Origin of the sequence: Nonomuraea sp. NPDC049400 (assembly GCF_044466425.1) — a bacterium.
Classification (GTDB): domain Bacteria; phylum Actinomycetota; class Actinomycetes; order Streptosporangiales; family Streptosporangiaceae; genus Nonomuraea.
The window spans coordinates 1-56,062 of sequence record NZ_JBITMP010000068.1 but is presented as its reverse complement, the minus strand read 5'-3'; the positions used below and the strand labels follow the sequence as shown (position 1 = coordinate 56,062).

Annotated in this window: 46 protein-coding genes and 1 pseudogene; 15 read left to right on the top strand and 32 right to left on the bottom strand. The window is 71.5% G+C overall.

The genetic code is table 11. The features are described from left to right. Positions 1-173: 173 nt before the first annotated feature. On the bottom strand, positions 174-1,904 hold the full coding sequence (locus tag ACIBVN_RS53735; protein WP_397149485.1) for an L-aspartate oxidase: 1,731 nt from the start codon (positions 1,902-1,904) through the stop codon (positions 174-176). A gap of 132 nt (positions 1,905-2,036) precedes the next feature. Here ACIBVN_RS53735 and ACIBVN_RS53730 point away from each other — a divergent pair. Further along, positions 2,037-2,561: pseudogene (locus tag ACIBVN_RS53730) on the top strand (sigma-70 family RNA polymerase sigma factor); the annotation flags it as partial. 508 nt (positions 2,562-3,069) lie between these two features. On the opposite strand, the gene ACIBVN_RS53725 reads toward ACIBVN_RS53730, so the two are convergent. The 8 genes from ACIBVN_RS53725 to ACIBVN_RS53690 all read right to left on the bottom strand — a co-directional run bounded on the left by ACIBVN_RS53725 (position 3,070) and on the right by ACIBVN_RS53690 (position 11,894). Beyond that, positions 3,070-3,555 (bottom strand): MarR family winged helix-turn-helix transcriptional regulator, encoded by a 486-nt coding sequence (locus ACIBVN_RS53725; protein WP_397149483.1) that lies wholly within the window; start codon positions 3,553-3,555, stop codon positions 3,070-3,072. Positions 3,556-3,668: 113 nt separating this feature from the next. Further along, positions 3,669-5,135, bottom strand: coding sequence for an alpha/beta hydrolase (locus ACIBVN_RS53720; RefSeq protein ID WP_397149481.1), 1,467 nt, complete (start codon positions 5,133-5,135; stop codon positions 3,669-3,671). An 89-nt stretch (positions 5,136-5,224) separates the two neighbouring features. After that, positions 5,225-6,007, bottom strand: a complete 783-nt coding sequence (locus ACIBVN_RS53715) for an alpha/beta fold hydrolase (protein WP_397149479.1) — start codon at positions 6,005-6,007, stop codon at positions 5,225-5,227. A gap of 95 nt (positions 6,008-6,102) precedes the next feature. Beyond that, a complete protein-coding gene (locus tag ACIBVN_RS53710; RefSeq protein WP_397149477.1) occupies positions 6,103-6,744 on the bottom strand; it encodes a TetR/AcrR family transcriptional regulator in 642 nt (213 codons plus the stop codon). A 44-nt stretch (positions 6,745-6,788) separates the two neighbouring features. Next, the gene (locus tag ACIBVN_RS53705; RefSeq protein ID WP_397149487.1) at positions 6,789-8,300 is read right to left on the bottom strand and encodes a serine/threonine-protein kinase; all 1,512 of its coding nucleotides are present in this window, start codon (positions 8,298-8,300) and stop codon (positions 6,789-6,791) included. Next, positions 8,300-9,805, bottom strand: a complete 1,506-nt coding sequence (locus ACIBVN_RS53700) for a serine/threonine-protein kinase (RefSeq protein ID WP_397149475.1) — start codon at positions 9,803-9,805, stop codon at positions 8,300-8,302. Before ACIBVN_RS53700 ends, ACIBVN_RS53705 begins: the two co-directional genes overlap by 1 nt. 265 nt (positions 9,806-10,070) lie before the next feature. After that, positions 10,071-10,823 carry a dienelactone hydrolase family protein gene (locus tag ACIBVN_RS53695; RefSeq protein WP_397149473.1) on the bottom strand — a complete coding sequence of 251 codons (753 nt, stop codon included), beginning with the start codon at positions 10,821-10,823 and terminating at the stop codon, positions 10,071-10,073. Positions 10,824-11,150: 327 nt separating this feature from the next. Beyond that, positions 11,151-11,894, bottom strand: a complete 744-nt coding sequence (locus ACIBVN_RS53690) for an arginase family protein (RefSeq protein WP_397149471.1) — start codon at positions 11,892-11,894, stop codon at positions 11,151-11,153. 104 nt (positions 11,895-11,998) lie between these two features. On the opposite strand from ACIBVN_RS53690, the gene ACIBVN_RS53685 reads away from it, so the two are divergent. Next, the gene (locus ACIBVN_RS53685) at positions 11,999-12,877 is read left to right on the top strand and encodes a LysR family transcriptional regulator (protein WP_397149469.1); all 879 of its coding nucleotides are present in this window, start codon (positions 11,999-12,001) and stop codon (positions 12,875-12,877) included. Positions 12,878-12,977: 100 nt separating this feature from the next. Here ACIBVN_RS53685 and ACIBVN_RS53680 read toward each other — a convergent pair whose 3' ends face one another. The 4 genes from ACIBVN_RS53680 to ACIBVN_RS53665 form a co-directional block, all read right to left on the bottom strand. Then, complete coding sequence (locus tag ACIBVN_RS53680) at positions 12,978-14,174, bottom strand: hypothetical protein (RefSeq protein WP_397149467.1); 1,197 nt, start codon at positions 14,172-14,174, stop codon at positions 12,978-12,980. Between the two features lie 151 nt (positions 14,175-14,325). Then, on the bottom strand, positions 14,326-15,423 hold the full coding sequence (locus tag ACIBVN_RS53675; protein WP_397149465.1) for a HesA/MoeB/ThiF family protein: 1,098 nt from the start codon (positions 15,421-15,423) through the stop codon (positions 14,326-14,328). 145 nt (positions 15,424-15,568) lie between these two features. Continuing rightward, entirely contained in the window at positions 15,569-18,034 is a 2,466-nt protein-coding gene (locus ACIBVN_RS53670; protein ID WP_397149463.1) for an ABC transporter permease, read from the bottom strand. After that, entirely contained in the window at positions 18,028-18,756 is a 729-nt protein-coding gene (locus ACIBVN_RS53665; protein ID WP_397149461.1) for an ABC transporter ATP-binding protein, read from the bottom strand. The genes ACIBVN_RS53670 and ACIBVN_RS53665 overlap by 7 nt, the downstream gene beginning before the upstream one ends. A 63-nt stretch (positions 18,757-18,819) precedes the next feature. Between ACIBVN_RS53665 and ACIBVN_RS53660 the strand changes: the two genes are divergently transcribed. Both ACIBVN_RS53660 and ACIBVN_RS53655 read left to right on the top strand, forming a co-directional pair. Then, complete coding sequence (locus ACIBVN_RS53660) at positions 18,820-21,516, top strand: AAA family ATPase (RefSeq protein WP_397149459.1); 2,697 nt, start codon at positions 18,820-18,822, stop codon at positions 21,514-21,516. Between the two features lie 59 nt (positions 21,517-21,575). Beyond that, positions 21,576-24,365 (top strand): FAD-binding and (Fe-S)-binding domain-containing protein, encoded by a 2,790-nt coding sequence (locus ACIBVN_RS53655; protein ID WP_397149457.1) that lies wholly within the window; start codon positions 21,576-21,578, stop codon positions 24,363-24,365. A gap of 19 nt (positions 24,366-24,384) precedes the next feature. Here ACIBVN_RS53655 and ACIBVN_RS53650 read toward each other — a convergent pair whose 3' ends face one another. Then, on the bottom strand, positions 24,385-24,951 hold the full coding sequence (locus ACIBVN_RS53650) for a LacI family DNA-binding transcriptional regulator (protein ID WP_397149455.1): 567 nt from the start codon (positions 24,949-24,951) through the stop codon (positions 24,385-24,387). On the opposite strand from ACIBVN_RS53650, the gene ACIBVN_RS53645 reads away from it, so the two are divergent. Next, the gene (locus ACIBVN_RS53645) at positions 24,838-25,098 is read left to right on the top strand and encodes a hypothetical protein (protein ID WP_397149489.1); all 261 of its coding nucleotides are present in this window, start codon (positions 24,838-24,840) and stop codon (positions 25,096-25,098) included. The two genes, ACIBVN_RS53650 and ACIBVN_RS53645, sit on opposite strands and share 114 nt — an antisense overlap. A 282-nt stretch (positions 25,099-25,380) precedes the next feature. Here ACIBVN_RS53645 and ACIBVN_RS53640 read toward each other — a convergent pair whose 3' ends face one another. After that, positions 25,381-25,656 carry a hypothetical protein gene (locus tag ACIBVN_RS53640; RefSeq protein ID WP_397149453.1) on the bottom strand — a complete coding sequence of 92 codons (276 nt, stop codon included), beginning with the start codon at positions 25,654-25,656 and terminating at the stop codon, positions 25,381-25,383. 262 nt (positions 25,657-25,918) lie between these two features. Here ACIBVN_RS53640 and ACIBVN_RS53635 point away from each other — a divergent pair, with 262 nt between their 5' ends. From ACIBVN_RS53635 to ACIBVN_RS53620, 4 genes are read left to right on the top strand one after another with little or no spacing between them, the layout of a single operon-like run. Continuing rightward, positions 25,919-26,446 carry a PadR family transcriptional regulator gene (locus ACIBVN_RS53635; protein WP_397149452.1) on the top strand — a complete coding sequence of 176 codons (528 nt, stop codon included), beginning with the start codon at positions 25,919-25,921 and terminating at the stop codon, positions 26,444-26,446. Then, the gene (locus tag ACIBVN_RS53630; protein ID WP_397149451.1) at positions 26,443-27,135 is read left to right on the top strand and encodes an ABC transporter ATP-binding protein; all 693 of its coding nucleotides are present in this window, start codon (positions 26,443-26,445) and stop codon (positions 27,133-27,135) included. The genes ACIBVN_RS53635 and ACIBVN_RS53630 overlap by 4 nt, the downstream gene beginning before the upstream one ends. Next, complete coding sequence (locus tag ACIBVN_RS53625) at positions 27,132-29,345, top strand: FtsX-like permease family protein (RefSeq protein WP_397149450.1); 2,214 nt, start codon at positions 27,132-27,134, stop codon at positions 29,343-29,345. The genes ACIBVN_RS53630 and ACIBVN_RS53625 overlap by 4 nt, the downstream gene beginning before the upstream one ends. A gap of 8 nt (positions 29,346-29,353) precedes the next feature. Next, a complete protein-coding gene (locus ACIBVN_RS53620; protein ID WP_397149449.1) occupies positions 29,354-31,666 on the top strand; it encodes a penicillin acylase family protein in 2,313 nt (770 codons plus the stop codon). Positions 31,667-31,677: 11 nt separating this feature from the next. Here ACIBVN_RS53620 and ACIBVN_RS53615 read toward each other — a convergent pair whose 3' ends face one another. Together ACIBVN_RS53615 and dnaE are read right to left on the bottom strand one after the other, a co-directional pair. After that, positions 31,678-31,998 (bottom strand): DUF6300 family protein, encoded by a 321-nt coding sequence (locus ACIBVN_RS53615; protein ID WP_397149448.1) that lies wholly within the window; start codon positions 31,996-31,998, stop codon positions 31,678-31,680. Then, positions 31,995-35,537 (bottom strand): DNA polymerase III subunit alpha, encoded by a 3,543-nt coding sequence (dnaE, locus tag ACIBVN_RS53610; RefSeq protein ID WP_397149447.1) that lies wholly within the window; start codon positions 35,535-35,537, stop codon positions 31,995-31,997. Before dnaE ends, ACIBVN_RS53615 begins: the two co-directional genes overlap by 4 nt. A 125-nt stretch (positions 35,538-35,662) precedes the next feature. On the opposite strand from dnaE, the gene ACIBVN_RS53605 reads away from it, so the two are divergent. Together ACIBVN_RS53605 and ACIBVN_RS53600 are read left to right on the top strand one after the other, a co-directional pair. Beyond that, positions 35,663-36,661, top strand: a complete 999-nt coding sequence (locus ACIBVN_RS53605; protein ID WP_397149446.1) for a LysR family transcriptional regulator — start codon at positions 35,663-35,665, stop codon at positions 36,659-36,661. Further along, positions 36,658-37,410 carry an ankyrin repeat domain-containing protein gene (locus ACIBVN_RS53600; protein WP_397149445.1) on the top strand — a complete coding sequence of 251 codons (753 nt, stop codon included), beginning with the start codon at positions 36,658-36,660 and terminating at the stop codon, positions 37,408-37,410. The genes ACIBVN_RS53605 and ACIBVN_RS53600 overlap by 4 nt, the downstream gene beginning before the upstream one ends. A gap of 5 nt (positions 37,411-37,415) precedes the next feature. Here the strand turns inward: ACIBVN_RS53600 and ACIBVN_RS53595 are convergent, their stop codons facing one another. Continuing rightward, positions 37,416-37,979, bottom strand: coding sequence for a hemerythrin domain-containing protein (locus tag ACIBVN_RS53595; protein WP_397149444.1), 564 nt, complete (start codon positions 37,977-37,979; stop codon positions 37,416-37,418). A 108-nt stretch (positions 37,980-38,087) separates the two neighbouring features. Continuing rightward, on the bottom strand, positions 38,088-39,029 hold the full coding sequence (locus ACIBVN_RS53590) for a zinc-binding alcohol dehydrogenase family protein (RefSeq protein WP_397149443.1): 942 nt from the start codon (positions 39,027-39,029) through the stop codon (positions 38,088-38,090). A gap of 96 nt (positions 39,030-39,125) precedes the next feature. Between ACIBVN_RS53590 and ACIBVN_RS53585 the strand changes: the two genes are divergently transcribed. Next, entirely contained in the window at positions 39,126-40,001 is an 876-nt protein-coding gene (locus ACIBVN_RS53585; RefSeq protein ID WP_397149442.1) for a LysR family transcriptional regulator, read from the top strand. Positions 40,002-40,091: 90 nt separating this feature from the next. After that, positions 40,092-40,517, top strand: coding sequence for a nuclear transport factor 2 family protein (locus ACIBVN_RS53580; RefSeq protein ID WP_397149441.1), 426 nt, complete (start codon positions 40,092-40,094; stop codon positions 40,515-40,517). Between the two features lie 34 nt (positions 40,518-40,551). On the opposite strand, the gene ACIBVN_RS53575 is transcribed toward ACIBVN_RS53580, so the two are convergent. The 4 genes from ACIBVN_RS53575 to ACIBVN_RS53560 form a co-directional block, all read right to left on the bottom strand. After that, positions 40,552-41,532, bottom strand: coding sequence for a sugar-binding transcriptional regulator (locus ACIBVN_RS53575; protein WP_397149439.1), 981 nt, complete (start codon positions 41,530-41,532; stop codon positions 40,552-40,554). A gap of 81 nt (positions 41,533-41,613) precedes the next feature. Further along, positions 41,614-43,086 carry a glycerol kinase gene (locus ACIBVN_RS53570; RefSeq protein WP_397149438.1) on the bottom strand — a complete coding sequence of 491 codons (1,473 nt, stop codon included), beginning with the start codon at positions 43,084-43,086 and terminating at the stop codon, positions 41,614-41,616. Then, on the bottom strand, positions 43,079-44,032 hold the full coding sequence (locus ACIBVN_RS53565) for a transketolase family protein (RefSeq protein WP_397149436.1): 954 nt from the start codon (positions 44,030-44,032) through the stop codon (positions 43,079-43,081). Before ACIBVN_RS53565 ends, ACIBVN_RS53570 begins: the two co-directional genes overlap by 8 nt. Continuing rightward, positions 44,029-44,940, bottom strand: a complete 912-nt coding sequence (locus ACIBVN_RS53560; protein ID WP_397149434.1) for a transketolase — start codon at positions 44,938-44,940, stop codon at positions 44,029-44,031. The genes ACIBVN_RS53565 and ACIBVN_RS53560 overlap by 4 nt, the downstream gene beginning before the upstream one ends. 161 nt (positions 44,941-45,101) lie before the next feature. Between ACIBVN_RS53560 and ACIBVN_RS53555 the strand changes: the two genes are divergently transcribed. Together ACIBVN_RS53555 and ACIBVN_RS53550 are read left to right on the top strand one after the other, a co-directional pair. Beyond that, the gene (locus ACIBVN_RS53555) at positions 45,102-46,094 is read left to right on the top strand and encodes a sugar phosphate isomerase/epimerase family protein (RefSeq protein WP_397149432.1); all 993 of its coding nucleotides are present in this window, start codon (positions 45,102-45,104) and stop codon (positions 46,092-46,094) included. Then, positions 46,094-47,638 (top strand): DUF4038 domain-containing protein, encoded by a 1,545-nt coding sequence (locus ACIBVN_RS53550; RefSeq protein ID WP_397149431.1) that lies wholly within the window; start codon positions 46,094-46,096, stop codon positions 47,636-47,638. The genes ACIBVN_RS53555 and ACIBVN_RS53550 overlap by 1 nt, the downstream gene beginning before the upstream one ends. A 50-nt stretch (positions 47,639-47,688) precedes the next feature. On the opposite strand, the gene ACIBVN_RS53545 is transcribed toward ACIBVN_RS53550, so the two are convergent. The 9 genes from ACIBVN_RS53545 to ACIBVN_RS53505 form a co-directional block, all read right to left on the bottom strand. After that, a complete protein-coding gene (locus tag ACIBVN_RS53545) occupies positions 47,689-48,318 on the bottom strand; it encodes a Rid family hydrolase (RefSeq protein WP_397149429.1) in 630 nt (209 codons plus the stop codon). Positions 48,319-48,332: 14 nt separating this feature from the next. Then, positions 48,333-49,919, bottom strand: coding sequence for an FAD-dependent oxidoreductase (locus ACIBVN_RS53540; protein ID WP_397149427.1), 1,587 nt, complete (start codon positions 49,917-49,919; stop codon positions 48,333-48,335). Positions 49,920-50,045: 126 nt separating this feature from the next. After that, complete coding sequence (locus tag ACIBVN_RS53535) at positions 50,046-51,047, bottom strand: substrate-binding domain-containing protein (protein WP_397149425.1); 1,002 nt, start codon at positions 51,045-51,047, stop codon at positions 50,046-50,048. Between the two features lie 9 nt (positions 51,048-51,056). Continuing rightward, a complete protein-coding gene (locus ACIBVN_RS53530) occupies positions 51,057-52,052 on the bottom strand; it encodes an ABC transporter permease (protein ID WP_397149424.1) in 996 nt (331 codons plus the stop codon). After that, a complete protein-coding gene (locus ACIBVN_RS53525) occupies positions 52,049-53,542 on the bottom strand; it encodes a sugar ABC transporter ATP-binding protein (RefSeq protein WP_397149422.1) in 1,494 nt (497 codons plus the stop codon). The genes ACIBVN_RS53530 and ACIBVN_RS53525 overlap by 4 nt, the downstream gene beginning before the upstream one ends. 13 nt (positions 53,543-53,555) lie before the next feature. Continuing rightward, positions 53,556-53,960: a D-ribose pyranase gene (gene rbsD, locus ACIBVN_RS53520; protein ID WP_397149420.1), complete on the bottom strand. Its 405-nt coding sequence runs from the start codon at positions 53,958-53,960 to the stop codon at positions 53,556-53,558. Then, positions 53,957-54,898: a ribokinase gene (locus tag ACIBVN_RS53515; RefSeq protein WP_397149419.1), complete on the bottom strand. Its 942-nt coding sequence runs from the start codon at positions 54,896-54,898 to the stop codon at positions 53,957-53,959. The genes rbsD and ACIBVN_RS53515 overlap by 4 nt, the downstream gene beginning before the upstream one ends. A gap of 77 nt (positions 54,899-54,975) precedes the next feature. Further along, the gene (locus tag ACIBVN_RS53510; protein WP_397149417.1) at positions 54,976-55,797 is read right to left on the bottom strand and encodes an aldehyde dehydrogenase family protein; all 822 of its coding nucleotides are present in this window, start codon (positions 55,795-55,797) and stop codon (positions 54,976-54,978) included. Beyond that, the coding region (locus ACIBVN_RS53505) for an aldehyde dehydrogenase family protein (protein ID WP_397149415.1) at positions 55,790-56,062 on the bottom strand (273 nt) is incomplete at its 5' end. The genes ACIBVN_RS53510 and ACIBVN_RS53505, both read right to left, overlap by 8 nt.

Below are 56,062 nucleotides of genomic sequence, written 5' to 3'. Positions count from 1 at the left end.
TCAAAACCGGCACGCTCTACGACGAAGCGACCGCTTGGTCGCATCACGTCCAGAGTGCCACGGCTTGACATTAAAACTCCTGGGATGTCTTTCAGGGGAGAGTCAGGGGGAGGGCGCCACCGCGCCGTCAGCGGTGCGTCGCGATCTGGCCACCGGGATGTTCGCCGTGGTGACTACTCGACGAGTTTTCCGGCGGTCGAGACCTCGCGCATGAGCGCCGCGATCTCGGCGGGGATCGGTGGGATGGCCTCCTTCGCCACCGATCCGGGGCCGGACCACACGAAGTTGACCTGCAGCGCGGGGTCGAGCTCGGGGTAGTCGGAGCGGTTGTGGCAGCCGCGGGTCTCGCGACGCTCGAGTGCGGTCTCGATCGTCGCGCGCGCGGCGAGCGCCGCTGACTTCAGGTCGAAGGCGTGTGCCAGGTCCTGGAAGCCGGCGATGTCCGGATGCACGCCGACGTCGGCGATGCGCGCCTCCACCGCGGCGAGTTCGGCGAGGCCCTTCAGCAGGCCGCTCTCGTCGCGGACCACGCCGGCGTGCTCGGTCATGACGTTGCGCAGGGCCCGCTGCAGTGCCCGTACGTTCTCGGGGCCGTCGGCGGCGAGGAGTTCGTCCACCTCGGCCCGCGCCGCGTCGAGTGCCTCGGCCGAGCGGCGCTGAGCGTCGAGGCCCGCGGAATACTCGGCCGCCGCCTGCCCGACGATGCCGCCGAAGACGAGGAGCTCGATGAGCGAGTTGCCGCCGAGCCGGTTGGCGCCGTGCAGGCCGCTGGCCGCCTCCCCGATCGCGTACAGGCCGTCGACGCCCGTGCCGTGGTCCTCGGGCCGCACCCAGACCCCGCCCATCGAATAGTGCGCGGTCGGCGCGATCTCGATCGGGTCCTGGGTGATGTCGAGCATCTGCAGCTCCAGGAGCGTCTGGTAGACGCGCGGCAACCGCGTCATGATTGTCTGGCGTGGCAGGTGCGACACATCGAGCCAGACGCCGCCGTCCGGGGTCCCGCGGCCTTCCTTGATCTCTGTGTAGGCGGCCAGTGCGATGCGGTCGCGCGTGGACAGCTCCATGCGCTCCGGGTCGTACCGGGACATGAACCGCTCGCCGAGCTGGTTGCGCAGGATTCCGCCCTCGCCCCGGGCCGCTTCAGAGACGAGGGTGCCGGCCGCGTTCTCGGGTGCGATGAGACCGGACGGGTGGAACTGCACCAGTTCGGGGTCGCGGATGCGGCAGCCGGCGAGAACGGCCAGGCGGAAGGAGTCGCCGGTGTTCTCGTCCCTCCGGGAGGAGGTGCGCCGCCAGATCCTGGTGTGGCCGCCGGCGGCCAGGATCACCGCGTCGGCATGGATGACGTAGCGGGTGCCGTCGGTCAGGTCGAACCCGTACGCGCCGAAGACCGCGTTGTCGCGGACGAGGATGCGCGTGATGTACACGGTGTCGAGGATGGGGACGTCGAGTTGCGCCGCCCGGTTGATCAAGGTGCGCTGGATCTCGAGTCCGGTGTAGTCCCCGGCGTAGGCGGTGCGCCGGTAGGTGTGGGCGCCGAAGAAGCGTTGCGAGATGCGCCCATCCTGTTCACGCGCGAACGGCATGCCCCAGCGCTCGAGGTCTTCGATGCCCCGCGCGGCGCCCTCGGCGACGATCCGCACCGTCTGCGGGTTGGCGAGGAGGTAGCTCTCTTTGAGGGTGTCCGCCGCGTGCTGTTGCCAGGTGTCCTCGGCATCCATCGTGGCGAGCGCCGCGTTGATGCCGCCCGCCGCGAGCGAGGTGTGCGCGTCCGCCTTCGGCCGCTTGCCCACGGCCAGCACGCCTACCCCGCGCTCGGCGAGCTCGATGGCGGCCCGCAGCCCGGCCCCTCCTGTGCCGATGACCAGGACGGAGGTGGCTATCCGGTTCTCTGGCGAATGCATGGTGCTCCTTTGGCCGCATCTGAAAGCCATGACAGAAGCAAGACCGAGTAGCGGCGTGATTTGTGACATCCAGGCCGGTATGCGACCGCTAAAGGGGTAAAAAGCCAAGAAAACTCCCAAAGCTCGCATTCGATGACAAAGGGGACGCCTGAACAGGGGGCGATGGCAGTGGCGGATCCTGGATCAGGCGGTCCGGAAGATCTCGAACAGGCGGCGGCGGTGTTCACCGGTGTACGGCCGCGCCTGTTCGGGATCGCGTACCGGATGCTGGGCAGCGCGGCCGAAGCCGAAGACCTGGTGCAGGATGTCTGGCTGCGCTGGCAGACGTACGACCGCGCCACTGTGGACAGCCCGGCCGGGTTTCTGGCGACGACGACCACGCGGCTGGCCATCAACGCCACCCGGTCCGCCCGCGTCCGCCGCGAGACCTACCTCCGCCCGTGGCTGCCCGAACCCGTCGACACCGGCGCGGACCCCTGCCTCCGCGCCGAGCGCGGCGAGGCCCTGGAAATGGCGGTGCTACTGCTCCTGGAGCGGCTCTCGCCGAGCGAGCGGGCGGCGTACGTGCTGCGCGAGGCGTTCGACTACCCCTACCGGCAGATCGCCGGCATCGTCCGGCTCAACGAGGCGGCCGTACGCCAGCTGGTCAGCAGGGCCCGCAAACACGTGCTCGTCGAACGCCGCGCACCCGTGACCAGGGCCGAACAACGCAGACTGCTGACCGCCTTCGTCGCCGCCGCCCGCTTCGGCGACCTGACGGCGCTCGAAGAGCTCTTCGCCGCCGACGCGACCAGCCGCTCCGACGGCGCCTCTCGCATCCCCGTGGCGGGCGCGTCGCAGGCGACCAAGTACCTCAAGCCCTCGGCCTGCCACTTCTGGGCCGGGGTCGAGGTGGCCCGGGCGAGCCCGAACGGGCAGACCTCCGCCTTGCTCGGCCGCGACGGACAGGTGTTCGCGGTCATCGCCTCGGAGCGGGGCATCGACCAGGTGCTGTGGATGATGAACCCGGCCAAGCTCACCACAGCGTCCACCGGGCCCGATCCGCCACAAGCCACGCAGGACCCTGACCCTTTACCGGTTGCCGCCGGCCTGGTGGCTGCGGTCTTCGCGCCGCATGCGAATGCCGTGCCGGCCCTCGACGAAGTCCGCACATCGGCCGGCGCGCCTACGCCTCGCCGCCCGCAGGATAGGCGAACCGGGTCAGCAGATCCCTCAACTTCTCGGGCTCGCCGGGCCCCAATTCGGCAACCAGGCGCTCAGCCAGCGGCTCCGCCGCCACATGAGCCGCGTCGAAAAGCTCGATGCCCGCAGGCGTGATCTCCACTGCCCGCACCCGCCGGTCCCCCGGAACGGCCTTGCGTACGGCCAGCCCCTTACGCTCCAGGTCGTCCACGACCCGCATGATGCCCGCCTTGTCCGACCCCGTCGCCGCCGCCAAATCCCGCTGCACCGTGGGCCCGCGGTCGACCAGCACGATCAGCACGGCGAAATGCCGCAACTCGATGCCGAGCGGCCGGAGCGCCTCCGCCATCACCGTGGCCGCGCGCCAGTGCGCCTGGCGCAGCAGCAAGCCGAGAGCGAACGGCGAGAAATCCCCGGGGCGGTCGGTCGCCCGCGAGGGAGCGGTTCTGTCAGGAACGTCGGCGCTCATGAACCCATATTATCAGTCACTCTTTCATTCGATACGGTCTCATTTGAAATTAAACGCCTTCGGGGCGGGCCATTCGCCGGGCACATCGCCGGTGCCCGCGCGGTCCGGCCCGGTCATTTCGTGCACACCGATCCGGCGGCAGGCAGCGTGCCGGTCACTAGGTAGGTGTCGATGTGCTTCGTCGCGCAGGCGGACCTCCGATAGGCGGTGTGGCCGTCCCCGTCGTTGGTCAGCAGCCCCGCCCCCTGGATGCGTTCAGAAAGGCTGCGCGCCCAGTGGAGCGGCGTGGCGGGGTCGTGGGTGTTGCCGACCACCAGGATCGGCGGCACGTCCCTGATCGCGCTCTGCCGCGAGCGAGCGGGCGGGATCGGCCAGCCCACACACCCCGTGGTCATGTCCCAGAACTCGGACGTGCCCCGCATGTGAGGGGCCGCCTCGCGGACCTGCCGCATCCGGTTACGCAGGTCGGCGTAGCCGCGGATCCGGGGGTCGATGTCCTGGCAGAGGATCGACCGGTAGGCGGCCGTGCTCACCGGATCGTCCAGGGCCTGGGCCCGTATGCTCGCGAAGAGCTGGGCGTCGCCCTGCTCGGCCTGCTTGATCGCGGTGGCGAGGTTGCCGGCGAATTCCGGGGTCATGGTGAGGAACGCGTACGCGGAGTAGCGCAGCTCCTCGGCGGTCAGCGGCCGGCCACCTGACACGCCGATCGGCGCGCGCTCGGCCTGGGCGACCAGGCGGTCCCACACCTGGCCGGCGTCACGACCGTGCAGGGCGCACGCCGGGGTGCGGTCACACCAGCCGGTGAACCGCTCGAAGGAGTCCTCCACCGCCTTGGCGGCGTCGCTGACCAGCCGCGGTGCGGGCACGGCCTGGTCGACGGCGCCGTCCAGGGCCATCGTGCGGATCCTGCCCGGGAACAGGCGGGCGTACTGCGTCCCGAGCATGCTGCCGTACGACTTGCCGAAGAAACTGATCTTCGCCTCGCCGAGGGCGGCCCGTACCTGGTCGAAGTCGCGTGCCACGTTCGCCGTGTCGAGCTGCCCAAGCAGCGGACCGGTGGCTTTGCGGCAACTGCGGCCGACGGCCGCGTTAGAGCCGACGAGCCGGTCGTATCCGGCTTTGCTCTGCGGGAACTGGCTGATCTCGGGGTTGTGGACGGGCTGCCCGCACCGCAGCGCGGGCGTGCTCTCCCCCACTCCACGCGGGTCGATGCCCACGATGTCGAAGCGGCGGCGCAGCTCCTCGGAGAAGGTGTCGGCGGCGTAGTCACGCACCAGCAGGGCAGCGGGTACGCCGGGACCACCCGGGTTGTAGAAGAGAGCTCCCACCCGTGCGGCGGGGTCGGTGGCTTTCCTGCGCACGACAGACAGCTTGATCCTGGCGCCCGATGGGGCGTTCCAGTCGAGCGGCACCTCGATCACGCCGCACTCGGCTCCCGGCCGGTCCGCACAGGCGTGCCAGGACACGCCGGATCCGGTGGAACTGGTTCTCGGAAAGACCTGGGCAGCGGCGGACGTGCCGCCGGCCAGGACCGGTAGCGCGGCCGACGCCACAATGCCGATCGTCACGTATCGCTTCACAGGCAGCATCGTTGCCGACCGTGTTGAGTTCGATCATCGGCCGAAAGGGCGATGCGGGTCGGCCGAACGGCTGAGCCCCTCAGGACCGGTCATCCCGGTGCCGGGGCGCTCATCGTGCTGAGCAGTGCTGCGAGGGACTGCGGCTGTTCATCGGTCACCAGGTGCCCGGCGCCGGGGATCACCGTCAGGTCGGCGCCGAGTCGCCGGCTGGCCGGACCGCGGAGCCGCCTCGGCGGCAGGAATACGTCGTGCTGGCCGGTCACCACGAGGCGCGGCACGTTCGCGCGTTGTGCGAGGAGCTCCCTGGGCAGCACCGGCGGTGCCAGGCTGGTCCGGCATGCCCGTGCTATGAGGGTGTACCACTCGACCAGATGGGGCGGCGGTGTGTTGCCGGGAGCGAAGAAGTGGCGCAGCAGCGCCGTGCTGCGGGCCGGGGTAGGGCCGAGCATCCAGGGGATGGTCGCACGCATGACGCCGATGCCGGGTATCAGAGGCGTCAATCCTGCGGTGGACACCAGTACTCGTCCCGCGATGCGGGGCGAGTCACAGGCCAGCGTGATGGCGCCGCCCAAGGAATGACCCACCACGATCGCCGTGTCCGGGACCGTCTGGGCGAGGACGTCGGCCAGCCATCGCCCGTACCAGGCCAACCGATCGCGGCGGGGGCGATGACCGGCGCTCAGCCCCGGCTGACCGGGAAGGTCCAGCAACAACACCGTAAAGGTCGGTGCGAGCACTGAGGCGAACGACTCCAACAGCGCAGCGCTGACGTTGGTGCCGGGTACCACCACAACGGTCGGGGAACCCGAGCCCAGGGACACCACATGGGTGGAGCCGGCGCAGCTCGGCACGTCGTCTCGCCGATGAGGCACAAACCACTGCTCCAGCCGACGGGCACACCAGTCACGGACCTGCTGCTGTCGTTCGACGCCACGGTAGATTGACCGCCCCCGATTCTGGCTGTCCATCAGCGCTGCCTTTCCGACACGATGGTCAGAGCCTGGGTCATCAGCTGCGGTAGATCGGGACGGCCGTTCTCTTCGGCCCACCGAAGCAGCGCGGCGCTCACCGCCGCCAAGCACGCTCCAGCGGCCACCCACAACCGGAACTCCAGATCGGGATCCGGTGGGTCGCCGCGCAAGGCTTCGACAATGGCTTTCTGGGTGGCGTACTGGCTGTCCCAGCGTCGCGCTCGCAGTGCCGGCGTGGCCAGCACGAGTCGCAGGCGCGCCAGGAGCAGCTCCTTCCCCGCTGGTGCGACGACACCGTGTTCGGAACTGTTGTCATCGCTGCCACGGTCGGCGCTCACCACCTTGCCGACTTCCGCCACCAAGGTCGCACCGATGCGTCGCATCAGCGGCTCCTCAGCCGGCTGTGCCGCGATCCGCTGCACGATCAGCGGGTCGTACTCATCGCTGAGCACCAGATCTTCCTTGGTCGGAAAGTGGCGATAAACGGTCATCGACGACACGCCTGCCGCCCGTGCGACATCGTTCACCGTCGTCTCGTCGTAGCCCCGCTCAAGGAACAGGCGCATCGCGTGCTGCTGAATCGTCCGCTGCGTCATCAGGCGCTGACGCTCACGCAGGCTCATCACTTCCTCGCCCATGTGTTAGAGGCTAACATGATGTTAGTCTCTAACCGGCCTTCTTCTCACGAGTACCGCTCGCACACCGTGAACGACACGCTCCTGGTGGCCTTCGACGGGGTCAGCAGGCGGAAGACGATCGTGTGCCGGCCCGGCTCGAAGGCGCCGAAGGGGTTGCGCCGGTTCTTGGTCGTACCGGTCACCCAGTCGGTCTTCCATCCCTCGTCCTGGCCGTCCACGACCCAGCGGTAGCCGTACTCCACCTGCCTGCCCGACGGGCCCTTGAGCAGGGCGACGGGGAAGAGGCTGGGCGACCAGCAGTTGTTCCCGGTCTGCTGCCCCTCCAGCGTCAACGACACCAGGCGTACGGTCGCCGCAGCCGCCTTCGTCGTGGTGGTCTTCCGCGGGGAGGTCGTGGGTTCCGGGGTCGGCCGGGCGCGGGAGGCCGTGGGCCTCGGGCTGCCGGTCCTGGTGGGGCGCGTCTTCTTGGCCGGCGTACTGGGTGTCTTGCCAGTGGCCTGTTCCTTGGCCGGCGTGCTGGGTGCCGTGCCGGCGCTCTGCGTCATGGCCGAGGTGGTGGGTGCGGCCGTCGTCGCCGTTCCGGGCATCCACGTGATCGCCCCGGCCACCAGGGCGGCGGACACCGCCAGTGCCCCGGCGCCCACCAGCAATGCCTTCCAGCGGGGGCGACTCGCGATATGACCCGCCGTACCGCCTTGACGGCCCGTCATGCCGCCTCGGTGACCCGCCACGTCGCCCGCCGTACCACCTCGATGGCCCGGCACGTCGCCTGCCGCGCCGACGGGCGGGGCGCCGATGAGCCGGAGCAGGACGTCCTGCATGGCGGGCCGGGCGGCGGGGTCCTTGGCCAGGCAGGCCAGCACGATCGGGCGCAGCGGGGCCGGAAGGTCGCCCAGGTACGGCTCGTCGTGCAGGATGCGGCGGATCACCGCGGGCAGCGAGTCGTTGCCGAACGGCGGACTTCCCGTCGCGGCGAACACCATCACCGACGCCCAGGCGAAGACGTCCACCGCGGGCCCGAGCGGCGCGCCTGCCAGCTGCTCGGGCGCCATGTAGGCGGGCGTGCCGACGATGCTGCTCGTCACGGTCAGCGACTGGCCGGCCGCGCGGGCGATGCCGAAGTCGATGACCCGCGGCCCGTCCCTGCCGAGCAGCACGTTGGCGGGTTTGAAGTCGCGATGCACCACCCCGGCCCGGTGGATGGCCGCCAGCGCGGTCGCGGTCGCCACCGCGAGCCGCTGCAGGTCAGCCCCGACGTGACGGCCGGCCTCCTGGAGCGAAGGGCCCTCGACGTACTCGGTCACGATGTACGGCCGGCCGCTCAGCGAGGCATCGAGCACCTGGGCGATGCAGAACGGCTCCACCCGGCGCGCCGCGTCGATCTCCTTGGCGAAGCGATGATCGCCGGCCAGGCCGTCCTCCAGCACCTTCACCGCGACCCGTCGCCCGTCGGGGCTCTGGCCCAGGTAGACCACCCCCTGGCCGCCCACGCCCAGACGCCCGAGCACCCGGTAGGGGCCCACGGCCGGAGGATCTTCCGGCAGGAGCGGGTTCATCACCCGTTCTCGTCCGGGCAGATGGTGAACGAGAGCGTCCTCGACACGGTCGCGGGCGAGGTGAGGCGGAGGGTGACCTTGTGAGAGCCGTCAGGCTCCACGAGCGGGCCGACGACCTGCCGGGTGTGGGAGTCGGCGATGACGCCCTCAGAGCGCTGCACCACCCGCCCGTTCAGGAGCCACTCGTAGCGGAACGTGGTGCCCAGTTTGCTCCCCTCGACCATGCCGAAGGTGTTGCTCGGGCCGAACAGGCAGTCCGGGGAGTCGTCATGTCTGGGACCGATGACCCATACCCGCACGATCCGCAGAGAACCGCCACCGGATGGGGGCTTCACCGACGAGGTCATCGGTTTGGGAGCGGACGACGTCGGCTTGACGGTGGGCCTCGTGGTCGGCCTCGTGGTCGGCTTCGTGGTCGGCGTGGTCACCGATTTCGCTGGGGACGGGCTCTTGGTCTTTCTCGGGGGCCGGCTCGTTCTCGTCGGGCTCGTCGGGCTCGTCGGTGTCGGCGCCTTCGCCGAGGTCGGCGTCCCGGCGGAGGTGAGCGTCAGTGGCTGCGTACTCGGTCGCGACAGCGGGAGACCCCAGACACTCGTGGCCCCCCAGACGACGGCGCCCGCGACCGCCAGCGCCCCCAGGCCCGAGACGCCCGCGACGAGCGCCGCCCTGCTCCCTCCCTGTCGCCGCCCCGGAACAGTGGACGCGCCGCCGTCCGGAGGTCCGGGAGCCTGTCCGCCCAGCAGCTGCAGCAACACGTCCCGCATGGCGGGCCGGCGCGCCGGGTCCTTGGCCAGGCACCCCAGGACGATCGCGCGCAACGGCTGCGGCAGGTCGCCGACCTGCGGCTCGTTGTGCAGGATCCGATTGATCACCGCGGGCAGCGAGTCGTCGCCGAACGGGGGCGCCCCGGTGGCCGCGAACACCATCACCGACGCCCACGCGAACACGTCGACGGCCGGCCCGATCCGCTCGCCGGCGAGCTGCTCAGGCGCCATGTACGCGGGCGTGCCCACGATGCTGCTGGTAGCCGCGGGCCCCGCTTCGACGGACCGGGAGATCCCGAAGTCGATCACCCGGGGCCCGCCCGGTCCGAGCAGCACGTTGGCGGGTTTGAAGTCGCGATGGACGATGCCCGCCTGATGGATGGCCGCCAGCGCGGTCGCGGTCGCCACCGCGAGCCGCTGCAGGTCAGCCCCGACGTGGCGCCCGGCCTGCTGAAGCGAAGGCCCGTCGACGTACTCGGTCACGATGTACGGCCGGCCGCCCAGTGAGGCATCGAGCACCTGGGCGATGCAGAACGGCTCCACCCGGCGCGCCGCCTCGATCTCCTTGGCGAAGCGCTCGTCGGCGAGTCCCTCGCGCAGCACCTTGACCGCGACCGGCCTGCCGTCGGGCCCCTGGCTCAGGTAGACCACTCCCTGGCCGCCCGCGCCCAGACGCCCGAACAGCCGGTAGGGCCCCACGGCAGTGGGGTCGCCTTCCCGTAGGGGTTCGACGTGCGGCATGGGACTCCTGTGACAACCGTATGGGATCTTGGGCACCATAGCGGGAAATGTCCCGACCCGGTGGGCCAGTCGCACAAAAGAGACCCTTTGCGGGACGGCGCCAGAACACTCCGCTGTCGAGGTCTGATCACGCGGGATTGACGGGACGTTCGGTCCGTTCGTAGCGTTCCCATAGCGCTCCTGCCACGCGCATCAAGCGTTTCCCGCGAGGTCGGCGACGGTTGCGGAGGAAGCTTCAGGCATGCCAGAGACACGCCGGCGCGACTCACGCAGGCACAGGCGCGTCCTGGCCGAGATGCCTGGTGAAGAACCACAGCGAGCTGTCCGTTTCGAACGCGGGAATCTCCCCGTGCCCGCCGGGGTTGGCGTGCAGCGTCTTGCCTGGTGAGGCCAGGGCGTCGAACAACGCCAGGCTCTCGGCCCGCGGCACCCGCTCGTCGTCCCACTGGACCAGGAACTGCACCGGCACGGTGATTCGCGCGGCGGTCTTGGCCAGTGTGGGCGACCCGAGCAGGCCCAGCACCGCGGCGCCGACTCGGGGTTCTGCGGCGACGAACGGGAGACCGAGCCCGCAGCCCATCGACACACCCCAATAGCCGACAGGACCGGCGCCGACATGGTCGAGTTGCTGGACCGCGGTCAGGACCGCCTGCCATTCCGCGACGGTCTGCCCGGCCAGGAGATCGTGCATGGCGTCGATCAGCGGAGCCGGATCCTCGCCTGCGGCCGCACTGGCCCGGAGCTCGGTCACGATCCGGTTGAACGCCTCGTCTTTCGGCCGCTCGCCGTGGTTGGGCACGTCGATCGCGACGACCGCGAAACCGCCCTCGGCCGCGAAACGGCGCGCGCGGGCCAGGATGCCGGGGGCCTTCTTGTGTTGCCCGCCGCCGTGTCCCATCAGGATCACGGGACGAGTGCCGAGGGCGCCTTCCGGCGTCCACAGCACACCGGGGGTCTCGCCGAGGGTGAAGAGCTGTTCGGTGACGCCGTCCGACGACGTCTGGGACGTGAAGCGCATAGCGTTTCAAGCCTTTCGGGATGCCTTCTGCGGGCGCTCCCTAGGCCATGCGAGGGAGGGAGCCCCGACCTGTCACAGCGTTGATCGGTCTCACCTCCTCGAGTAGCAGCGTTGCACGGCGACGCCGAAGGTATCACAAGACGGCCTCACCCGCGCCGACGAAAACCCCAGGAAGCAGCCGCGTTCATCGGGCCGGAAAGTGCCGGAAAGTGTCGTGAGCGTGTGGTGAAGTGTCCGGTATGGAACCGCGAGGGCGCCCGCGAGCCCCAGCGGCGTGACGGTCGAGGGCGCCCCCGGAGGCGGTCGAGGAGCTGCGGCGCTGCAGCGTCATCGCGACGCAGTGAGGCCGCACAACCGGACGAGGTCGGGGACGAGCTTCCTGAGCATCTCCTCGTCCCGCGGGTCCGAGGGCGCGTACTCGGTGATGCCCAGGCCGACGATCTCGTGCCGGGCGGCCAGGCCGGCGACCGCCTCGGTCAGCGCCTGCGCGGACAGGCCGTCGGGTTCCGGGTAGCCGACCGATGTGATGCCGTCCAGGACGTCAAGGTCTACGTGGATGTAGAGGACCGCGTTCTCGTCGATGGTGGACAGGCCGCCGATGCCTGCCCGCTCGATGTGCTCGGCCTCGGCGGGATCCAGGCAACGCGTTCCGGCCAGGGCGATCTGGTCCGGGCGCAGCGCCGGTGACGGCACCAGGTCGGGCGGGCCCTCGCCCTGGAGCGTGCGAAGGATCATGCCGTGGAAGGCGCCCGACGGGGACGTGGCGGGGGTGTTCATGTCGCCGTGGGCGTCGAACCACACGAGGTTCAGGCGGTCGCCGTACCGCCGCAGCGCGGCCGCGACCGGTTCGAGCTCGACGCCGCAGTCCCCGCCGACCGTGACGACGAAGCCGTCCTGCGGGAGCGCCCGCCGAACCCGTTCGGCGGTCTCGGCCAGGGTGGCGCCGGTGTCCACCCGGATGTGCTCGGCGTCAGGAACCATCGCGGCCAGCCGGGCGGCGCCTTCGACCAGCTTTGGCGCCGTGGGCGACAGCGACCCCTGCCACTGCGGGACCTCAACGACAGTCAGCATCTTGCCCTCCTCGCATCGATTTCTTGTGGCCAGGCGTCAGTGTCGCGTGGTCCAATCGGTAACGTCCACTTAGTATTTCTCCACTGATCTATAAGGGCTTCTTGATGCTGGATCCCACGCGGCTCCGCCTCCTGCGCGAGTTCGCCGAGCACGGCACGATGACCGCCGTGGGTGAGGTCTGCGGCATGACCTCGTCCGCCGTCTCGCAGCAGCTCGCCACCCTGGAGCGTGAGGCCAGGGTGGCGTTGTTCGAGCGTGCCGGGCGCCGCGTCCGCCTCACGGCCGAGGGTCAGCGCCTCGTCCGGCACGCGCACATCGTCCTGAACGCGCTGGACGCCGCGGAAGAAGACCTCCGCTCGGCCACGACCCCCAGAGGGCCCGTCCGGGTGGCCTGTTTCGCCACGGCCGCGGTCCACCGCCTGCTGCCCGCGATAGCCGCCGCCAGAACCCGCCATCCCGGACTCCACGTGATCGTGTACGAGCTCGAGCCCCGGGAGGCGGTCGAGGCGCTCCGCGACGGCGACTGCGACCTCGGGATCACCTTCACCTACAGCCTGATCCCCGAGGACACTCCGCCCGGGGTCTCCCGGCGGCCCCTGGGCGTCGAGCCGATCATGATCGCCCTTCCCGCGGGCCACCCGGCCGCGTCCGGGGCGGTGGATCTGCGCCTGCTGCGCGAGGAGTCATGGATAGCGGGCTCCCAGGGCACCACCGACCACGAGATGCTCAACCGCGCCTGCGCGCTGGCGGGTTTCCGCCCGAACGTCATCCACACGGCCGACGACTACGCGCTCGCCCTCCGCATGGTCCGCGAAGGTCTGGGCGCCGCCCTGGTCCCCGAACTGGTCGCCACGGTGGTCGGCGTCCCCGACGGCGTCGTGCTCCGCCCGGTCTCCACGGTCGAGATCACCCGGACCACCCATGCGCTGGTCCGCACCGTGACCCCGGCTGTCAACGCCGTGCTCGGGCTGCTCGGCGATTGATGCGGGCTGATCGGCGATTGACGCGGCCGTCCGCGGGAAACGGCCAAGGTCCCCGCACGCGCGCGGCTACGAGCAGCTCTGCCGCTGAGCGCGCAGCGCGTCAGAGGAGTTCGCCGGCCCGGCGCAGGCGGCGCTCGCGAAGGGCCAGCAGCGGCGGCAGAGCCAGCTGCACGACGATGTACGCGGCCACGGCGAGCGCCTCCCAGAACCCCGCCGAGCCGATCGCGCTGCCGCCGAGCTGCGTCAGACCCCAGCTCCCCAGCGAGGCGACCAGCGGCAGCACGCCCGTGACGAACATCCAGACCATGGCCGCGATCCCCGCGACGTACGGCACCACGAACCACCGGCCGACCTGGCGATCACGCGCGCTCATCTCGGCCAGCTCGGCCTGCTCGGCCTGGGTGAGCCGGAACAGCGTGGCCTTGGCGGTCAGCCAGGTCGTCCGGTAGAGGTTGTGGCAGCGCAGCGCGTTCGCGAGCAGCGCGTACGAGTCGCTGCGCAGCGGCAGGGCGGCCCACTGCCAGATGATGGCGATGATCTGGGAGAGCACCACGCCGGCGAGGAGATCGTCGAGGAGGCCGGGCGCGTCGAGCAGCCGCAGTCCCAGCGCGACCGCCAGGACCACGCTGTCGATGGCCATTCCGGCCAGGTAGACCCCGTGGCGGCGGTTGCGCGGCACCGTGACGATCTGGGTGAGATCGGTCTCGAAGACGACGTATATGCCCCGATAGCTGACCCGGAAGATCGCCGGCACGCCGATGGCCCGTCCCGCGAGCCAGTGCCACGCCTCGTGCAGGGCGCCGAACACGATGCCGAACAGCAGCCAGCCCAGCACGGACAGGCCGGGGCTGGGCAGGAACCAGGCGTCATCCCAGGAAGGACGCAGATCGGGCCGGATCAGCAGGAGGGAGACGGCGAAGACCGCGGCGGCCCCGTAACACGACCAGGCGGCGGGCCCGAACAGCCGGGCCGCCGATCGGGGGCTGACCCCTTCGATCCACTTGATCTGCCCGCGCGCTCCGCCCGCCTCGGCCGGCGGGTCGAGCAGCCCCGCGGCGGTGAGCCCGTCGACGAAGTCCGTGCCGTCCACCTGCTCGCCCGCGACCTCGCTGGCCCGCGCGGTGGCCTCGTCGAGCGAGCCGGTCTCCTGGAGCGTGGTGACGAAGACCGCGCCCGGCTCCGGCACCGCGACGAAAACGCCCAGCTCGGGGCGGCCGAGAATCCAGGCCTCGCCGTCGAAGGCGACCGTCAGCCGGGCGGCCCGCTCGCGCAGCTCCTCATCGAAGGACGTGGCCATTCTTCTCTCCATGGTCAGGCAGAAAGGGAGGAAGGGGGCCGCACCCCGATCAGGCAGGAGTGCGGCCCCAATGCCGATTCTCAGGAATCGGGCGTGACGAGCTGCGTGAGCCTGGCGTTCTCGACTCGCACGATCTCGATCTTCACAGTGATCACCTCCCTCCGCATACCGAACAGCCGGGGTCGCGTGGCCACTCGGTCTGACTGGTCGCGCAGCCGTGCGCGAAGTCGATGGCGAGTGGCCGACCGGCGTACGCCGGTGGCTCGAAACCAGTCAGGTAGCGCAGCACCTCGAAGGCGCCGAATGCCCCCAGCAGGCCGGCGACCGGCCCGATCCCGCGGTTGGGCTGCGGCCTGCTGACGAAGAGGCGGGTGGCCGCGATGGCCTCGGCGATGGCCGGGTCGTCGGGGTCGGCGAAGTCGGCCGGGTTCGAGGGATCGGCGGGCACGCAGGCGCGGCACGCGCTGACGCCCGGGTTCACCGACCAGACCGTCCCGGTGGTCACCGACATGCCGCCGCGGACGAACGGCACGCCGTTGCGTACGCACGCCTCGTTGACCCAGAGGTCGATCTTGTTCGGCCGGTCGATGCCCGAGGCCACCACGTCGGGGCGGACCCGGCGGATGAGCTCGGCGAGCTGCTCCGCTCCGGCGACGTCGGCCTCGACCCACTCGACCTGGATGGCGGGGTCGAAGGCCCGCACCCACGCCGCGGCGCGCTCGACCTTGCGCGCGCCAATGTCGTCCGCTCGGTAGAGGTACTGCCGGGCGAAGTTGCGCGGTTCCACGGTGTCCCGGTCGAGCAGCGTCATCGCGCCGACGCCGAGCCCGGCGAGGTGCGGGATGGTGTTGGAGTTGAGGCCGCCGGTGCCGAGCACCAGGACGTGTGACTCGCGCAGGCGGCGCTGCAGGTCCTCCCGGCTGCGCTCGAGGCTGCTGAACGACTCGAAGAAGGCCAGGTTGCTGAAGTACCGCTCGGCGTCGGCAGGCTCCAGCCGGTCGAGGCGGTCGCCGTCCTCCAGCAGCCGCTCGGCGTCGAACGCCGCGACGGCGTCCCGTACGTCGGCCACGTCCAGCGACAGCTCGTCCGCGATCTCGGCGACGGTCCTGCCGCCCTCGCTGAGCAGGCCCACGAGCTTCTCCACCGTGCCGTCGGGGTCGGTCAGGATCAGCTGGTCGCGCGGGTCGTAGACCAGCCGCAGCTTGTCCCCGGCCCGCTCCCAGGAGATGCCTTTGAGTCGTGGCCTCATCGGTGCATCAGCCAATCTCTGCGATGGGATGTGGCAACACAGTGGCAGCCGCGCGCATGGATACCGCATGGATCTTGCGAGGAAGGAAAATGATCTCCTTGGAGGGGTACATTAGCGCATCAAAGATCATATTCGTCCCCCTTTGTCACCGGGGGATCGCCACCGCCTTGACCCGGCCGGCGGGCAGCACGGCCGCCAGCACCGCGAGCACGCAGCAGAGGGCGATCACCCCGATGACCGGCTGCCAGGGCACCTCCACCGCGACCGGGCCGGTCAGCTGAAGCAGCGCCGCGTACAGTCCGAGCAGCCCGAGGGCGGTGGCGACGGCGGCGAGGATGACGCCCACCGCCACGATCAGCAGCGCCTCGCCGACGACGTATCGCAGCAGCTGCGCCCGGGTCGCGCCGAGCAGGCGCAGCGCGCCGTGCTCACCCGCCCGGTCGGGGGCCGCCATCAGCAGCGTGTTGACCAGCGCGATCACGGTGTAGCTCAGCATGATGCCGAGCATGGCCAGCAGGCCGAGACGGCTGGCCGAGGCGCGGCGGTCGGCGACAGTCGCGGCCCAGGCGGCCTTGCTCACCGAACGGGCGTTGTGTCCCTTGGCGGCGCGCTCCAACGCCGCCTCGACCTCGGCGGCGGAGGCGCCGGGGCGCGGCTTCACGTAGGCGGCCGAGGGCAGGGCCGACAACGCGTGCGCCGGGGTGACGTAGGCGTCCGCGGCGGAGCCGGCGCCGAGCAGCGCGACGACCGTCAAGGACACCTGGCTGCCGTCGGCCCGCCACAACTTCACCCGCTGCCCGAGGTCCAGCTCCCAGGTCGGAGAGACCGCGATCGTGTCGTCGCGCAGCTCCTTGAGCGATCCGGCGGCCACCGGCACCGACAGTGCGGTCGCGATCGTGGCCGGGTTCACGGCCTCGGCCGGCCGCTTGATGAGCTGGGTCCCCCCGCCTTCGAGCGTGTAGAGGCTGGTCGGGGTCACGGTGGTGACGTCGGTGTCCGGCAGGGCGCGCAGCCGTTCGACGAGTGACCGGTCCAGCCCGGCCACGCCGGAGGGCAGCACCAGGTAGTCGGCGCGTACGGGGGCGGTCTGTGTCGCGGCCTTGGTGGCGTCGGTCATCGCCGCACCGCCGAGCAGGGTGGCGGCGAGGGCGACGGTGACCAGGACCGGCGCGGCCGTGGCGGCGGTCCGTCTCGTCGAGGCGACGGCCCCGGCGGGGACCACGAGCCCGCCCGCGCCGCGCAACCGCCCGAGCGGGGCGGCGAGCAGGTTCGCGACCGGACGGACGAAGGCCGGGGCGAGCAGCCCGACTGCGGCGATGAGCAGCATGACGATGGGCATGAAGGTCTTGTTGTTGGTCGCGCCCGCCGGGTCGGTGACGGCGTTGACGAGCATGCTGATGACCGCGGTGGCGAGCAGGCCGCCACCGGCGATCCAGCGCCCGGGCGTCATGGCCCCCGGTTCCACCGCCGCCTCGCGCAGCGCCTCCGCGGGCCGTACCCGTCCTGCCCGCCAGGCGGCCACCACCACGCCGAGCACGGCGACCAGCAGGCCCGCGCCGAAGGCGACGTAGGAGGGCGCCCGGGAAGTGGCGGGCACCAGCCAGGCGGGCGCCATCTCCAGCGAGCTCAGCAGGTGCAGGATCGGCCGGGCGGCGAGCGGGCCGGTCAGCGCGCCGAGCGCGGAGGCGGTGATCGCGACGAGCAGGGCCTCGCCGTACACCATGCGCCTGACCTGGCCGGTGGTCGCGCCGATGGTGCGGAGCAGGGCGAACTCGCGCTGCCGCTGCCCGACCGCGAAAGCGAAGGTCGAGGAGACCACGAAGATGGCGATGAACCCCGCGAAACCGGCGGCGATGCCGACAATCGTGTTGGCGTTGTTGCGTGCCCGCTCGTCGGCCTCGCGGTACGGGTCGAGCAGCGCCCGGTCCTGGCCGGTCAGCACCTTGACCGTGCTCGAGACCGCGGGCACGCCGGTCCTGGCCGCCGCCTGCGGCGCCTGCATGGCGGCACGGACCTCGGTGACGGGCCGCCAGACGGCCAGCGCGTCGATCCGCGGCGACAGCCGGGCGGCCCGCTCGTCGGTGAAGAACACCGTCGGCTGCGGCCCCGGCGAGGCGACCCCCACCACCCGGTACGGCCGGATCCCCGCCGCCGTCACGACCTGGACCCGCTGGCCCACCCGGGCACCGGCGGTGACCACGATCTCGTCGCCGCCGGCGGGCGCTCGTCCCGAGGACAACCGCTGCGGCGCCGTACGGGCGGCGGACCAGGGCCGGCCGACGGCGGGCGGGCCGCCCGCGAGCTGCGCGGGAAAGATCCGGTCCACCACGGCCCCCGATATGCGCCCCGCCAGCTCGGGAGCCAGCCCCCGCGGCTGGGCCAGCGGAGCGCTGCTCTCGCCGAACGGGCTCTTCACCCCGAGCCGCTCGTCGGCCACGACCACGACGGGCGTGGCAGCGTACCGCTGCGGTGCCCGGTCGGGCGAGGAGATGCTGGAGGCCAGCACCTGGCCGAGCGCGGCCATCAGGGCCGCGCCGAGCGCCAGGGCGACGAACGTACCGGCGAAGGACAGCCACCGGACGCGCAGCGTGGACCAGGCGATCCTCAGCATGACGCCTCCAGCTGCAGCATCCGGGTCGCGACCTGCTCGGCGGCGGGATCATGGAGTTCGCCGTACACCCGGCCGTCGGCCAGGAACACCACGCGGTCGGCGTACGAGGCGGCCACGGGGTCGTGGGTGACCATGATGATGGTGTGTGCCTGCCGGTCGACCAGGTCGCGCATCAGGCGCAGCACCTCACGGCTGGTGTTGGCGTCCAGGGCGCCGGTGGGCTCGTCGGCGAACAGCACGGCCGGCCGGGTGACGAGGGCGCGGGCGATGGCGACGCGCTGCTGCTGGCCGCCGGACATCTCGGCGGGCCGGTGGTGCAGGCGCCCGGCCAGGCCCACCGCGGCCAGGCTCTGGCGCACCTGCTGGGCGTCGGGCCGGCGGCCGGCCAGACGCAGCGGCAGGGCGACGTTCTGGGCGGCGGTGAGCGACGGCAGCAGGTTGAAGGACTGGAACACGAACCCGATGCGGTCGCGCCGCAGCAGGGTCAGTTTCCTGTCGTTGAGCGTCGCCAGGTCCCGGCCGTCCACCGTCACCCGTCCCGAGCTCGGCCGGTCGAGCCCGGCGGCGCACTGCAGCAGGGTCGACTTGCCCGATCCCGACGGTCCCATCACGGCGGTGAACGTGCCGGCGCCGAAGCCGATCGACACGTCGTCGAGCGCCGTGACGCCGTGTGCGTAGTGTTTGGTGACCGAGGTCAGGTTGACCGCTTGGGTGGGATTCATGGACGACGACGCTAGGAAAGCCGGCATCCGACCGGTACCGGACAAGTGACTAGGATTCCTCCCGTGCTTCTGGGGCGGGAGTCTGAACAGCTGGCCATCGACGTGCTGCTCGACGAGGCCCGTGCCGGACGCTCAGGCGTGCTGGTGATCAGGGGTGAGCCGGGCATCGGCAAGACCTCGCTCCTGGCGTACGCCGAGGAACGCGCGCGGGACATGCGGGTGCTGCGGGGGCTGGGCGTCGAGACCGAGGCCGACATCCCGTACGCCTCGCTCCACCTGCTCCTGCGCGGCGGGCTCGACCGCCTTGGCGCGCTGCCGGAACCCCAGGGGGCGGCGCTGGCGGGCGCCCTGGGCCTGGCGCCCGCGAGAGCCGACGACCGCTTCCATCTCGGCGTGGCCGTGCTGTCGTTGCTGGCGGAGCTGGCCGAGGACCGGCCGCTGTTGTGCCTGGTCGACGACGCGCACTGGCTGGATCAGGCGTCGGCGCGCGCGTTGCGCTTCGCCGCGCACCGGTTGCACGCGGAGGGCGTCGTGCTGCTGTTCGGCGCGCGCGACGGCTTCGACCCTGGGGGCCTGCCGGAGCGGCGGCTGAGTGGTCTGGACGACCGGAGCGCCGCGCAGATGCTCGCCGGCGCCGCACCCGGTCTCACCGGCCCGATGCGCCTGAAGATCATCGAGGAGAGCGCCGGCAATCCGCTCGCGCTGCTCGAGCTGCCGCGCACCGTCGACCTGCCGTTCTACGACCGCAGCCCGCTGCCGCTGCCGGAGCGCCTGCGGCTTGCCTACGCCGCCCGCATCGGCCGCCTGCCGCCGGACGCCCAGACCGCGCTGCTGGTCACCGCGCTGGCGGACGGCGGCGACCTCAACATGATCACGAGTGCGTTCGCCGAGCTCGGCATCGAACCCGCGGCCCTGGGAGCGGCCGAACGCGCCGGGCTGGTCACGATCGCCGGGTGGCACGTCAGGTTCGCCCATCCGCTCATGCGGGCGGCTGCCTTCCAGCTCAGCACGTACGACCTGCGTCTTGAGGTGCACCGGATCCTGGCCGGGCTGCTGGCCGGCCAGCCCGACCGGCAGGCCTGGCATCTGGCCGCCGCCGCGACGGGCCCGGACGAGACGGCCGCGCGAGCCCTGGAGGACATGGCCCGCCGGGCCGGCGAGCGCGGCGCGAGTGTCAGCGCCTGTGCGGCGTTCGAGCGGGCGGCCGAGCTGAGCGAGGATCCGCGGCTCAAGGGGCGGCGGCTGCTCTCGGCCGCCGTGCACGCCACCGAGGCGGGGCAGCTGCAACGGGCCCAGCAGCTCGTGGACGCCGCCGTCGCGCTCGTGCCGGCCGCGTCGGCCCGTACCACGCTCCCCAAGCTGCGGGCCAGGATCGCCCTCGGCCAGGGCGCCCCGCACCTGGCCCATGATCTGCTGCTCAAAGGAGCAGCGGACGTGGCCGGCGACGACCGCGGCGCCGCGGGCCTGATGCTGGTCGAAGCGGCGCGCAACGCCAACCGGCTCGGCGACGCGGACCGGCTCATCGAGGCGGCGGCCCGTCTGCGCGAGCTGGACCTGCGCCCTCAAGACGATCTCGACCTCGCCAGGCAGGCCGCCCTGGGCATGGCGCTGCTGCTGACCGAAGGCCCCGCCGCGGCTCTGCCGGTCATGCGGGAGCTGGTGTCCAAGGGCAGCCGGATCACCCTGGACATGCACTCACGCCGGATCAACGCCTCGTACTTCGCCCTCCAAACCGGGGATTTCCAGGCCGCGTGGGAGATCGCGCGCGCCGCCGCGGACGAATGCCGGGCCAACGGCGAGATCGGCAAGCTCACCGTGCTCCACATCACGCTCGCGACCAGCGAGATCTTCCTCGGCAGGTTCTCGGACGCCGCGGCCACCGCGAGCGAGGGCCTGCGGCTGACCGCCGAGACCGGCGGGCCGAGCCGGGCCGGCTGCATGCACGGCATGCTGGCCTGGATCGCCGCCGCCCGAGGCGATGCGGACCGGTGCGCCGAGCTGGCCGCCGCGTCGCATGAGCACTACGACGCCAACGGGATCGTCAACGGCCTGGCCTGGGCGCAGTGGGCCCAGGCCCTGCTCGATCTGGGCCGGGGCCGCTTCGCCGAGGCGCTGGACCGGCTGGAGACGGCCGTGGCAGGTCCGGTGCGCCACCAGTTCCAGGCCGTTCACCTCGCCCCCGACCAGATCGAGGCCGCCGCCCGGCTCGGTCTGCCCGCCGACCTGCCGCTACGCCGCTACGAGGCCTGGGCGCAGGCCTCCGGCCAGACCTGGGCCGAGGCCGTCCTGCACCGCTGCCTGGCCCTGCTCGAACCCGACGGGGAACGGGCACACGACCATTTCCGCACCGCCGTACGGCTGCACGCCGGCGACGGCCGTCCCTGGGAGTCGGCGCGCACCGCGCTCGTCTACGGCGAGCGCCTGCGCAGGGAGCGGCACAAGAGCGCGGCCCGCGCCCAGCTGCGTGCCGCGCTCGAGATCTTCCAGCGCCTGGACGCGCGGCCCTGGGCGGAGCGCGCCAGAAACGAGCTGCGCGCCGCTGGTGACACCGGTCCCGCCGCCGCCGGCAACGATGCCATGTCGGCGCTCTCCCCGCAGGAGCTGCAGATCGTCCGCCTGGCCGCGGCGGGCCGCACCAACAAGGAGATCGGCGCGCAGCTCTTCCTCAGCCCCAAGACGGTCAGCTACCACCTCTATCGGGCATTTCCCAAGCTCAACGTGACCAGCCGGGCTCAGCTGGCCGGCCTCGGCCTGGCGTAAGGACGTCGCCACCGTGGGTATTCTGGGCGGTTCGGCCGGTATGTCCCGGGAGCACCAGCGTGACTGATCTTGAATCGCGGCGGCTGAGCACGCCCGACACCGCCGTCCTCAGGGCGGTGGAGGCCGCCGTGCCCGGCATCGCCCGCACGCGGGCGAGCGACCGGCTCGGCATGGCGCACGACGCCTCGCACTACCTGCTCACCCCGCAGGCCGTGCTGGTGCCCGAGAGCGCCGAGCAGGTGGCGGCGTTGCTGCGCGCCGGCCTGCCGCTGACCTTCCGCTCTGGCGGCACCAGCCTGAGCGGGCAGGGCGTGAGCGAGCACCTGCTGGTCGACACCCGCCGGCACTTCCGCGGCATCGAGGTGCTCGACGACGGGGCGCGGGTGCGCGTACAGCCGGGCGCGGTGCTGCGGCAGGTCAACGCCCGGCTCGCCCCGTACGGCCGCAAGCTGGGGCCGGACCCGGCCAGCGAGTCGGCGTGCACGATCGGCGGGGTCGTCGCGAACAACTCCAGCGGCATGACCTGCGGCACGCACGCCAACACGTACCGGACACTGGAGTCGATGACCTTGGTGCTGCCCAGCGGCACCGTGATCGACACCGGCGCCCCCGACGCCGAGGAACGGCTGCGCGCCCTGGAGCCCGGCCTCGCCGAGGGCCTCGAACGGCTGCGCGACCGCGTGCGCGGCAACCCCGGCTCGGTGCGCCGCGTCACCGCCCAGTTCTCGCTCAAGAACACCATGGGCTACGGCCTCAACAGCTTCCTCGACCACGACTCCCCCGCGCAGATCCTCGCCCACCTGATCATCGGCAGCGAGGGCACGCTGGGTTTCGTCGCCGAAGCGGTGCTGCGCACGGTCCCCGCCCATCCCCTGGCCGCCACCGGGCTGCTCGTCTTCCCCACGCTGCGGCAGGCGATGGCGGCGATGCCCGACCTGGTCGCCGCCGAGCCCGCCGCCGTCGAGCTGCTGGACGCCGAGTCCCTGCGCGTGGCCCAGACCGACCCGAAGGCCGACGACGTCCTACGTACGCTCACCGTGGCCGAGCACGCCGCGCTCCTGGTGGAGTGGCAGGAATCCGGCGCCGACCGGCTCGTTGAGCGCGAACGCGCCGCCGAGCAGCTCTTCTCCGGGCTGGCGCTGGCCGCCCCCGCCCGCCTCAGCAGGGACGCCGGCGGCCGGGCCGCGCTGTGGCACATCCGCAAGGGCCTGTACGCCTCCGTCGCCGGCGCCCGCCCCAGCGGCACCACCGCCCTCCTGGAGGACGTCGCCGTGCCGGTGCCCGCCCTGGCCGGCCTCTGCGACGAGCTGACCGGCCTGTTCGCCAAGCACCGGTACGAGCGCAGCGTCATCTTCGGCCACGCCAAGGACGGCAACCTGCACTTCATGCTCAACGAGCGCTTCGACACGGACCTGCAGCGCTACGCCGACTTCACCGAGGACATGGTCGAGGCCGTCCTCGACCGGGGCGGCACGCTCAAGGCCGAGCACGGCACCGGCCGCGTCATGGCCCCCTTCGTCCGCCGCCAGTACGGCGAGGAGCTGTACGAGGTGATGCGCGAGGTCAAGCGCCTGTGCGACCCCGCGGGCACGCTCAACCCCGGCGTCGTCCTCACCGACGACCCGAACGCGCACCTGCGTGACCTCAAGGCGGTCGTCACTGTCGAGCCCGAGGTCGACCGGTGCGTCGAGTGCGGCTACTGCGAGCCCGTCTGCCCCAGCCGCGACCTCACCACCACCCCGCGCCAGCGCATCGTGCTGCGCCGCGAGCTGGCCGCCGCCCAGGAGGCCGGCGACCACGCGCTCGCCCGGCGGTTGGAGGAGGAGTACGGCTACGACGCGGTCGACACCTGCGCCGTGGACGGCATGTGCGCCACCGCCTGCCCCGTCCTCATCAACACCGGCGACCTGACCAAACGCCTGCGCGCCGAGCGGCACGGGAGCCTGGCGCAGAAGGGCTGGAAGACGGCCGCCCGCCACTGGGACGGGGTCACCCGGGCGATGAACCTGGCCCTGGACACCGCGGCCGCGGCCCCGCCCCGGCTGGCCGAGGGCGCCAGCCGATCCGCCCGCGCCGTCACCGGCCCCGACACGGTCCCCCAGTGGACCCGCGACCTGCCCCGCGGCGGCACCCGCCGCCGCCCCGCCCCGGCCGCCGGAGCCGACGCCGTCTACGTCCCGTCCTGCCTGAACACGCTGTTCGCCCCCACCGAGGGCGGGCCAGGCGTCATGACCGCGTTCCGCCGTCTGGCCGAGCGCGCCGGCCTGCGGCTGCATGTCCCGGCGGGGATCGGGAGCCTGTGCTGCGGCACGCCCTGGTCGTCGAAGGGCTACACCGACGGCTACGCGGCCATGGGCCACCGCGTCCGCGACAGCCTGCTGGCGGCGACCGACGGCGGCCGCATCCCGATCGTCAGCGACGCCGCCTCCTGCACCGAGGGCTTCGACCGCCTCGTCCCCGGCCTCGAGGTGGCCGACGCGGTCGCCTTCACGGCGGAGCACATCCTGCCCCGCCTGCCGGACGCCCGCCGCCTGCCCTCCCTGGCCCTGCATCCCACCTGCTCCTCCACCCGTCTCGGGCTGGAGGCCGCCATCACGCGGATCGCCGAGGCCGTCGCCGAGCAGGTCGTGGTCCCCGACGGCTGGCAGTGCTGCGCCTTCGCCGGCGACCGCGGCCTGCTGCATCCGGAGCTGACCGCCTCGGCCACCCGCGCCGAGGCCGCGTCCGTGGCAGCCGGGGACTTCGCCGCGCACGCCTCGCTCAACCGCACCTGCGAGCTCGGCCTGACCCGCGCCACCGGCCGGCCGTACCACCACCTGCTGGAGCTCCTCGACCAGGTCACCGCCTGACGACGCATCCGGCGAAAGTTCACCCGCCCGGCGGGGCGGTGCTGCCGCGGACGACGAGCTCGGGAGTGGGAGCCTGCACCGCCCGGGGCTCCGGGCGCTCGGCCATCACGTGGAGCAGCTCGGTCGCCGTCAGCATGCCGAGCGCGTACGTGTCGCGCGTCAGTGCGGTGATCGGCGGATGCGGCAGCTGCGTGAGGATGGAGTCGTCGAAGGACACGATGGACACGTCACCGGGGACCGACACGGCCATCTCCGTGGCCACGCCGAGGCCCGCGGCGGCCATGACGTCGCTGTCGTAGATGATCGCCGTGCACCGCGGCCTCGCCTCCAGCAGGCGGCGGGTGGCCGACGCGCCCTGGGTGTCGGAGTAGTCGGTCGCCACGCTGGCGATGTCGATGCCGAGCGTCTCCCGCGCGTCGCCGATGGCCCGCATGCGGCGCCGCGTGTGCTGGTAGGAGGGGATGCCGCTGACATGGCCGATGAAGCGGTGGCCGAGCCCCGTGAGGTACCGGCGTTGGACAGGCGGGACTGCAGGCCGGACGGGATGCTCAACCTGCCCACCCCGGATACACCAACGCCCGCCCACGCGAACGGGGTGCGCTCGCTGGGCTGCATCTTCTTCTCCGACAACGACCGCGGCGACCAGACCGGAATGCGGGCCAGTGCTCCCGCCTTCAGGCGGGATGGTGAAGGCCCGCGCGTGAGTGCCTTCGGGGGCGCGAGCGTACACTAACCGAACGCCTTGCAACATCTCAACCACGCACAGTAAGGTTCTCGTGATCGAACGTTCAAGCGACAGCCAAGCTGGGCGTGAGGTCACTGTCAGGTTTCATCGGTATAACCAGGCCGCCGGAACGGCGGTGCCAGCGCGTGGAGACTTGGGGTTGTCTGGGTCTGTGAAGCGCGAACCCCCGCGCCTCCGGGTGACGGGAAGAATCTCCACGATTCATTCATCGTGGAGAGGAGTTCAAAAGACGGACCTGCAGATCAACAAAGGCTCGACCCTTGAACTGACCTACAACAAGCCCTCGGCTAGTGACGACTCCGAACTCCGGCTCGGCGTCGTCCTCGCCTCCGACCCGGAGCGGCGAGTAGGGCCCGGCAGCGGTAGCTTGCGTGACCAGGCCGGGCCCGTAGGGAGCGCGACCATGAGCACAGCCAAGGTGATCCAGGTCCCGCTGACCGGCACGGGCGAGCGCACCACGGCCACGTCCGGGACGATCAGGCTGGTGGCGGTCGGCCCGGACGGGTCGGAGAGCCCGGCGGCGACCGCCTCGTTCGCCCTGTCCACGGCGCCGGGCGCCGTACATCATCCGCGGCCGCACCACACGGGCCGCCGAGACGGTGACCATGTCCGGCTCCGCCGGCAAGGTGGTCGCGATCCTGGAGGACTACGCCGGCAACAAGGCCACGACGGTGCTGCGCGGCAACTGATCGCGAATATACGGAGGCGCCGCGGCAGTCATGACCGATGACGGCCGCGGCGCCCCGTGTCGCCGCCCCGCCGGGAAGTTATGATCCGCAAATATACTCTCGGTGTATAGTCGGGCGGCATGAGCGTCCCTCTTGCGCTGCTCGGCCTCCTCGAACGGCAGCCGAGTCACGGCTACGACCTGAAACGCGACTACGACACCTACTTCGGCAGGGGCAAACCGCTGCCGTTCGGCCAGGTGTACTCCACGCTCTCCCGCCTGGCCAGGGACGGCAAGGTCACCGCCGGGGAGAGCGAGCCCGGCGACGGACCGGACCGCAAGCGCTATGCCATCACCCCGGTCGGCAAGGACGAGGTCGAGGCGTGGCTGGCCGAGCCGGTCGCGGCCGAGCCGTACCTGCAGACGGTGTTCTTCACCAAGGTCGTGCTGGCGCTGATGCTGGGCCGCGACGCGGCGGGCTATCTGGACGCCCAGCGCGCGACGCATCTGCGACGCATGCGGGAGCTGACCGAGATCAGGCGCGAAGGCACGCTGGTCGACACGCTCCTCGCCGACCATGCCCTCTTCCGCCTCGAGGCCGACCTGCGGTGGATCGACGTCACCCAAGCCCGGCTGGGGGCGCTGGCGGAAACGGTGCGCGAGCGATGATCGTCAACGCTCTGCTGCGGGCCGAGGGGATCAGCCGCTCCTACGGCAACACGCCGGCGCTGCGGGAGGCCAGCCTGTCGGTGACCGCGGGCGAGGTGCTGGCCGTCATGGGACCCAGCGGTTCCGGCAAGTCGACGCTGCTGCACTGCCTGGCCGGGATCTTCACCCCGGACAGCGGCGAGGTGTGGTTCGACGGGCGGCGGCTCGACACGCTGGACGACGGCCGCCGCAGCGAGCTGCGCCGCACCGCCTTCGGCTTCGTCTTCCAGTTCGGTCAGCTCGTGCCCGAGCTGACCGTCGCCGACAACGTGGCACTGCCGCTGCTGCTCGGCCGTGCCAAGCGCAAGCACGCCTACGCGCGGGCCGCCTCCTGGCTGGAGCGGCTGGAGCTGGCCGGGCTCGGCGGACGGCGTACCGCGGAGCTGTCCGGCGGGCAGGCGCAGCGGGTGGCCATCGCCAGAGCGCTGGTGACGCAGCCGCGGGTCGTCTTCGCCGACGAGCCGACCGGCGCGCTCGACTCGCTCACCGGCGAGCACGTGATGGACCTGCTGGTTCACCTGGCCCGCGAAGAGGGCGCCACCGTGATCGTGGTGACGCACGACGCCCGGGTGGCCGCCTGCGCCGACCGCGAGGTCGTCGTGCGCGACGGCAAGGTGACCGACCCGTACGCCGGCGGGGTGCTCCGATGATCCTGCTGGGGCTGCGCTTATCGCTGCGCAGCGGCAGGGAGACCGCGGCCCGGCTGGCGCTGATCGTGGCCGGGGTGGCGGTCGGCGTCGCGGTGCTGCTGGCCACGCTGTCGCTGTTCAACGCCTTCCAGGCCACCGGCGAGCGCCCCTGCTGGGAGTGCACCAGCGGCTCGGCGCCCAGCGGCTGGGCCCTGGACGTCACCGCCGACGGCGCGCTGTGGAACTTCCGCGAGGACTACTACGCGGGCCGGACGATCACCAGGCTCGACGCCGCCGCGCTCGGCGTCCGGGCGCCGGTCATCCCCGGCCTGTCCCGCATGCCCGGCCCCGGCCAGTACTACGCCTCACCCGCGCTGGCCAGGCTGCTGGACTCGGCGCCGCGCGAGCAGCTGGCCGACCGCTTCCCCGGCACGCGCGCGGGCATGATCGGCCAGGCGGCGCTGTCCGGGCCCGACGAGCTGGTCATCGTGGTGGGCGGGACACCGCAGGAGGTCGCCGCCATGATCGGCACCCGGCAGGTCGACACGGTCGCCACCGAGCCGGCGCTCGACGACAGCGCGGACGTCTACCGGTTCGGGTTCGGCATCGCCGCCATCGGGCTGATCGTCCCGGTGCTGGTGCTGGTGGGCACCGCCACCCGGCTGGCGGCCGCCCGCCGCGAGGCCCGCTTCGCGGCGATCAGGCTGGTCGGCGCCACCTCACGCCAGATCAACATCCTCGCCGCGGTGGACGCCGCACTGGGCGCGCTGCTCGGCGCGCTGGCCGGCGTCGCGCTCTTCCAGCTGGTACGGCCCGCCGTGGCCGGCATCAGGATCACCGGTTCGCGCTTCTTCCCCGAACTGGCCGTCCCGAGCCCCTGGCAGTACGCGGCCGTGCTCGCCTGCGTGCCGCTCGTCGCGGCGGGCGCCGCCCTGTGGTCGCTGCGCCGGGTGCGGATCTCACCGCTCGGCGTGGCCAGGAAGGCCGCCCCGCCGCCGCCGAGGGCGTGGCGGGTGATCCCGCTCCTCGCCGGGCTGGGCCTGTTCGCGGGCCCGGCGATCCAGAACGGCAAACCCGACACCCTGCTGGCCAATGCCGGGATCGCGCTCATCATGGCCGGGCTCGTGCTGGCCGGGCCGTGGCTGACGATGCTCGCCGCGCGCCTGACCGCCCGGCTGACCCGCGGCGCGGCGACGCTGCTGGCCGCGCAGCGCCTGGCCGCCGACCCGAAGACCGCGTTCAGGTCGGTGAGCGGGCTGGTGCTGGCGGTGTTCATCGGGACGACGATCGCGGCCCTCGTGCCGGCGGTGGTCACGGGCCAGCGGGCCGTGGCCGGCGGCACACTCAACGGCGTGCTGGGCGCCACGTTCTACCGGCCGGGCATCGAGGGCCTGTCACCGCGGGCGGGGGCGGACCTGCTGGCCCGGCTGCGCGCCCACCCCGGCGTGGAGGTGCTGGCGATCTACGCCAGGGCGGACCTGGAGCAGCTCCGCCCGTCGCCTGACGGGCCGCCGCCGGCGACCTCCGTCGTCGAGTGCTCGAGCCTGGCCCGCTTCCCCGTGCTCGGCCAGTGCCCCGCGGGCGCGCAGGCCGTGATGGGCCGTTTCGACCGTGTCGTGGGCGCCGACAACCCCCTCACCATCGACAGGCTCCTCCCGCTGGCGGGACCTGCCAGCCGGCCCGCCTCCGCCTCCGGGCTCGAGCTCAGAGCCGTCATGGTCCGCGCGGGCGACGCGGCGACGCTGGAGCGGCTGCGTACCCTGCTGGCCGGCCACGCCGCCGTGGCGCCGATGACCTTCGCCGAGGTCGCCCAGGTCAGGGCGGACCTGTACACCCGGGCGGAGAGCATCGCGCTGGCCATGGTCGCGCTCACCCTGGTCGCGGGCGGCTGCAGCCTCGTGGTGGCGGTCGGCGGCGGCCTGGTGGAGCGCAGGCAGGCGTTCACGCTGCTGCGGCTGGCCGGCACGCCCACGCGGACCCTGGCCGCGGTGGTGCTGCTGGAGTCGGCGCTGCCGCTCGTCCTGGCCGCCGTGCTCGCCGCCGGCGCCGGCTTCGGCGTGGCCGAGCCGCTCATCGGCCAGCTCGCGATGAAGGGCGCCTCCCTGGCGATGCCAGGGCCGGTCTACTTCGCCTCGCTCGGCGGCGGTCTGGCCGCCTCCCTCCTGGTGATCCTCACCGCCCTCCCGCTGCTCAGGCGCATGACCGCGCCCGACAACGCGCGTTTCGAATAGGAGTTGCGATGAAGCTCAAGCTGAGAACGGCCGTGCTGATCGCGCTGGCCCTGGTCGCCGCCGTCGCGGTGGCGGTGCGCACCGACGCGCCCGCCCTTGCCGGCGACGGCCGCTACTCCGCCGAGATCCGGCGCACCGAGTACGGCCTCCCCCACGTGTCCGCCAGGGACTACGGCGGGCTCGGCTTCGGGTACGGCTACGCCTTCGCGCAGGACAACCTCTGCGTGCTCGCCTCATGGGTGGTGACGCTGCGGGGCGAGCGGTCCAGGCACTTCGGGCCTCAGGCGACGTCCGACGACCCGGTCCGCCCGGTCACCAACCTGGTCAGCGACGTCTACCACAAGAGCGTCGCCGCCTCCGGCGTCGTGCCGCGCCTGCTGGCCCAGCGAACGCCGCTGGGCCCGAGCGACGAGCTGCGCCGGCTCGTCGACGGCTACGTCGCCGGGTACAACCGCTACCTGCAGGAGACCGGGGTGGCGAACCTGCCGGATCCCACCTGCCGGGGCAAGGCCTGGGTGGGCCCCATCACCGCCACCGACATGTGGAACAACCTCCTCGACCTCAACCGTATGGCCGGCATCGCCGGGATGAAGGAGTACGTCGTCGGGGAAGCCGAGGCCGAGGGGCCGGAGCGCGGGCCGGCGCCGGGCAGCAACGCCTGGGCGCTCGGCCGCCGGGCGACCCGCGACGGCCACGGCATGGTGCTGGCCGACCCGCACTTCCCCTGGAACGGGATCCGCCGCTTCTACCAGGTGCACCTGACCATCCCCGGCGTGCTCGACGTCTCCGGCGCCAGCCTGTACGGCACGCCGGTCGTCCAGATCGGGCACAACGCGACCGTGGCCTGGGCCCACACCGTCTCCCACGCCCAGCGCTTCAACCTCTACCAGCTCGATCTCGTGGACCCCACCAGCTATCTGGTGGACGGCCGGGCCGAGCCGATGGGCCGCCAGGAGGTGCAGGTCACCCTGCAGGACGGCACCGTCGTGGACCACACGCTCTACACCTCGCGCTACGGCCCGGTGCTGGCGGCCGGGCAGACCGACAAGGTCGCCTACGCGCTGGCCGACTCCAACGCCGCCAACCTGCGCGCGGCCGACGAGTGGCTGGCGATGGCCAGGGCGCGGGACCTCACCCAGCTGCGTGCGGCCCAGAGCACGCATCAGGGCATGGCGTTCGTCCACACGCTCGCCACCGACGTCAGCGGAACCGCCTACTTCGCCGACACCTCGATGGTCCCCCACGTCACCGACGCGCAGGCGGAGCGCTGCGGCAAGCCCTCCCCCATTCCTGGCCTGGAGGAGTACGTCCTGGACGGCTCGACCTCCGCGTGCCTGTGGGGCAAGGACCGCGACGCCGTCGTGCCCGGCATCTTCGGACCGGCCAGCCAGCCGAGGCTGGTCCGCGCCGACTACGTGGCCAACTCCAACAACACCTTCTGGATGACGAACCCGTCCGCGCCGCTGACCGGCTACCCGCGCGTGTGGGGCAAGGCGCGTACCGACCTGGAGCCGCGCCCCCGCGTCAGCCTGGACATGATCGCCCAGCGGCTGTCCGGGGCCGACGGGCTCGGCAAACCCGGCTTCACCTTGGAGACGCTGCAGGCCACCACACGGTCCAAGCGCAACTACACCTTCGAGCTCATGCGCCAGGACCTGCTGAAGCTGTGCCGTACCAGCCCCGAGCTGACCTCGTCCGACGGCAAGCAGGTGAACGTGGGCGAGGCCTGCCGGACGCTGAGGGACTGGGACGGGCGCGCCACGCTGGACGGCCAGGGGGCCGTCCTGTGGCGCGAGTTCTTCACCCGCCTGGGCCGTCCCACCAGGCCAGGGGACCCCGTTTACAGCCCGTGGCGGGTGCCGTTCGATCCCGCGCGTCCGCTGACCACGCCCCGCGGGCTCAAGCACGACGACCCGGTGGTGCGGCAGGCCCTGGCTGACGCCGTGCTCTACTTCCAGACCAACGGCATCCCCCTGACGCTCGCCCCTGGCCAGGCGCAGCGCTACGCCTCGATCCCGATTCCCGGCTGCACCGAAGGCGAGGGCTGCTTCGACCGGGTACGCATGCGTGGCCGGCTCGGCGCCGACGGACGCTACCCGGAGGTGGACACCGGCTCCAGCTTCATGATGGCCGTCGAGCTCACCCCGGGCGGTCCCCGTACTCGCACCATCCTGACCTATTCGCTCTCCGCCAATCCCAGCTCGCCCCACCACACCGACCAGACGGTCCTGTTCTCGCGCGGCCAGTGGGTCACCGAGCGTTTCACCGAAGCCGAGATCGCCGCCGACCCGCGTCTGACGACGACCACGGTGCGCGGGTAGGAGCCGGGCGGTCACAGTTCGCCGCGGCGCCAGGCTTCGGCCTCGGCGTTCAGGGCGTCCTCGTCCGGCTTCGGCGGCCGTGCCCGCTCGACCCAGCGCAGCAGGTACCCCGCGAGCTGAGCCGCGTCCTCCGGTCGCGCGGACCCGTGGACGGTGAAGTACGTGACGATCGGGCCGGTGAGGGGGTCGCCCGCGTCGCAGCGGGCGCAGACGAGGACTTCGCTGGTGCCCCGGACCTGGCTCCCCGACGCGTTCGTCCAGGTGTGCTGGAGGCGGAGGGCGGCGAGGACGTCGCCGGTGCGGCAGCGCGGGCAGGTCCGGTCGCGGATCATGATCCGCCGATCGCGCCCGCGCCGAACAGCGCCTTGACGTCGCCGTAGAACGCCGGCTCCGCGGTGACCTGGAAGGGCTGGAGGTTCAGCAGCACGCTCTTGGCGCCGTGGCGGTGCACGCGCACGTGGACGGGCGCCCGCCCGGGATGGGTGGTCAGGATGTGCTTGAACTCCTGAACGAGTCGCGGGATCAGCTGGGTCTCCTGGATCGAGATCACCACGGGCGGCTCGGTGTCCGCCCGGGAGACGTCGAGGAGGGCGATCTCCTCGCCGTAGACGCTCATCGTCTCGTCGCGTACGTTGATCCGTCCCCGCACCGAGATCACGCGGTCCTGGACCAGCGCTTCCCCGTACAGGGTGTACGGCTTGGGGAAGATGAGGCATTCCACGGCGGCGTCGTGGTCTTCGAGGGTGACGATCGCCCACGGGCTGCCCTGCTTGGTGACCTTGCGTTGCAGACCGGAGATGATGCCACTGATCCGGGTCGCGCCGTCCTGCCGCCCGGAGGCCAGCAGGTCGGCGATGGTGGTGTCGCGGTTGGCGTCCAGGACGCGTTCGGCGCCGTCGAGTGGGTGGCTGGAGACGTACAGGCCGAGCATCTCGCGTTCGAAGGCCAGCAGCGTGGCCTTGTCCCACTCCTCGCCGGGGATCGCGCCGGGAATCATGATCGAGAATGCGCCGCTCTGGCCGGGCTCCCCGAACAGCGAGTCCTGGCCGCGGGCCTCGTTCCGCTTGACGTCGATGACGGCGTCGACGGCCTGCTCGTGGACCGCGACCAGGGCCTTGCGGCGATGCCCCAGGCTGTCGAAGGCGCCTGCCTTGGCCAGCGACTCGATGACGCGCTTGTTGCAGACGACGGTCGGCACCTTGGCGAGGAAGTCGTTGAAGTCGGTGTAGCGGCCTCGGTCCTCCCGGGTGGTGACGATGGCGTCCACGACGCCGGCTCCGACGTTGCGTACGGCGCCCAGCCCGAAGCGGATGTCGGAGCCGACGGCGGCGAAGTCCAGCTGGCTGGCGTTGACGTCGGGCGGCAGCACCTTGATGCCCAGGCGCCGGCAGTCGGCCAGGTAGACGGCCATCTTGTCCTTGTCGTCGCCGACGGAGGTGAGCAGCGCGGCCAGATACTCGCAGGGGTGGTTGGCCTTGAGGTAGGCGGTCCAGTAGGAGACCAGGCCGTAGCCGGCGGTGTGCGACTTGTTGAAGCCGTAGCCGCTGAAGGGGACCAGGACGTCCCAGATCGCCTTGATCGCCGCCTCGCCGAAGCCGCGCTCGCGCATGCCGGCGGAGAAGCGGTCCCATTCGGCGTCCAGGACCTCCTTCTTCTTCTTGCCCATGGCGCGGCGCAGCATGTCGGCGGCGCCGAGGGAGTACCCGGCGAGCTGCTGGGCGATGGCCATGACCTGCTCCTGGAAGACGACCAGGTGGTAGGTGTCGCCCAGGATGGGCTCGAGCACCTCCTCGAGCTCGGGATGGATCGGCTCGACCGGCTGCTTGCCGGTCTTGCGCAGCGCGTAGTTGGTGTGGGCGTTCATCTCCATCGGGCCGGGCCGGTAGAGCGCGTTCACCGCGGCGATGTCGGTGAACGTGGTGGGCTGCATCAGTTTCAGCAGCACCCGCATGCCGCCGCCGTCCAGCTGGAAGACCCCGAGCGTGTCACCGCGCGCCAGCAGTTCGTACGTCCTGGCGTCGTCGGTCGGGACGTCGAAGATGTCGATGTCGATGCCCTTGTTGGCGCGGACGCCCGCGATCGCGTCGCCGATCACGGTGAGGTTGCGCAGGCCGAGGAAGTCCATCTTCAGCAGGCCCATGTCCTCTGCCTGGGTGAAGGGGAAGGCGGTGATGACCGGGCCGTCGGCCTTCGGCTTGGCCAGCGGGATCACGTCGACCAAGGGCTCGGCGGAGAGGATCACGCCGGCCGCGTGGATGCCGGTGCCGCGGGTGAGGCCCTCGATGCCGGTCGCCGTGTCGAGCACCCTTTTGACGTCGGGGTCCTGCTCGTACATCTGGCGCAGCTCGGCCGCCTCGCCGTGGCGGGGGTGGTGCTCGTCGTGGATGGCGGCCAGCGGGATCTCCTTGCCGCCGGCCGCCGCCGGGAACGCCTTGGTGATGCGATCGCCCAGGGCGTAGGGCAGGCCCAGCACGCGGCAGGAGTCCTTGATGGCGGCCTTGGCCTTGATGGTGCCGAAGGTGACGATCTGGCAGACCCGGTCCTCGCCGTACTTGCGGCTGACGTAGTCGATCATCTCGTCGCGCCGGCGGTCGTCGAAGTCGAGATCGACGTCCGGCATGGTGATGCGCTCGGGGTTGAGGAAGCGCTCGAAGATCAGCTTGTGCTCCATCGGGTCGAGCTGGGTGATCCCCGTGCAGTAGGCGACGATCGACCCGGTGGCCGAGCCGCGGCCGGGGCCCAGGCCGATGCCGTTCTCCCGCGCGTACCGGCAGATGTCGGCCACGACCAGGAAGTAGCCGGGGAAGCCCATGGTGTCGATGACCGACAACTCGTAGTCGATGCGGTCGAGCACCTCCTGCGACGGGTGCCCGCCGTAGCGGCGCCGCGCCCCCCGCAGGGTCTCCTTGCGCAGCCAGCTGGACTCGCTCTCGCCGTCGGGGACCGGGAAGCGCGGCGTCAGATCCCGATGGGCGAACACCTCGCCGTAGTCGCCGACCCGCTCGGCGATCAGCAGCGTGTTGTCGCAGGCGCCGGGCACCTCGCCGTCCCACAACGCGCGCATCTGCTCGGCGGGCTTGATGTAGTAGCCGCTGCCGCTGAACCGGAACCGGTCGGCGTCGGCGAGCCGCTTGCCGGTGCCGACGCACAGCAGCACGTCGTGCGCCTGGGCCTGGTCCTCGGTGACGTAGTGCGAGTCGTTGGTGGCCAGGGGCGGCAGGCCGAGTTGCTTGCCGAGCCTGAGCAGGTCGTCGCGGACCCGGCGCTCAATGGCGAGGCCGTGATCCATCAATTCGAGGAAATAGTTGTCGGGGCCGAAGATGTCGCGATATCGGGCGGCGGCCTCGACGGCCTCGTCGTACTGGCCGAGCCGGAGCCTGGTCTGCACCTGGCCGGACGGGCAGCCGGTCGTCGCGATGATGCCTCGGCCGTGCTCGGCGAGCAGCTCATCATCCATGCGCGGATATTTCTGGACATGACCTTCCAGCCAGGCCCGGGACTGCAGGCGGAACAGGTTGCGCAGACCCTGAGCGTCGGCCGCCCACATCGTCATGTGGGTGTACAGGCCGCGTCCGGAGACGTCGCCGCCCTCTCCTGTGCCGTCGTTGGAGCGGCGCAGCGCGAGGTTGTCGCTGTAGTAGACCGCCTGCCGGTGGCGGCGCGAGGCCGGAGCGACGTAGCTCTCGATGCCGATGATCGGTTTGACGCCCGCCTTGCGTGCCGTCTGGTAGAACTCGTACGCCCCGTGCACGTTGCCGTGGTCGCTCATCGCCACGGCAGGCATCCCCTGCCGGGAGACCTCCTCCATCAGCCGGCCGACCTTGGCGGCGCCGTCGAGCATGCTGTACTCGGTGTGCACGTGGAGATGCACGAAGGATCCCACCGAAGACCACGCCCCCTGGTTGTAGGCTCACTCGCGAACCCGAGCATTCGACCCGAGAGCAGGCCCGGTTGTCCAACAATCGACACTCCGGTTCGTCACAACCAGAGGTTGTGGTGGAGGCCGCGGCGGACCTTGATCTCGGCGCGGTCCGCGCCTTCGTCGCCGTCACCGAGGACCGGTACTTCAGCGAGGCCGCGGCCCGGCTGGGGATCAGCCAGCAGGCCGTCTCCAAGCGGATCGCGAAGCTGGAGTCCGACCTCGGCGTGCGGTTGTTCTTCCGCTCACGCAACGGGGCAGACCTCACCGAGGACGGCCGGACGTTCCTGCATCACGCGCGCGCCCTCGTCGGCATCGCCGACCAGGCGCTCGACGTGCTGCGCGGGCGGCGCCGCTCGCTCCGGGTCGACGTGCTGGACACCCGGCTGCGCTCCATCGACCTGCTCCGGGCGTTCCACGAGACCGTCGAGGACGTGGACATCGAGGTCATCACCTCGAACGGGCTCAGATCAGCCCGCGGCGCGCTCGCCGACGGGTCCATAGACGCCGCCTTCGCCCGCGTCACCGGGACGCTGGAGGAGGACCTCCTCTACGTGCCGGCCTACCTCGAACCGGTCCATCTCCTGGTCGGCCGCGACCACCCCCTCGCCGGCCTGCGGGAAGTGGAGGTGGAACGGCTGTCCGGGTCGACCGTGTGGATGCCCGGCAACGTCCCGGACAGCGAGTGGGCCGAGTTCTACCGGTTCCTGGGCGCCGCGTTCGACATCCCGATCGACACCTCGGGGCCGGACTTCGGCTGGGAGTACTTCGTGGAGCAGATCGGCTCCGGCGAACGCATCGGGTTCGTGGGCGAGCGGCTCCGGGTGCCCTGGCATCCGCGTACCGTCCAGATCCCGGTCGTCGGCCCCGTGCCGGTGTACCCGTGCTGGCTGCTCAGCCACCGGCAGAACCATCACCCGGTGCTGGCCCGGCTCATCCGCTTCATCGTGGACGACTTCCGGCCGTTCGACCCGCGAAGCCAGTGGCTGCCGGACCCCGACCGCGCCGCCCTCGCCGTGGATCTAGGAAATCCGGTGGATCACGAGGGCGGCTGCCGTACAGACTGGGGCGCATGACTGAACTCGATCTGGTGCCGGCGGCGGCCGCCGGGGAGACAGAGCAGGTCAGGCGGCTGCTGGACGGGGGCGCCGCGCCGGACGAACCCGACGAGGACGGCGCCACGGCCCTCTACCGAGCCGCCGTGCAGGGGAACGCCGGCATCGTCCGGATGTTGCTGGCCGCCGGCGCCGATCCCGGCAGGGAGAGCACGGGAGACAGCGAAGGGCTGCCCCTCTGCGCCGCCGCGTGCTGGGGGCACACCGAGACGGTGATCGCGCTGCTCGACGCCGGCGCCGACCCCGACCGGCGGGAGGACGTCACGCGGAGCGCGATGACGGGCCTGCACTGGGCGGCCGCCAACGACCACCTGGCCGTGGTGCGAGCACTGCTGGACAGGGGTGCCGATCCCGGCATCGCCGACTCCGCCGGGCGCACCGCCCTCAGCCACGCCGCCGAGCGCGGCGCGACGGCCGTCGTACGAACGCTGCTCGACTCCGGAGCGGACCCGTCATCGCCCGACGGCCAGGGCCGGCGTCCCGTCGATCTCGCAAGGCGTTACGCCGGCCGCGACATCAAGGAAGAAATGGTCGCCCTCGCCACCGAGCATGCGCCGCAGGGGGCGCTGATCACGGTGCGCAGGGAGACGTTCGAAGGACGCGACGTGCGGGTCGTGGCCGAAGTACGCGACGAGGCGGGCGAGCTCCGCTCGGAGTGGTGGCTCGGCACCGGCCACGCGGAGATCGTCCGCCTCCTGGAAGCCCGGTAACGGCCTCAGGGGCGTCCCCGGCCGGTGAGGACATCGCGGACGCGGTCCACCAGAGCGGCTCCCGGCGCCAGGAGTTTGTTGGCCGGCGGGGTGTCCGGCGCCGCCGGGTGCGGCCGGGTGGGGGCCAGTTTCTTGGCCCGCTGCACCTTGTTCCCCAGCTCGATCAGTTGCTCGGGCGGGCAGGCCTGGCGCAGCCGCGGGAACAGGTCGCCCTCCTCCTCTTGGAGGTGGTGGCGGATCTGGCTCATCAGGAGTTCGGTGGTGGGCCAGAAGTCGGCGTCGCGCGGCTCCAGCCCTTCCAGCCGTTTCATGGTCTCCTCGGCCTCGGCGTGCTCGGCGATCTCGTGATCGGCGATCTTGTCTCCGCCGGGCACGTGCTCGCGTACGGCCGGATACAGGTACTCCTCCTCGGCGACCGAGTGCCGCACCAGCTCGATGACCACTTGCTCGGCCACCGTCTTGGCCTGCTCGCTGATCCCGCCCTTCATCTGCTCGAGCTTGGCGAACATCTGCTCGACCTCGCGGTGATCGGTGACGAGAACCGCGATCACATCCTGCTGCGTATCCACCCGAACTCCCTCCTATCGCCGGTCAGGGCCCGCCGCCGCAGCGGCGCCGGCGGGACGTGTCGTGTCCAGTGCCCGCTGACAGCCGCCGAAACATGCGCGCCTTGACGCTCAAGGGTTTCGCAGGATGACCTTCCCGACGGTACGGCGGGCCGCCAGATCCGCCAGTGCCCGGCCGGCCTGCGCCAGCTCGTACTCCCCGCCGGTCAGCGGGCGCAGCCGGCCGGCGGCGGTGAGCTCGATCAGCTCGGCCAGCGGCGCGGCGGCGGTGCTCGCGGGCAGGCGCAGGTGGGCGCCGAGCCAGTAGCCGCCCACCGCGATGTTGCGCTCGCTGAGCAGGCCGGGATCGACCGGCTTCGGGGCGGTCCCGCCCGAGGTCCCGTACGTGAACAGGCGGCCGAACGGCGCGATCGCGTGCGGCGCGGCGTCGAACACCGCCCCGCCCACGGCGTCCAGCACCACGTCCACCGGGGAGCCGCCGTTGGCCTCGATCACCCGCGCGGCGTAGTCGCCGGCGGCGCCGTCGATCGCAGCGTCCGCGCCGAGACCCAGCACCAGCTCGCGCTTCTCTGGGGTGGAGGCCGTGCCGATCACCCGCCCGGCCCCGAACTCCTTGGCCAGTTGCACCGCCAGATGACCCACCCCGCCGGCCGCGGCGTTGACCACGACGCTTTCGCCGGGCGCGATCCGCGCCGCCGTACGCAGAAGGTGCCACGCGGTCAGGCCCTGCACCAGCAGCGCCAGCGCGGCGCCCGCGGGCAGCGCTTCGGGGATCTCGACAGCCTCCTTCACCAGCGCCTTCGTCGCGAAAGCGCGACTGGCGAAGGCCAGCACCCTGCGGCCGTCCACGGTACGGCCCACGACCTCACTGCCCGGCACGAACGGAAGCTCCGGCGGCAGGTAGGAACCCTCGAGCCGCTTGACGTCGGCGAAATTGAGCCCGGCGGCCTCGACGTCCACCAGGGTCTCGCCGGGTCCCGGCACCGGGTCGGGCACCTCGGCCAGGGTCAGCACCTCGGGACCGCCAAGCTGTTCTGCGTGCATCACTCTCATGCGCCCGACCCTAGAGAGGCCGCGTAAGGCCAGCCAGCGGGTGGTGTTTCTGGATCGCGCGGAATGTATGAAGGTCCTTCATACGTTGTCTGCGCCGTGAACGATCTGACCGCGGCCGAACTACGCGTGCTCATCGCCGTGGACGGCGAGGGCAGCGTGTCGGCGGCAGGTGCGCGGTTGGGCCTCACCCAGTCGGCGGTCTCGCACGCGCTGCGCGCCGCCGAGCGGAAGATGGGAACCGTGCTGTTCCACCGAGGGCGCGGCGGCGCCCAGGCCACCGCAGCCGGGGCGGCGGCGGTCGGCCACGCGCGGCACATCCTGCGGCTCATGGAGGTCATGAAGACCGACACGCGCACCGCCGCCCGCGGCGAGGCCACCGGGACCATCCGGCTGGCCGCCTTCCGCAGCGCCGCCTTCCACCTGCTGCCCAGGGTGCTGGTGCGGTTCGGCCAGCGCCATCCCCGGGTCACCGTGGACGTGCGCATCGTGCCCGACCTGGGCAGGGGCATCGCCGGCGAGGTGGCCGACGGGCGGGCCGACGTGGGCGTCGTCTCGCTGCCGGTGTACGTGGAGGGTCTGGTCACCAAGGAGCTGTACGCCGAGCCGTACGTGCTGGCCTATCCGGCGGGGCACCCGGATCCCCGCTCGCTGCCCATGATCGACTGGCACGAGAACTGCTCGGGCGAGACCCGCCGCTGGCTGGCCAGGCAGGAGTGGATCCCGCCGGGCGACATCACGGTCGAGGACGACGGAGTGGTCATGTCGATGGTCGGCCACGGGCTCGGCGCGGCGATCGTGCCGCGGCTGTCGGCCGTGGGGGCGCCGCCCAAGGTGGCCACGACCGAGCTCGGCGACGGCGCACCCCTGCGCCGCGTGGGCTACGTCACCACCCGTGAGCTGACCGGGTCGGCGCTGATCCGCGACCTGCTCGGCGAATTGCGCATTTCCCTCCGGGCGCCGGCGAGCGACTGAAAAACCCCTCGAACAGCCTCCACGGGACGGGCTTGCCCAACGATCCCGTATGCTGTACGGTACAGCGTACGGTTCGAGAGAGGGGCACATATGTATCGGCCGAGCAGCGAGGAACTGAAGAGCGTCGAAGAGTGGTTCGCCGAGTACGACGCGCTCGCCGAGCAGGGCGCGATCGAGCAGCTGGCTGACCTGGCGGTCTTCCCGATGAACCTGGCCACCGACGTGCCCGACGGCTACGCGGCCGTACGGCAGTGGACGCGGGCGGAGTACATCGAGGCGATGAAGGAAGCCATGGGCGGCGGCACCGCGGGACTCGACCTCGAGTCGAAGCGCACGCCGCACTTCCTCAGCCGGAATCTCGTGGTCGTGGAGACGGAGGCCACGATGACGATCGAAGGCCGGCAGCAGCACATGCACTACGCCGACCTGCTGGTTCGCACCGAGGACGGCTGGGCCTTCCAGACCATGGTCCAGGGCGGCTGGGGTTATGGCTGGCCGGCCGCGAAACGCGGCTGACGGACAGGGCGAGTGAGCCGCCTGAACCGGCGGCTCACTCCTCGGGGCAGAGGAGGCGGGCCACCCGCAGGTCGGTGATGAGCACGTTGATCCAGCCGCCCTCGATGGCGGCCTTGATCGCGGACAACTTGCGAATGCCGCCCGCCACCCCGACCCGGCGTCCGACGGAGCGGAAGGTGGATGCGTCGATGCCGATGACGCGCTGGTCGAAGCCCGAGTCGACGGGTTTGCCCACGGCGTCGAAGAAGTGCAGGCACACGTCACCGACGGCGCCGAGGGCCCGCAGCTCCTCCTGGTCGGCCTGGCTGACGGCGTTGCCGCTGCTGAGCAGCAATGGCGAGGGCTCCAGGCTGCCGATGCCGACCAGCACGACGGTCAGGTCGTTCCACTGGGACTGGACGTCGATCACGGTGGGGTCCTGCACCAGCGCGTCGCGGATCGCCGCGGTGGCGACCACGCCGGGGAGGGGCACGAAGACCGGCCGGGCGTAGGTGAGGTTGGCCAGGCGGGCCACCAGCCGGGTGGCGTGCACCTGGGCCTCGGGGCTGCCGACGCCGCCGACGAGCTGGATGACGCGGTCGGCGACCTGCGAGTTCTTCTGCGGCATGCGCTCGACGGTGGCGAGCAGCGTTTCGCTCCACGAGGAGATGCCGATCACGTCTCCACCGGTGAAGGTGACGCTGAGGTAGCTGGCCGCGGCCGAGGCGAGCGGCGGGATGACGTCGCCCTGGAAGTCCTCGATGTCCACGACGACGGCGTCACGCAGGCCGTAGCGCCGCTGCAGCTCCTCCTCCAGCTCGGTGTGCACGCCTTCCGGCAGCGTGACCACCGTGCGCACCATGCCTCGCGTGACCGCCTCCTTGAGCAGGCGGGACACCCGAGGCTGGGAGATGTTGAGCGCGGCGGCGATCTCGGGCTGGCGCATGTCCTGCTCGTGGTACATGCGAGCCACCCTGGCCAGGAGCCGCAGGTGATCCTTGGTCGTGTCGCGCCTCCCTCCCGGGTCAGGGGCCACCGCGCACCGCCTTCCTCTCGGCGTCTACGCCGATTGTCTATTCATGCCTGGACGATTAATTCAGCTTATTGCGCCCAGTGCTCATGTGCTGCTCCTTTGGTCCGGAGGCCGGGATCTGCGTACGGCCTCGTGCCAGGCGGCCTTCCTGGCCGCGCGTTCCGTCTCGTCGAGGGCGGGCTCGAACGCGTCCGCGGGCCGTGGCCGCTGTTCCAGCTGTTCGAGCGTCCACAGCTTGGCCACGAGCCCGGCGGCGTCGGCCGCGCCGAGGCAGGACAGGTCGTGCTCGCCGGACCGGGCGACGGTGCGGCCGCTGAGGTCGGCCTGCAGCCGCATCAGGCGGGCGCTGCGGGTCAGCCCGCCGTCGGCCATGAGGACGCGTACGTGGCCGACGGCCTGGTCGATCGCCGCCACGACGTCCTCGACCTGGAAGGCGACGGCCTCCAGGGCGGCGGCGACGAGCTGGCCGCGCCGCGTGCCCAGGGTCAGGCCGGTGACGACGGGGGTGGCGTCCGGCTCCCACCACGGGGCGCCGAGGCCGCCGAAGGCAGGGACGAAGTGCACGCCTGCCGGGCCGGTGTCCTCCGCCTCGGCCAGCAGCACGTCGGCGCCGGCGCCGAACAGCTCGGCCAGCCAGCTGATGGTGCGGCCGGTCGCGCGGATGTTGCCCTCGACAGCAGGCGCCGGCCCGGCGCCGAGGTCCCAGGCGATGCTGCGGCAGAGTCCGGGCACCTCGCCGGGGTCGCCGATCGCCATCACCGACGAGCCGGTGCCGTACGTGGCCTTCACGACGCCGGGCCGCCAGCCCGCGTGCGCGAACATGGCGGCGTGCGAGTCGCCCATGACGGCCAGCACCGGCACGCCGTCGGGCAGCGGCGCCAGGTCCCGGACCGCGGGGAAGCCGCCGGAGGAGGCGACCACCCGCGGCAGGACCTCGCGTGGCACGCCGAAGAGGTCGAGCAGCCGCGGGTCCCAGTCGCCGGTCCCGACGTCGAGCAACTGGGTGCGGGAGGCGTTGCCGACCTCGATGACGTGCTCGCCGCCGAAGCGGCTGAGCAGCCAGGAGTCCACGGTGCCCAGGCACAGCTCCCCCGTCCGGCTGCGGCGCCGGTCCTGATCGTACGTGTCGAGCAGCCAGCGCGCCTTGAGCGCGGAGAACATGGGGTCCAGCGGCATCCCGCTCACCGACCGCACCAGCTCGGCCGCCCCGGTGGCGGCCAGCTCGTGGCACCGGTCGGCGGTGCGCTGGTCCTGCCAGCTGATCAGCGGCCCGGCGGGCTCGCCGGTGCGGCGGTCCCACAACACCAGCGACTCGCGCTGGGTGCTGAACCCCACACCGGCGACCCTGGCGGCCTGCGCGGGGTCCACGCAGCCGGCGACCGCGCGCCGTACGCTCTGCCACAGCTCCTCGGCGGACTGCTCCACCCAGCCGGGGCGGGGCTGGCTCTCGGCGACCGGGGCGACGGCGCGCGAGACGACCCGTCCCCCGGCATCGACGAGCAGCGCCTTGGTGGAGCTGGTGCCCTGGTCGACGGCCAGGATGAGCGGGCTAGCCATGGCGCGTCAGGTCTCTCACGGCGGCGACGATGCCGTCGGCGGACAGCCCGAAGTGGTCGAGCAGGAAGGCCGTGTCCCCGGTGGGGGCGAACACGCGGGGCACGCCGAGGATCCGCATCGGGACGGGGTGACGGGTGACGACGGCGGCGGCGACCGCCGCGCCGAGCCCGCCGCTGGTCGTCGCCTCCTCGGCGGTGACGATCCCGCCGGTCTCGCGCGCGGCCGCGACGACGGCGTCCTCGTCCAGCGGGTCGAGGAAGGGCATGTTCAGCACACGTACGGAGACACCATCCTCGCGCAGGCGGGCCGCCGCCTGCAGGGCGCGGGAGGTCAGGGAGCCGATCGCGATCACCGTGGCGTCGCCGCCGTCCTGGAGCAGGACAGCCCGGCCCGGCTCGAAGGGTGCGTCGTCCGGCGTGACCACGGGCACCTTGAAGCGCGGGATCCGCAGGTAGGAGGGCCTGCCGGAGGCCGCCGCCCAGCGCACGGCGGCACGGGTCTGCACGGGATCGGCCGGGACGATCACGTCGAGGTTCGCGACCGCGCGCATCCAGGACAGGTCCTCGATCGAGTGGTGGGTGGGCCCGAGCTCGCCGTAGGCCATGCCGGGGCTGTGCCCGCAGAGCACGACATGCGCCTCGCTGTAGGCGACGTCGGCCTTGATCTGCTCCAGCGCGCGCCCGGTCAGGAACGGCGCCGCCGCGCACACGAACGGGATCTTGCCCGCGTTCGCCAGACCCGCGGCCACCCCGACGAGGTCCTGTTCGGCGATGCCGACGTTGATCAACCGATCGGGGTACCGCTCGCGGAAGCCGGCGAGGTTGCTGGAGCCGACGGAGTCGTTGCACACGGCCACGATCCGCGCGTCCCGCTCGGCCAGGGTCAGGAGCTCCTCGGCGAAGTCCCGGCGGCAGTCGAACGCGGCCTGCTGCTCGGTGAGGGTCATCGCGCCAGCTCCGCGAGCGCCGCCTCGACCTGCTCGGGGCTCGGCACTTTGTGGTGCCACTCCACCCGGTCCTCCATGAACGACACGCCCTTCCCCTTGATCGTGTTGGCGATGACGGCGACCGGCCGGCCGGTGGACGAACCGCTCATCGCCTGCAGCAGCGCGAGGTGATCGTGCCCGTCGACCTCGCGGACCTCCCAGCCGAAACTGCGCCATTTGTCGTCCAGGGCGCCCAGGGCGTTGGTCTCCTCCGTTCTGGCGCCCTGCTGCAGCCGGTTGCGGTCGACGATCGCGGTCAGCGACGAGAGGCCGTGGTGGGCGGCGGCCATGGCGGCCTCCCAGTTGCTGCCCTCCTGCAGCTCCCCGTCGCCCAGGACCACGAACGTGCGCCAGCTCGCGCCGTCGAGCTTCGCCGCCAGCGCGCATCCGGTGGCCACCGGCAGGCCATGCCCGAGAGCGCCCGTGTTGGTCTCGACGCCGGGAACCTTGATGCGGTTGGGGTGACCGTTCAGCGCCGACAGCGGCGCCATGAACGTGTCCAGCTCCGCCGCCGGGAAGAATCCGCAGTGGGCCAAGGTGGCGTACAGGGCGGCCGCGCAATGTCCCTTGCTCAGCACGAACCGGTCGCGCCCGGCCCAGCGCGGGCGCTCGGGATCGACGGACAGCACGCCGTAGAAACAGGCGACCAGGATGTCGGTCACGGACAGGTCGCCACCGATGTGCCCCATGCGTGCCCGGTCGATCGTCCGGACGATGCTCCGGCGCACCTCGGTGGCCAGGCGCTCCAGCTCTGCTGCGGCGGCGTGCCGTTCGGCTGCGCGGATGCGCTCGGCCACCTCCCGGTAGGCGGCCGACTGCACGGGATCGGCCGCCAAATCGTGAATATCTATTCCAATATGATTAGGCATATTTTGAAGCTAAGGCTCGCGTCGGACCCATGTCAATGAGGCCGTCTGCGCTGCTCTTGACGGCCACCTGGCGGCGAGGTTACATTCCGCTTGAATAGCCAGGCGATGGTGAATATAAATTCATATCTCCTGTGCGATCAAGGGATAGGAGAAAGACCCGCATGACGGCAGAACCCCTCTTCGGCGCAGGTCTGTGGCACTTCGGGCAGTTTCGCGACCGCTATGCCACCGACGGGTACGGCCCGCCCGTCTCCACCCTGGAGGCGATCGACCGTGCCGGCCAGGTCGGCAGCCTGTCCGTGGTCGACATCAACTACCCGTTCAACCCCGGCGACCTCGACGTGGAGCTGCTGGAGGAGCGGCTGAAGGCCAACGGGCTGCGGGCCATCGCGCTGACGCCGGAGATCTACACCAGGAAGTTCGCCCGCGGGGGCTTCACCAACCCCGACCCCGGCATCCGGCGCGAGGCCATCGAGCTGGTGAGCGAGTCCGCCGACCTCGCGCGCCGCCTCGGCTGCGACTACGTCAAGCTCTGGCCCGGCCAGGACGGCTGGGACTACCCCTTCCAGGCCGACTACAGGGCGCTGTGGCAGATGTCCGTCGACGCCGTGCGCGAGTTGGCGCAGCGCCACCCCGACCTGCGCTTCGCGATCGAGTACAAGCCGCGCGAGCCGCGTAACCGCATGACCTTCTCCTCGGCCGCCCGCACCCTGCTGGCCATCGAGAAGATGGACGTGCCCAACGTCGGGATCCTGCTGGACTTCGGCCACTCCCTGTACGGCCTCGAGTCCCCCGCGGACGCCGCCCAGCTCATCCTCGACCACGACCGCCTGTTCGCCATCGACGTCAACGACAACTTCCGCGGCTGGGACGACGACATGGTCGTCGGCTCCATCCACCTGGTGGAGACCTTCGAGTTCTTCCACACCCTGTGCCAGGCGAACTGGCAGGGCGTCTGGCAGCTCGACCAGTTCCCCTTCCGCGAGGACGCGGTGGAGGCCGCCAGGGCCGGGATCGAGGTGATGCGGACGATCTGGCGGGCGCTGCGGATCCTCGACGTGGCCGCCCTGGCCGAGGCGCAGGCGCGCCAGGACGCCCTGGCCGCGCAGCGCATCGCCCGCAAGGCGCTGCTGACCGCCCAGGTGGACGGCTGATGGGCGACGTCATCAGCGTCGCCGGAGCCTGGCGCGAGGCGGAGATCACGCTCACCGCCTCGACCGGCATCCCCGACGCCTACACCGCCGTCGACGTCTGGGCCGACTTCACCCACGACAGCGGGCTCACGCTGCGCCGGCCCGCCTTCTACGACGGCGGCCGTACCTGGCGGGTCCGCTTCAGCTCGCCCCTGCCGCACGGCCGCTGGCACTGGAGCGCCGAAGCCTCCCTCGACGACCCCGGCCTTCGCGGGGCGAGCGGGATCGTCGAGGTGCGGCCCGCCGAGCCGGGAGCACACCGGTTCCGGCGCCACGGCTTCTGGACCATGTCGCCGGGCGGGCGCAGCCTCGTCCACGCCGACGGCGCCCCCGCGATCCTCGTCGCCGACACCGCCTGGGCCCTGCCGTGGCGGGCCACCGAGGAGCAGGTACGCCTCTACGCGGCCGACCGGCACGCCAAGGGCTTCAACGCGGTGCTGCTCATGTCCGTCCAGCCCGACATGCGCGCGACCGGACCGCGCGACCGGCACGCCGACGAGGGCTTCGACGTCGCCTTCGAGGACCTGCCGACCGGCCACATCAACGACCTCAACCCGGCCTACTTCCAGTACCTGGACCGGCTCCTGGACATCCTGGCGGAGCACGAGATCGTGCCCGTGCTGCAGCCGGTCTTCCAGGGGTTCGGCTGGAAGGGCCTCGACGTGGCCGGGACCGTCGTGCCGTCGGCCGAGTACGCCCGCTACTGCCGCTACCTGGTGGCCCGCTACGGCGCCCGCCCGGCGATCTACCTGGTGGGCGCCGACGGCTCAGGCCGCGAGCCGCAGATCCCGGCCGGCGGCGCCGAGGTCCACGCCTGGGACTGCTACGGCCAGCCCACCGGCATCCACTACCGCCCGCACGCCGACAACCGGGCCTGGCAGGACGCCGACTGGCTGGACTTCCAGTGGTGCCAGACCGGCCACGGCGGCGAGCACGTCCCCGAACGGGTCGCCGGCATGTGGCGCGACACCCCGGTCAAGGCCGTCGCCAACGGCGAGCCGACCTACGAGCAGACCCGCTCGAGCACCAACGCCGCCGGCTGGTGGCAGGGGCATGAGGCGTGGAGCAACCTGTGCGCCGGGGGCACCATGGGCGTGGTCTACGGGGCCGCCAACATCTGGCAGTGGAAGCTGCACGACGGCGAGCCCGGGCACGAGCCGTACTTCCTGGCCCCCTCCGGCGGCTGGCGCGACTCCCTGGCTTTCGAGGGATCCACCTACGTCGGGCTCCTCGGCAAGATCCTGGACGGGCTGCCCACGACCGACATGGAGCCCGACTGGGAGATCTTCGTCAGCCCGCGCGCCCTGCACGTGCCCGGCCGGCTGCACGTGGTCTACCAGGAGAACGGCGGCGCGCTCCGTCCGACGCGCGAGGAAGGGTTGCCGGCGCGTTACCGCGTCGTCGACCCGCGCACCGGACGCGTCCTGGCGGAGGGGCGGCGCGAGCCCGGGCAGCCGATCGCCGACGAGCACCGGGAGCCCCGCGTGGTCATCTTCCACGACTGAACGCACGTTGTCGGCCCGCGTCGCCCCACCCGCACCTCCGGGTGGGCCGGTCAGTGCTTGTACGCGGCGACGACCTCCACCTCGACGAGCCAGCCCGCGACCGGGAGGTTGGCGATCTCGATCGTCACGCGGGCCGGGCGGGCCGGGTTGACCTCCATGGGCGGGGCGGGCGGCGCTGTGCCGAGCGGGACGGGTACGGCCTGGCCGGTGGCCAGGTCCGTGTTGGCGAAGAACTGACGGTAGGCGCGGTTCCAGCCGGTGAAGTCGGCCGCCTCGGCTCCAGGAGGCTTCTCCAGGTAGGCGCGCATGGAGACGACGTCGGCGAGGCCCAGACCGGCCGCGGAGAGATTGGCCTTGATGCGCTTGAGCACGCCGAGGGCCTGGGCCTCGGTGAGGGTGACGCCCGGGGGCAGGGTCCCGCCGGGGAAGTCGACGTAGCGTTCGGGAGAGTCGGCGGGCGCCGCGGGGTTGGCCGCCGCCGGCCCCAAGCCGCTGGCGGTGTAGGTGGCCACCTGCTTTCCGAGCGCCACGCCGTCGGCGATCGCGGGGTTGGTGGTGCCCGCGGGCAGGAACGGCTTGACCTCCTGCGGCAGGGGCGACCAGGTGGGGGTGGCCGCAGCGGTGCTCGTGCCGAGGACGAGGACGACGGCCGCGGGGAGAGCGATGGTGCGGATCTTCATGCGGTGGTGTCCTCTCAGGAGGTGCTCAGGACGCGCTGGTGCAGCTCGGTGACGACCTTGCGGGCGGACTCCAGGGCTCCCGACTGCCAGGCGATCATGTAGCTCAGCCAGTCCCCCGCGAAGTACACGTGCCCGGCGGGTTTGCCGAGGAGCTGGTACGCGCCCTGCCTGGAGGGCCAGCCCACCCACGCGCCCTCGATGTGCGGCTGGAGTTTCCAGGCGATGGACACCGACGACGCCAGTTCGTCGCGATATTTCGCGCCATGGATCTTCATGCCCTGCTCGATCGCGCGGCGCTCGCGCTCGGCGGGCTTCAGCGCGGCGTACGCGTCGGCCTGGGCGCCGAAGTTGTAGTAGCCGACGACCAGGCCGCGCGACGTGCCGTACCCGTAGGAGGGGTACCAGATCGTGGCCAGGTCGAGGTCGGTGGCGGTGATGCCGCCGTAGATGTCGTCGTCGGTCTCCCACCAGCGGCGGCGGTACGCCAGGCCGATCTTGCCGGCGTTCGTGACGGTCGGGGTGGCGAGGGCGGCCTGGACCTCCGCGCCGAGGTTGTGCGCGGTCTTGGCGAGAATGTGCGGGGGCATCGCCGCGACGCACAGGTCCGCCTTGATCTTCTGGGTACGGCCGTGGCGGTCCTGATACTCCACCTCCACGCCGTCCTGCAGATCGGTGATCTTGGTGACCTCGGCCCGCAGCCGGATCCGCTGCCGCCCGATCTTGTCGGCGAAGGCCCGCGGGATCGCGTCCATGCCGCCCACCGGCTGGAACATCAGCATCGCCTGGTCGTAGCCGAACTCGAACGCGAACCGCTGCCCGACGCCGCTCCCCAGCACCTCCGACAGCGACGGCACCGGCCCGAGGAGCGTGCCCGGCTGGTCGCCCGCGCCCGGGTTCACGCTGTGGCCGCGGCGGGTGGTTCCGGAGTACTTGAATCCGCTCGCCTTGTCCCCCACTGCCCCGAAGCTCGACAGGAAGGCGATCAGCCGCTCTTTGTCCTGCGCGGTGAGCGCGGCGTCCAGCGCCCCCGCGTCGGTCGCCCGCGACAGCAGCTCGGAGACGTACCCGTACACGTCGGCCTTGGCGGTACGCCAGCGGACGGGGGCCGGCATGTTCTGGTGGTAGATGTACGCCTGGGCGTTGGAGTTGGTGAAGACCTCCAGGTCCACGCCGAGCTCGCGACAATAGTCCATGGTGACCATCCACTGCGCCAGCCGGGCCGGGCCCGCGTTGAGGTAGAGGCCGTCACCGAACTGCGCGACCTGCGTGGAGCCGTCGAGCTCGGTCACGCGGTCGCCGCCGCGGATGGTCCAGTTCCGGCCGCCGACCCGGTCGAGCGCCTCCAGGATCGTGCAGTCGTAGCCCGCCTTGCCCAGCTCGTACGCCGTGGCGAGGCCGGCTATCCCCGCGCCGAGGATCACCACCTTCTTCGCGGACCGTCCGGTGAGCGAGAAGTCGGACGGCTGCGGCGGGCCGAAGGTCCCCTTCGCGGCCGCCTCTGCGGACGGCGCAAGCCCGAGCGCGCCCATGGTCGCGAAGAGCGCGCCTGCCCCGCCGGAAACACCGACGGCGGACAGGAAATCGCGTCTGCTGTACCCCAACACTTACCTCCAAGGTTTTGCTGGAGGTAAGTGTTGGGATGCTTTGTTGCCGATCATCCGGCCTTGTGTTGTTTGTGAGTTTCCAGCCGATCATCGTGTTTGTGGCGAAAAGTGAGCTTCAAGCTCCTACTTGAGGCTGTCCGGAACGCCCGACTTGTCGCCGAGGCCGACGAGGTAGTCCGCGTACTCCTTCACGTTGTCCTTCTTGACCAGCTTGCCCTGCAGCGTCTCGTCGGCCTGCACCTGCTTGCCGCCCAGGACGTCGGAGGCCAGGGAGATCACCTTCTGCCCGAGCGCGAAGGGCGACTCGGCGTTGGTGGCGTACATCTCGCCCGCCGCGACGGCGGCCAGCGCGTCGGCGATGCCGTCGTTGCCGACGACCTTGACCTTGCCCACCAGGTTGCGGGCCTTGAGCGCGGACAGCACGCCCATGGCCATCTCGTCGTTGGCCGCGTACACGCCGTCGATGTCGGGGTTGGCCTGCAGCACGTTCGTCATCACGTTCAGGGCCTTGGCGCGGTCGAAGTCGGCCGCCTGCGTGGCGACGACCTTGATGTCCTTGTGCGTGGCGATCTGCTGCTGGAAGCCCTTACTGCGGTCCTGGGCCACGTTGGTGCCGAGGATGCCCTGGATCTCGACGACCTTGCCCTTGCCGCCGACGGCCTCGGCCAGCGCGTCGGCCGCGTTCTTGCCGGCCTGGACGGCGTCGTAGCCGACGAACGTGGCCAGCTTGCCGCCGGACGGCTTGCGGTCGAACGCCATCACGGGGATGCTCGCCGCGTTCGCCTGCGTGACGGAGCTGCTGGCGGACTGGCTGCCCACCGGATCGAGGATGAGGATCCCGGTCTGCTTGGAGATGGCGGTCGTCGCCTGGTTGAGGAAGGTGGCGTCGGAGTTGTCGGCGTTCTGCACGTTCAGGGTGATGCCGCTCTTGGCGGCCTGAGCCTCGGCGCCGTCCTTCACGCTGATGAAGAACGGGTTGCCGAGCGTGCTCATGATGATCGTGGCGTCCTTCTTGCCGGACGCCTTGACGGCGCCCGTGGCCGTCTCCTCGCCGCCCCGGCTGCAGGCGGTCAGGGAGACGGCGGCCAGGATCGCGACGGCGAGGATTTTGCGGGGAGTGTGCATGGCTGTTCCTTAGATGTGCTGTGCGAGTTCTGGGGCGGGTACGGGGGATTCGGCCCGGCGCGGCACGAGCCTGCGGAGGAGGTCCACGTTGCGGTCCAGGAAGACGGCCAGGAGGATGACCAGGCCCTTCACCACGTCCTGGAGGAACGGGGAGACGTCGAGGAGGTTCATCCCGTTGTCGATGACGCCGAGGACGAGCGCTCCGACGAGGGTGCCGAGCAGGGTGCCGCGGCCGCCGGCCAGGCTGGTGCCGCCGATGATGACGGCCGCGATCGCGTCCAGTTCCAGGCCGGCGCCGGCGGTGGGCTGGGCCGTGGAGAGCCGGGCGGTGATGATGAACCCGGCCAGGGACGCCAGCACGCCGCTGATGACGAAGGCGAGGATCTTGACGCGGTGGACCCTGATGCCGGACAGCCGCGCGGCCTCGACGTTGTCGCCGGTGGCGTAGACGTAGCGGCCGAAGCGGGTGCGGGCCAGGACGAACCCGAAGATCCCGAACGCCACCAGCATGATCCACACCGGCACCGGCACGCCCGCGAACCTCGCCTGCCCGATCCCCTGGAAGTCGTAGTCCGTCACCGGGATGGGGTTGCCCGAGGTGACGTGCAGGGTGAGCCCGGCGAACACCGACATCGTGGCCAGCGTCGCGATGAACGACGGCATCCTGGTCCTGGTCACGAGCAGGCCGTTGACCAGCCCGATGGCCGCGCCGGTCGCCAGGCCCGCGGCCAGCGCGGGGATCAGCCCGTACGTGCCGAGCGTCAGTGCGGTGACGACGGCGGAGAAGCCGAGCGCCGAGCCCACGGACAGGTCGATCTCGGCCAGGATGATCACGTACGTCTGCCCGGCCGCGAGCAGCGCGGCCACGGAGGTCGCGAGCGCGACGTTGAGCAGGTTCGTCGGGGTGAGGAAGACCGGCGAGGCCACCGAGAGGACGATCCCTACCAGGAGGAGCATCCACACCGCGCGCAGCCGGCCCGCGACGGTCTTGAGCTTCGAGGTCATGCGGCACCTACCAGTGCGTGCTTGAGGATGGACTGCTCGTCGAGGTCGTCGCCGGTCAGCTCGGCGACGAGCCGTCCCTCGCGCATCACGACCACGCGGTCGGACATGGCGACGAGTTCCGGCAGGTCGGAGCTCACGAGCAGGACGGCGACGCCGTCCGCGGTGAGCTGGTTGATGATCCGGTAGATCTCGGTCTTGGCCCCGACGTCCACGCCCCTGGTCGGCTCGTCCATGAGCAGCACCCGCGGCCTGGTCATCACCCATTTGGCGAACAGGGCCTTCTGCTGGTTGCCGCCGGACAACGAGCTGACCGGGATGGACGGGGAGGCGGCGCGTACCCGCAGTTCCGAGATGACCGCGCCGGTGGCCGCGCGCTCCTTGCCGCGCCGGACGACACCGCTCCCGGGGCTGAACTCGCGCAGCGAGGCCAGCGACACGTTCGACTCGACCGACTGGCCCATGCACAGGCCCTCGGCCTGCCGGTCGGGCGACAGGTAGGCGATCCGGCTGCCGATCGCGTCCTGGACGCTCGCGACGCGTACGCCGGAGCCGTCCACGAGCACGGAACCGCCGGTCAGCGGCTGCAGGCCGAACAGCGCGCGCAGCAGGTCGCTGCGCCCGCAGCCGACCACGCCGCCGATGCCGACCACCTCACCGGCCCGGACCTGGAGATCGATGTCGTGGAACCGGGCGCCCTGCCCGCCGCGCACCTCCAGGACGACTTCCGGTCTGGCGTTGCGCTCCTTGGGGTAGAAGTCGTCCACGGCGTCGCCGACCATCGCCGTGACGACCTTGGCCGGGGTGAGCCGCTCGGTGGGGGCGTCGAGCGTGACCCGGCCGTCGCGCAGCACGACGATGCGGTCCGACAGGGCGAAGACCTCGTCCAGCCGGTGGCTGATGTAGATCACCGACACGCCGGCCTCGCGCAGCCGGTTCACCTGGGCGAAGAGCTGCTCGGACTCCTGCTCGTCGAGCGCCGCGGTCGGCTCGTCGAGGATGATCAGCCGCAGCTCGTGCGTCATGGCCTTGGCGATCTCGAGCATCTGCCGCTCGGCCACGCTCAGCTCGCTGACCTGGCGCTGCACGTCGATCTCCATGCCGAGGCGGCGCAGCGCCTGCCTCGCCTCGGCGGCCATGCGCTGCTTGGAGACGAACAGGCGGCCGAAGACGCGCTCGCGGTCCAGCACGTACATGTTCTCGGCCACGCTGAGGTGCGGGAACAGGTTCTGCTGGAACTCCTGGTAGATGACCTCGATGCCCTGTGCCATCGCGGCCTGCGGGTCCTTGAGGACCGTCGCGGTCCCGTCGATCAGCAGCCGCCCCGAGTCGGGCTGGTGCGCGCCGGAGATCACCCGGGTGAGCGTGGACTTGCCCGCCCCGTTCTCTCCGACGAGCGCCACGACCTCGCCGGGGCCGACGTCGAAGCTGACGCCCCGCAGGACGCTGTTGTCGCCGAAGGACTTGCGCACATCGGCAAGCTGGAGATGCATGCCAGGCTCCCGATCAGTACACGACGCCCGCGGTGAGCAGGACGTTGGCGTACGGGGTGAACTCGCCGGAGCGCACGGCCGCCCTGGCCCCGGTGGTGGCCTGCTTGAACTCGGTGTGTGGCAGGAACTCCAGGGTCAGGCCCAGCTGGTCGAAGCGCTCCTCGATCGCGGCCAGCATGTCCGGGCTGTGCTGCTTGATCTCCTCCGACAGCAGCACGCCCTCCACGGCCACCTCCTCCAGCACCGCGTCCAGCAGGTCGAGGAAACGGGGCAGGTTCTCCCTGACGGCCAGGTCGACGCGTTCCACGTCTCTCGGGATGGGCAGTCCCGCGTCGGTGACGATGATCGCGTCCGTGTGGCCGAGCTCGGAGATCACGCGGGCGAGCTGGGCGTTGAGCGTTCCCTGGTTGCGCCTCATCGGGTGGCTCCTTCCATGGAGGTGTTGACCAATGGCTCGACCTCGTCCCTGCCGGGGAGCGAGGGGCTGGCTCCGGCCTTGGTGGTGGCCAGGGCGCCGGCTGCCATGCCGTACTGGATGGCGGTGTCCACGTCGAGGCCGGCGGCGAGGGCGCCGCCGAAGAAGCCGGTGAACGCGTCACCGGCTGCCGTGGTGTCCACGGGCGTCACGGCGTACGCGGGGAAGTGGCGGGTGCGCTCCTTCGTGACCGACAGGGCGCCGCCCGCGCCGAGCGTGATGATCGCGTGGCCCACGCCGCGCTCCAGGAACCAGACCGCCGCCCGCTCCGCCGACTCCAGGTCCGTGACCTGCACGCCGGTCAGCACGGTGGCCTCGCTCTCGTTCGGGGTCACGATGTCGAGGTGCGGCCACACGTCGTCCGGCAGTTCCTGGGCGGGCGCTGGGTCCAGGACCACGGTCAGCCCGGCCGCCGCGCCCGCCCGCGCCGCGTGGCAGGCGACCTCCGTCCGGATCTCGAGCTGGAGCAGCAGGACGCCGACCCGGTCGCGGACGCGCTCGACGCTCTGCGTGACCATCGCCTCGTCGAGACAGGCGTTGGCGAGCGGCGTGATGACGATGTCGTTCTCACCTGAGGCGTCCACGCGGATGTGGGCGACGCCCGTGCGGCCCTCGACCGTGCGCACCTCGGTGAGGGTGACACCGTGCGCCTCCAGCCCGGACAGCACGATGTCGCGGAACGGGTCCTGGCCCACGCAGGCGACCATCCAGGTCGGCGCGCCCGAGTGGGCCGCGGACACGGCCTGGTTCGCGCCCTTGCCGCCGAGTACGAGGGTGAAGTCGTCGCCGAGCACGGTCTCACCGCGCCGCGGCAGCCGCTGGCTGAACGCCGTGACGTCCGCGGTGATGCTCCCGACGACGAGAACACCGGTGGGTTCCATGGGGGTTCCTCCAGATTTGGGGATGGGTGACCCGAGGCCACGGCCCGTGTGCCGTGTCCTTGCGGGTGCGGGGTCGATCAGATCCCGGCGGGGTGCCAGACCGTCTTGGTCTCCATGAACGCGGTCATGCGTCCCGTTCCTCGGTCGTTTTCCGCTGTGAGCACGCGTTTGAAGTTCTCGGCCGCCGCCTGCTCGCAGGCCAGCGCCAGTTCGGGGGCTCCCACGCCGGTGAGGTCGAGCCCGTTGACGTCCATGTGCGCCGCCAGCCAGGGCGCCAGCTCTGCCTGGTGCCCGGTGAGGATGTTCACGACTCCGCCCGGCAGGTCGGAGGTGGCCAGCACTTCGGCGAACGTGATGGCGGGCAGCGGCGCCCGCTCCGAGGCGACCACGACACAGGTGTTGCCGGTGACGATCACGGGTGCGACGGCGGAGACGAGGCCGAGGAGGGGGTCGGCGGGCGCGATGGCCGCGACCACCCCGGCTGGTTCCGGCGAGGACAGGTTGAAGTACGGCCCCGCCACCGGGTTGGCAGAGCCACGCACCGCGGCGATCTTGTCGGCCCAGCCCGCGTACCAGACGAGCCGGTCCACCGCGGCGTCCACCTGCTCCAGCGCCTGCTTGCGCGGGCCGCCGACCTCGTCGGCGAACTGGGCACGGCGGCCCTCCAGCATCTCGGCGACGCGGTAGAGGATCTGCCCCCGGTTGTACGGCGTGGCGCCCGACCAGCCGGGGAACGCCTTACGCGCGGCCACCACCGCGTCACGGGCGTCCTTGCGCGAGGCCCTGGCGGCGTGCTCCGTTCTCGTCACGGGGTAGGACCTCCCGCTCTCCGAGCGCGGGAACGCTCCCCCGATGAACAGCTTGTACGTTTTGCGCACGGTCACTCGTCGATCAGACATCGAGGTACGCCTCCAGCCCGTGCAGCCCGCCTTCGCGGCCGTAGCCGGATTCCTTGTAGCCGCCGAACGGCGAGGCCGGGTCGAACTTGTTGAACGTGTTGGCCCACACCACCCCAGCGCGCAGCCGGTCGGCCATCCACAGGATGCGCGAACCCTTCTCCGTCCAGATGCCGGCCGACAACCCGTACGGGGTGTTGTTGGCCTTCTCCACCGCCTCAGCCGGAGTACGGAACGTCAGCACCGACAACACCGGCCCGAAAATCTC

Excerpts from the sequence above, each read along its gene's own strand:
- ACIBVN_RS53705 (WP_397149487.1), bottom strand. The coding sequence starts at position 8,300 with ATGAACCCGCTCCTGCCGGAAGATCCTCCGGCCGTGGGCCCCTACCGG.
- ACIBVN_RS53515 (WP_397149419.1), bottom strand. The coding sequence starts at position 54,898 with ATGGAACCCACCGGTGTTCTCGTCGTCGGGAGCATCACCGCGGACGTC.
- ACIBVN_RS53535 (WP_397149425.1), bottom strand. The coding sequence starts at position 51,047 with ATGCACACTCCCCGCAAAATCCTCGCCGTCGCGATCCTGGCCGCCGTC.
- ACIBVN_RS53570 (WP_397149438.1), bottom strand. The coding sequence starts at position 43,086 with ATGGCTAGCCCGCTCATCCTGGCCGTCGACCAGGGCACCAGCTCCACC.
- ACIBVN_RS53590 (WP_397149443.1), bottom strand. The coding sequence starts at position 39,029 with ATGAGAGTGATGCACGCAGAACAGCTTGGCGGTCCCGAGGTGCTGACC.
- ACIBVN_RS53695 (WP_397149473.1), bottom strand. The coding sequence starts at position 10,823 with ATGCGCTTCACGTCCCAGACGTCGTCGGACGGCGTCACCGAACAGCTC.
- ACIBVN_RS53625 (WP_397149450.1), top strand. The coding sequence starts at position 27,132 with ATGATCCTGCTGGGGCTGCGCTTATCGCTGCGCAGCGGCAGGGAGACC.
- ACIBVN_RS53710 (WP_397149477.1), bottom strand. The coding sequence starts at position 6,744 with ATGGGCGAGGAAGTGATGAGCCTGCGTGAGCGTCAGCGCCTGATGACG.
- ACIBVN_RS53510 (WP_397149417.1), bottom strand. The coding sequence starts at position 55,797 with ATGTCTGATCGACGAGTGACCGTGCGCAAAACGTACAAGCTGTTCATC.
- ACIBVN_RS53645 (WP_397149489.1), top strand. The coding sequence starts at position 24,838 with ATGGCCGATGAAGCGGTGGCCGAGCCCCGTGAGGTACCGGCGTTGGAC.
- ACIBVN_RS53670 (WP_397149463.1), bottom strand. The coding sequence starts at position 18,034 with ATGCTGAGGATCGCCTGGTCCACGCTGCGCGTCCGGTGGCTGTCCTTC.
- ACIBVN_RS53725 (WP_397149483.1), bottom strand. The coding sequence starts at position 3,555 with ATGAGCGCCGACGTTCCTGACAGAACCGCTCCCTCGCGGGCGACCGAC.
- ACIBVN_RS53545 (WP_397149429.1), bottom strand. The coding sequence starts at position 48,318 with ATGAAGATCCGCACCATCGCTCTCCCCGCGGCCGTCGTCCTCGTCCTC.
- ACIBVN_RS53630 (WP_397149451.1), top strand. The coding sequence starts at position 26,443 with ATGATCGTCAACGCTCTGCTGCGGGCCGAGGGGATCAGCCGCTCCTAC.
- ACIBVN_RS53615 (WP_397149448.1), bottom strand. The coding sequence starts at position 31,998 with ATGATCCGCGACCGGACCTGCCCGCGCTGCCGCACCGGCGACGTCCTC.
- rbsD (WP_397149420.1), bottom strand. The coding sequence starts at position 53,960 with ATGAGGCGCAACCAGGGAACGCTCAACGCCCAGCTCGCCCGCGTGATC.
- ACIBVN_RS53735 (WP_397149485.1), bottom strand. The coding sequence starts at position 1,904 with ATGCATTCGCCAGAGAACCGGATAGCCACCTCCGTCCTGGTCATCGGC.
- ACIBVN_RS53635 (WP_397149452.1), top strand. The coding sequence starts at position 25,919 with ATGAGCGTCCCTCTTGCGCTGCTCGGCCTCCTCGAACGGCAGCCGAGT.
- ACIBVN_RS53675 (WP_397149465.1), bottom strand. The coding sequence starts at position 15,423 with ATGAGGCCACGACTCAAAGGCATCTCCTGGGAGCGGGCCGGGGACAAG.
- ACIBVN_RS53525 (WP_397149422.1), bottom strand. The coding sequence starts at position 53,542 with ATGCATCTCCAGCTTGCCGATGTGCGCAAGTCCTTCGGCGACAACAGC.
- ACIBVN_RS53580 (WP_397149441.1), top strand. The coding sequence starts at position 40,092 with ATGTATCGGCCGAGCAGCGAGGAACTGAAGAGCGTCGAAGAGTGGTTC.
- ACIBVN_RS53680 (WP_397149467.1), bottom strand. The coding sequence starts at position 14,174 with ATGGCCACGTCCTTCGATGAGGAGCTGCGCGAGCGGGCCGCCCGGCTG.
- ACIBVN_RS53550 (WP_397149431.1), top strand. The coding sequence starts at position 46,094 with ATGGGCGACGTCATCAGCGTCGCCGGAGCCTGGCGCGAGGCGGAGATC.
- ACIBVN_RS53685 (WP_397149469.1), top strand. The coding sequence starts at position 11,999 with ATGCTGGATCCCACGCGGCTCCGCCTCCTGCGCGAGTTCGCCGAGCAC.
- ACIBVN_RS53555 (WP_397149432.1), top strand. The coding sequence starts at position 45,102 with ATGACGGCAGAACCCCTCTTCGGCGCAGGTCTGTGGCACTTCGGGCAG.
- ACIBVN_RS53560 (WP_397149434.1), bottom strand. The coding sequence starts at position 44,940 with ATGCCTAATCATATTGGAATAGATATTCACGATTTGGCGGCCGATCCC.
- ACIBVN_RS53665 (WP_397149461.1), bottom strand. The coding sequence starts at position 18,756 with ATGAATCCCACCCAAGCGGTCAACCTGACCTCGGTCACCAAACACTAC.
- ACIBVN_RS53700 (WP_397149475.1), bottom strand. The coding sequence starts at position 9,805 with ATGCCGCACGTCGAACCCCTACGGGAAGGCGACCCCACTGCCGTGGGG.
- ACIBVN_RS53600 (WP_397149445.1), top strand. The coding sequence starts at position 36,658 with ATGACTGAACTCGATCTGGTGCCGGCGGCGGCCGCCGGGGAGACAGAG.
- ACIBVN_RS53565 (WP_397149436.1), bottom strand. The coding sequence starts at position 44,032 with ATGACCCTCACCGAGCAGCAGGCCGCGTTCGACTGCCGCCGGGACTTC.
- ACIBVN_RS53690 (WP_397149471.1), bottom strand. The coding sequence starts at position 11,894 with ATGCTGACTGTCGTTGAGGTCCCGCAGTGGCAGGGGTCGCTGTCGCCC.
- ACIBVN_RS53620 (WP_397149449.1), top strand. The coding sequence starts at position 29,354 with ATGAAGCTCAAGCTGAGAACGGCCGTGCTGATCGCGCTGGCCCTGGTC.
- ACIBVN_RS53530 (WP_397149424.1), bottom strand. The coding sequence starts at position 52,052 with ATGACCTCGAAGCTCAAGACCGTCGCGGGCCGGCTGCGCGCGGTGTGG.